The sequence below is a fragment of the Gayadomonas joobiniege G7 genome, from assembly GCF_000300815.1.
Classification (GTDB): Bacteria; Pseudomonadota; Gammaproteobacteria; order Enterobacterales; family Alteromonadaceae; genus Catenovulum; species Catenovulum joobiniege.
In genome coordinates this window covers 1-57,671 of the sequence record NZ_AMRX01000006.1, presented here as the reverse complement: position 1 = coordinate 57,671, position 57,671 = coordinate 1, and the positions used below count along the sequence as shown (strand labels likewise).

General features: G+C 41.4%; 43 protein-coding genes and 3 tRNA genes. 13 read left to right on the top strand and 33 right to left on the bottom strand.

Annotated features, from left to right (window positions below; genetic code table 11):
* Positions 1-120: 120 nt before the first annotated feature.
* From C727_RS0107385 to C727_RS0107365, 5 genes are all read right to left on the bottom strand, one after another.
* Positions 121-197: transfer RNA gene (locus C727_RS0107385), tRNA-Arg, on the bottom strand.
* Positions 198-219: 22 nt separating this feature from the next.
* Positions 220-296, bottom strand: a tRNA-Arg gene (locus tag C727_RS0107380).
* Positions 297-309: 13 nt separating this feature from the next.
* Positions 310-402: transfer RNA gene (locus C727_RS0107375), tRNA-Ser, on the bottom strand.
* Between the two features lie 204 nt (positions 403-606).
* The gene (gene nagA / locus C727_RS0107370; RefSeq protein WP_017444985.1) at positions 607-1,755 is read right to left on the bottom strand and encodes an N-acetylglucosamine-6-phosphate deacetylase; all 1,149 of its coding nucleotides are present in this window, start codon (positions 1,753-1,755) and stop codon (positions 607-609) included.
* The gene (locus C727_RS0107365; RefSeq protein ID WP_017444984.1) at positions 1,752-2,237 is read right to left on the bottom strand and encodes a MarR family winged helix-turn-helix transcriptional regulator; all 486 of its coding nucleotides are present in this window, start codon (positions 2,235-2,237) and stop codon (positions 1,752-1,754) included. The genes nagA and C727_RS0107365 overlap by 4 nt, the downstream gene beginning before the upstream one ends.
* 70 nt (positions 2,238-2,307) lie before the next feature.
* Here C727_RS0107365 and C727_RS0107360 point away from each other — a divergent pair, with 70 nt between their 5' ends.
* Both C727_RS0107360 and C727_RS0107355 read left to right on the top strand, forming a co-directional pair.
* The gene (locus tag C727_RS0107360; protein WP_017444983.1) at positions 2,308-3,078 is read left to right on the top strand and encodes a siderophore-interacting protein; all 771 of its coding nucleotides are present in this window, start codon (positions 2,308-2,310) and stop codon (positions 3,076-3,078) included.
* 68 nt (positions 3,079-3,146) lie between these two features.
* Entirely contained in the window at positions 3,147-4,139 is a 993-nt protein-coding gene (locus C727_RS0107355) for an alpha/beta fold hydrolase (RefSeq protein WP_017444982.1), read from the top strand.
* 38 nt (positions 4,140-4,177) lie between these two features.
* Here C727_RS0107355 and acs read toward each other — a convergent pair whose 3' ends face one another.
* Entirely contained in the window at positions 4,178-6,121 is a 1,944-nt protein-coding gene (acs, locus tag C727_RS0107350) for an acetate--CoA ligase (protein ID WP_017444981.1), read from the bottom strand.
* Positions 6,122-6,355: 234 nt separating this feature from the next.
* Here acs and C727_RS0107340 point away from each other — a divergent pair, with 234 nt between their 5' ends.
* The 4 genes from C727_RS0107340 (at position 6,356) to C727_RS0107325 (ending at position 12,909) form a co-directional block, all read left to right on the top strand.
* Entirely contained in the window at positions 6,356-7,636 is a 1,281-nt protein-coding gene (locus C727_RS0107340; protein ID WP_017444979.1) for an ammonium transporter, read from the top strand.
* 134 nt (positions 7,637-7,770) lie between these two features.
* Positions 7,771-8,406 (top strand): hypothetical protein, encoded by a 636-nt coding sequence (locus tag C727_RS18175; RefSeq protein WP_017444978.1) that lies wholly within the window; start codon positions 7,771-7,773, stop codon positions 8,404-8,406.
* Entirely contained in the window at positions 8,403-9,815 is a 1,413-nt protein-coding gene (locus tag C727_RS0107330; RefSeq protein WP_017444977.1) for a Y-family DNA polymerase, read from the top strand. The genes C727_RS18175 and C727_RS0107330 overlap by 4 nt, the downstream gene beginning before the upstream one ends.
* Entirely contained in the window at positions 9,799-12,909 is a 3,111-nt protein-coding gene (locus tag C727_RS0107325; RefSeq protein ID WP_017444976.1) for an error-prone DNA polymerase, read from the top strand. The genes C727_RS0107330 and C727_RS0107325 overlap by 17 nt, the downstream gene beginning before the upstream one ends.
* Here the strand turns inward: C727_RS0107325 and C727_RS18170 are convergent.
* The 4 genes from C727_RS18170 to C727_RS0107305 all read right to left on the bottom strand — a co-directional run bounded on the left by C727_RS18170 (position 12,880) and on the right by C727_RS0107305 (position 17,540).
* A complete protein-coding gene (locus C727_RS18170) occupies positions 12,880-14,622 on the bottom strand; it encodes a sensor domain-containing diguanylate cyclase (protein WP_017444975.1) in 1,743 nt (580 codons plus the stop codon). The two genes, C727_RS0107325 and C727_RS18170, sit on opposite strands and share 30 nt — an antisense overlap.
* 160 nt (positions 14,623-14,782) lie before the next feature.
* On the bottom strand, positions 14,783-15,640 hold the full coding sequence (locus tag C727_RS0107315) for an SDR family oxidoreductase (RefSeq protein WP_017444974.1): 858 nt from the start codon (positions 15,638-15,640) through the stop codon (positions 14,783-14,785).
* Positions 15,641-15,655: 15 nt separating this feature from the next.
* Entirely contained in the window at positions 15,656-16,138 is a 483-nt protein-coding gene (locus C727_RS0107310) for a hemerythrin domain-containing protein (protein WP_017444973.1), read from the bottom strand.
* A 244-nt stretch (positions 16,139-16,382) separates the two neighbouring features.
* Positions 16,383-17,540, bottom strand: coding sequence for an ROK family transcriptional regulator (locus C727_RS0107305; protein ID WP_026052607.1), 1,158 nt, complete (start codon positions 17,538-17,540; stop codon positions 16,383-16,385).
* Between the two features lie 224 nt (positions 17,541-17,764).
* On the opposite strand from C727_RS0107305, the gene C727_RS0107300 reads away from it, so the two are divergent.
* The 3 genes from C727_RS0107300 to C727_RS0107290 all read left to right on the top strand — a co-directional run bounded on the left by C727_RS0107300 (position 17,765) and on the right by C727_RS0107290 (position 22,204).
* The gene (locus C727_RS0107300; protein ID WP_017444971.1) at positions 17,765-18,739 is read left to right on the top strand and encodes a carbohydrate kinase family protein; all 975 of its coding nucleotides are present in this window, start codon (positions 17,765-17,767) and stop codon (positions 18,737-18,739) included.
* 144 nt (positions 18,740-18,883) lie between these two features.
* Positions 18,884-21,037 (top strand): TonB-dependent siderophore receptor, encoded by a 2,154-nt coding sequence (locus C727_RS0107295; RefSeq protein ID WP_017444970.1) that lies wholly within the window; start codon positions 18,884-18,886, stop codon positions 21,035-21,037.
* A gap of 54 nt (positions 21,038-21,091) precedes the next feature.
* The gene (locus tag C727_RS0107290; RefSeq protein ID WP_017444969.1) at positions 21,092-22,204 is read left to right on the top strand and encodes a PepSY-associated TM helix domain-containing protein; all 1,113 of its coding nucleotides are present in this window, start codon (positions 21,092-21,094) and stop codon (positions 22,202-22,204) included.
* A 54-nt stretch (positions 22,205-22,258) separates the two neighbouring features.
* Here C727_RS0107290 and C727_RS0107285 read toward each other — a convergent pair whose 3' ends face one another.
* From C727_RS0107285 to C727_RS0107275, 3 genes are all read right to left on the bottom strand, one after another.
* On the bottom strand, positions 22,259-22,822 hold the full coding sequence (locus tag C727_RS0107285; RefSeq protein ID WP_017444968.1) for a type 1 glutamine amidotransferase domain-containing protein: 564 nt from the start codon (positions 22,820-22,822) through the stop codon (positions 22,259-22,261).
* Between the two features lie 85 nt (positions 22,823-22,907).
* The gene (locus tag C727_RS0107280; protein ID WP_017444967.1) at positions 22,908-24,860 is read right to left on the bottom strand and encodes a UvrD-helicase domain-containing protein; all 1,953 of its coding nucleotides are present in this window, start codon (positions 24,858-24,860) and stop codon (positions 22,908-22,910) included.
* Between the two features lie 145 nt (positions 24,861-25,005).
* On the bottom strand, positions 25,006-26,379 hold the full coding sequence (locus C727_RS0107275) for an NAD-dependent succinate-semialdehyde dehydrogenase (RefSeq protein ID WP_017444966.1): 1,374 nt from the start codon (positions 26,377-26,379) through the stop codon (positions 25,006-25,008).
* Positions 26,380-26,540: 161 nt separating this feature from the next.
* Between C727_RS0107275 and C727_RS0107270 the strand changes: the two genes are divergently transcribed.
* Entirely contained in the window at positions 26,541-26,786 is a 246-nt protein-coding gene (locus tag C727_RS0107270; RefSeq protein WP_017444965.1) for an HP1242/YdcH family protein, read from the top strand.
* 130 nt (positions 26,787-26,916) lie between these two features.
* Here C727_RS0107270 and C727_RS0107265 read toward each other — a convergent pair whose 3' ends face one another.
* The 6 genes from C727_RS0107265 to C727_RS0107240 all read right to left on the bottom strand — a co-directional run bounded on the left by C727_RS0107265 (position 26,917) and on the right by C727_RS0107240 (position 32,171).
* Positions 26,917-27,990: a glycoside hydrolase family protein gene (locus C727_RS0107265; protein ID WP_017444964.1), complete on the bottom strand. Its 1,074-nt coding sequence runs from the start codon at positions 27,988-27,990 to the stop codon at positions 26,917-26,919.
* Positions 27,987-29,492 carry a sulfatase family protein gene (locus C727_RS0107260; protein WP_017444963.1) on the bottom strand — a complete coding sequence of 502 codons (1,506 nt, stop codon included), beginning with the start codon at positions 29,490-29,492 and terminating at the stop codon, positions 27,987-27,989. Before C727_RS0107260 ends, C727_RS0107265 begins: the two co-directional genes overlap by 4 nt.
* An 87-nt stretch (positions 29,493-29,579) precedes the next feature.
* Positions 29,580-30,002 carry a YqaA family protein gene (locus tag C727_RS0107255; protein WP_017444962.1) on the bottom strand — a complete coding sequence of 141 codons (423 nt, stop codon included), beginning with the start codon at positions 30,000-30,002 and terminating at the stop codon, positions 29,580-29,582.
* Positions 30,002-30,706, bottom strand: a complete 705-nt coding sequence (locus tag C727_RS0107250; protein WP_017444961.1) for a gamma-glutamyl-gamma-aminobutyrate hydrolase family protein — start codon at positions 30,704-30,706, stop codon at positions 30,002-30,004. The genes C727_RS0107255 and C727_RS0107250 overlap by 1 nt, the downstream gene beginning before the upstream one ends.
* Positions 30,707-31,795, bottom strand: coding sequence for an AI-2E family transporter (locus C727_RS0107245; RefSeq protein WP_017444960.1), 1,089 nt, complete (start codon positions 31,793-31,795; stop codon positions 30,707-30,709).
* A gap of 109 nt (positions 31,796-31,904) precedes the next feature.
* The gene (locus C727_RS0107240; protein ID WP_017444959.1) at positions 31,905-32,171 is read right to left on the bottom strand and encodes a DUF2999 family protein; all 267 of its coding nucleotides are present in this window, start codon (positions 32,169-32,171) and stop codon (positions 31,905-31,907) included.
* 116 nt (positions 32,172-32,287) lie between these two features.
* Here C727_RS0107240 and C727_RS19330 point away from each other — a divergent pair, with 116 nt between their 5' ends.
* Positions 32,288-32,446, top strand: coding sequence for a YqaE/Pmp3 family membrane protein (locus C727_RS19330; protein ID WP_017444958.1), 159 nt, complete (start codon positions 32,288-32,290; stop codon positions 32,444-32,446).
* Between the two features lie 95 nt (positions 32,447-32,541).
* Here the strand turns inward: C727_RS19330 and nadN are convergent, their stop codons facing one another.
* From nadN to C727_RS18160, 3 genes are all read right to left on the bottom strand, one after another.
* On the bottom strand, positions 32,542-34,452 hold the full coding sequence (gene nadN / locus C727_RS0107230; protein WP_017444957.1) for an NAD nucleotidase: 1,911 nt from the start codon (positions 34,450-34,452) through the stop codon (positions 32,542-32,544).
* 151 nt (positions 34,453-34,603) lie between these two features.
* Positions 34,604-36,733, bottom strand: a complete 2,130-nt coding sequence (gene pta / locus C727_RS0107225) for a phosphate acetyltransferase (protein WP_017444956.1) — start codon at positions 36,731-36,733, stop codon at positions 34,604-34,606.
* Position 36,734: 1 nt separating this feature from the next.
* Positions 36,735-37,937, bottom strand: coding sequence for an acetate/propionate family kinase (locus C727_RS18160; protein WP_017444955.1), 1,203 nt, complete (start codon positions 37,935-37,937; stop codon positions 36,735-36,737).
* Positions 37,938-38,096: 159 nt separating this feature from the next.
* On the opposite strand from C727_RS18160, the gene yaaA reads away from it, so the two are divergent.
* Positions 38,097-38,873, top strand: coding sequence for a peroxide stress protein YaaA (gene yaaA, locus C727_RS0107215; protein WP_017444954.1), 777 nt, complete (start codon positions 38,097-38,099; stop codon positions 38,871-38,873).
* Between the two features lie 84 nt (positions 38,874-38,957).
* On the opposite strand, the gene C727_RS0107210 is transcribed toward yaaA, so the two are convergent.
* From C727_RS0107210 to folB, 3 genes are read right to left on the bottom strand one after another with little or no spacing between them, the layout of a single operon-like run.
* Positions 38,958-39,755, bottom strand: coding sequence for an undecaprenyl-diphosphate phosphatase (locus C727_RS0107210; RefSeq protein ID WP_017444953.1), 798 nt, complete (start codon positions 39,753-39,755; stop codon positions 38,958-38,960).
* Between the two features lies 1 nt (position 39,756).
* Positions 39,757-40,245, bottom strand: coding sequence for a 2-amino-4-hydroxy-6-hydroxymethyldihydropteridine diphosphokinase (gene folK / locus C727_RS0107205; protein WP_017444952.1), 489 nt, complete (start codon positions 40,243-40,245; stop codon positions 39,757-39,759).
* Between the two features lie 2 nt (positions 40,246-40,247).
* Complete coding sequence (gene folB / locus C727_RS0107200; RefSeq protein WP_017444951.1) at positions 40,248-40,601, bottom strand: dihydroneopterin aldolase; 354 nt, start codon at positions 40,599-40,601, stop codon at positions 40,248-40,250.
* A gap of 89 nt (positions 40,602-40,690) precedes the next feature.
* Between folB and plsY the strand changes: the two genes are divergently transcribed.
* Positions 40,691-41,266 carry a glycerol-3-phosphate 1-O-acyltransferase PlsY gene (plsY, locus tag C727_RS0107195; protein ID WP_017444950.1) on the top strand — a complete coding sequence of 192 codons (576 nt, stop codon included), beginning with the start codon at positions 40,691-40,693 and terminating at the stop codon, positions 41,264-41,266.
* On the opposite strand, the gene C727_RS0107190 is transcribed toward plsY, so the two are convergent.
* The 8 genes from C727_RS0107190 to C727_RS19655 all read right to left on the bottom strand — a co-directional run.
* A complete protein-coding gene (locus C727_RS0107190; RefSeq protein ID WP_026052605.1) occupies positions 41,229-41,519 on the bottom strand; it encodes a GIY-YIG nuclease family protein in 291 nt (96 codons plus the stop codon). The two genes, plsY and C727_RS0107190, sit on opposite strands and share 38 nt — an antisense overlap.
* On the bottom strand, positions 41,503-42,348 hold the full coding sequence (locus tag C727_RS0107185; RefSeq protein WP_017444948.1) for a thioredoxin fold domain-containing protein: 846 nt from the start codon (positions 42,346-42,348) through the stop codon (positions 41,503-41,505). Before C727_RS0107185 ends, C727_RS0107190 begins: the two co-directional genes overlap by 17 nt.
* Positions 42,348-42,788 carry a hypothetical protein gene (locus C727_RS0107180; RefSeq protein WP_017444947.1) on the bottom strand — a complete coding sequence of 147 codons (441 nt, stop codon included), beginning with the start codon at positions 42,786-42,788 and terminating at the stop codon, positions 42,348-42,350. The genes C727_RS0107185 and C727_RS0107180 overlap by 1 nt, the downstream gene beginning before the upstream one ends.
* A gap of 9 nt (positions 42,789-42,797) precedes the next feature.
* A complete protein-coding gene (locus C727_RS0107175) occupies positions 42,798-53,135 on the bottom strand; it encodes an Ig-like domain-containing protein (RefSeq protein ID WP_017444946.1) in 10,338 nt (3,445 codons plus the stop codon).
* Between the two features lie 22 nt (positions 53,136-53,157).
* Positions 53,158-53,361, bottom strand: a complete 204-nt coding sequence (locus tag C727_RS19525) for a hypothetical protein (protein WP_155949192.1) — start codon at positions 53,359-53,361, stop codon at positions 53,158-53,160.
* 259 nt (positions 53,362-53,620) lie between these two features.
* On the bottom strand, positions 53,621-54,157 hold the full coding sequence (locus C727_RS0107165) for a hypothetical protein (protein ID WP_017444944.1): 537 nt from the start codon (positions 54,155-54,157) through the stop codon (positions 53,621-53,623).
* Positions 54,150-54,752 carry a hypothetical protein gene (locus C727_RS0107160; protein WP_017444943.1) on the bottom strand — a complete coding sequence of 201 codons (603 nt, stop codon included), beginning with the start codon at positions 54,750-54,752 and terminating at the stop codon, positions 54,150-54,152. The genes C727_RS0107165 and C727_RS0107160 overlap by 8 nt, the downstream gene beginning before the upstream one ends.
* 10 nt (positions 54,753-54,762) lie before the next feature.
* Positions 54,763-57,671, bottom strand: a 2,909-nt coding sequence (locus C727_RS19655; protein ID WP_040459231.1) for a hypothetical protein, incomplete at its 5' end; no start/stop codon positions are given.

Here is a 57,671-nt window from a genome sequence, read left to right as displayed (position 1 = left end):
CTAATCATAGCAGAGAATTACACGAAAAAGCATCATAGCTGATGATAAAGCTTTTCTGCCACCTATCGCGTATCCGGGAGTAAAAAAAGAAAGATTTGATGTAATAAAAAGAGGGAAAAATGGCGCGCGTGGAAGGATTCGAACCTCCGACCATCTGGTTCGTAGCCAGGTACTCTATCCAGCTGAGCTACACGCGCGCTGCGTAAAACAAGAAGAAAATGGCGCGCGTGGAAGGATTCGAACCTCCGACCATCTGGTTCGTAGCCAGGTACTCTATCCAGCTGAGCTACACGCGCACTATTACGAAAATGGCGGTGAGAGAGGGATTCGAACCCTCGATAGGGCTACAAACCCTATACTCCCTTAGCAGGGGAGCGCCTTCAGCCTCTCGGCCATCTCACCGTTTTCGTGGGGCGCATATTAATGATTCTGAGAATCTTGTCAAACCTTTTTTAGAAAAAAGACAAACTTTTTGGTTGTTTACTTATTTTTTAATCGATATACGTGCATTGTTTAACCAAACACTCTCTTTTGATTATTTTTCATGCAGGTTAAAACCCTTTTTTGCATATAGCTTAGGTTCAATAAATGAAAGTTTCATAACAATCAGGTAAAAAGCTTTTCGACTGGCTGATTTTTAATAAATGTTTGGCGAACATTTAATTCTTTGTCTAATAACACCCAATCAGCTTGCCGACCTATTTTTATCTGACCCAGATAATCACTTTGTTTAAGCCAGGCTGCCGGAGTCCGGCTTAACATAATTAACGCATCCGCAAACGGAATGCCAAATTGATTGACGGCATTATTTAAAGCTTGAGCCATAGATAAGTGTGAACCAGCAAGCTGGCCCGTATAAGTGGTGAGTTTGTCTTCCTGCCGTGTTATGGTTTCTGAAAATAGCTCAAAGCTATTTTGATGGCTACCCACAAGCGCCATCGCATCTGTAACCAAAGCTAACTTAGCAGAACCTTTTAATTTCCATGCTAACCGCGCAGACTGACGATGCACATGATGATTATCTAAAATAATACCGCAATAGGCTGCTTCTGCCTCTAACGCAGCGCCCACCATGCCGGGTTCACGACTGGTTAACGGCGACATCGCATTAAACAAGTGGGTAAACCCCGTTGCACCAGCAGCCAATGCTGCATTCACCTGCTCTGCGGTGGCATTGCTATGACCCAGCGAAACCACCCAACCCAGCTCAGTGAGCTTGAGAATATCCCTAGGACAGATATTTTCTGGCGCAACGGTAATTTTTTTTATACCCAAATCAGTTCGTTCAAATAATTGCCATTCAGCCGTCGATATCGGCCGTATCAGGTTGGCCGGATGCACGCCTTTTTTAGCGACCGATAAATGCGGGCCTTCAAAGTGGATGCCTAAAATGCCGGGAAATTGTTTTTTGCGTGCGTAAGCAACTGCATCTGCAGCCGCTTGCATAACGCTAATGTCGTCGGTAATCAAAGTGGCTAGCAGCGCAGTTGTGCCGTACCGACTATGAGCTTTTATCATTTGCAGCAAGCTTTCTGGTTGTGGCGCATTGTTAAAGAGTACGCCTCCCCCACCATTCACTTGCACATCAATAAACCCTGGTACCAATACGCCATCGAGTTCAATGATAGGACCTAGGTGGTTGGCACCTTGTGTCTGTATATCAATAATGACCCCGTCTTTAACACTAATAAATGGCTGTAGATAAAAAGCCTCACCATCAAACATCTTTTCTGGACGATAAGTAGTGATTGTCATAAAGACTCCGAAATTGAATCAGTATTGCTTTCATCCCGTTGCAGATTGACAACGAGTTTGTCCATGATGTTTTTAAATTGGTGTAAGTCTTCATCTGGTATATCTTTTGTCATACAATCGAGTACCTTATCTTGGGCTGCGCTGACCTGCTCAATCAAGCTCAGTCCAGCTTGGGTTAATCGCACTATTTGGCTGCGTTTGTCGGCTGGGTTTTGGCATTTATCAACAAACCCTAACTTTATGAGGTCTTTAATCAATCGCGCCACCTGAGCTTTATCTCGATTTAACTTGTGCACAATATCGTTGGCGGTACAGACATCTGAATCCGCATTTAAAACATTTAACACCCGCACATGCATACCATTTAACCCTAAAGCTTGCGCGTTAATTGATTGCCGAATACGGGTTTTATACGCATGAACTAAATTAAAAACAGTTTCGTGCAACCAATCGGCTGACTGTGATTGCTTCTTAGTTGACATAGTCTACCATTTGCTCGTATCTTTAATTGGTAGATTTTATCAACTAATATTTTTAAAGGCTAGCAATAATATGATTTCTCCCAAAAAAGCAAATTTAATAGCAGCTAAAGTGCTGCACTGTGAGTGTTTTTCACCTCATATCCAGCGCATCACGATCAGCGCTGATGCATTCGCCAATTGGCCGGCTGACACTGAGGGGCGGTACTTTAAGTTGTTTATTACTCATCAAGGAAAAAAACCGAATTTATTTAGTCCAAAGCGCTCTTATACTGTACATAGCTTTGATGCGGTAAACAAAACATTGGTTTTTGATGCCGTGGTCAATCGCCACAACGGACCTGCAACTCAGTTAATTGGACAGCTCCAAGGCGGTGAAACTTTATATATTGCCGGGCCGGGTAAAAAGAAGTTAGATAACTTTAGTGCTGAGCATTATTTATTCATCGGTGATATCACTTCCATAAATGCCATTCGAGCCTATTTAAACTTACTACCCGCAAACACACCAGCGCAAGTCTATCTGATGGTGCCAACAGAGGCAGATGCAATGGCTTATCAAAATGATGCTCTGCAAGCTCACAATAACCATCAAATCATTCACTGGATCATAAATCCGCAGCAAACCGAGTGTAATCAAATATTATTGCAATCACTGGCGCAAATCCCCCAGTTACCACAAAAAACTAAAGCTTTTATTGCCACTGAAGCTGGCTGTTTGCGTTTAGTTAAAAATTACCTGCAACAGGACGTGAATCTATCACGGCGTAATTTGTACGCCAGTGCCTATTGGAAGCTGGGCACCAATGCTGACAAATTAACTGAATTAAAGCAGCAGGGTTAGGTAACATACAGTTGGCGAACTATCTTAGCCGCTCATGGTCACATGGGGTAAACCAAAAGGAGTTTAAGATGCAGTTTAATCGTTATCTAATGTGTATATTATGTTTACTGCTGACTTTTACAGCCAGCGCACAAAAAAAATACGGTCCAGAATTAACCGGGTTTGAATACCCCTACCCAGTGAAATTTTTTAAGTTTAATTCGCAGCAACAAGCGGTAAAAATGGCCTATTTGGATGTTGCAGCAAAAGATCCCAATGGCCAAACCATTGTTTTATTGCATGGTAAAAACTTTTGCGCCGCGACTTGGCAAACCAGTATACAGCAACTCAGCCAAGCCGGTTATCGAGTCATAGCCCCTGATCAAATTGGGTTTTGTAAATCATCTAAACTAAAACAATATCAGTTTAGTTTGCATCAACTGGCAGCTAATACCCATCAATTATTGACGCATTTAAATATTAAAAAAGCCAGCATTATGGGGCATAGCATGGGGGGGATGTTAGCCACCCGGTATGCACTTATGTATCCAGAGCACACTAATCAGCTCATTTTAGTCAATCCTATTGGTTTAGAAGACTGGCAGGCTAAAGGAGTGCCATATGCAACGGTTTCCCAAAACTATCATGCTGAGCTTAAAAAAACCCGAGCGGGCATAAAAAGCTATCAGCAAAACACTTATTATGTCGGCCAATGGAAGCCTGAATATGATCAATGGGTTGATATGTTAGCCGGCATGTATGCTGGGCCTGGGCAAAAAATAATCGCGTGGAATCAAGCACTCACCTCAGATATGGTCTTTACCCAACCTGTGGTGCATGAATTTAAACAGCTACAAGTCCCTACTTTATTATTAATTGGTGAATTAGATAACACCGCAATTGGTAAAAATCGTGCATCTGATGCCGTTAAAAAAACCTTAGGCGATTATTCAGTGTTGGGGGAACAAGCAGCCAGTCACATTCCGAATGCAAAATTAATCGAATTTTCAGATCTTGGCCACTCTCCTCATATACAGCAACCTCAGCGTTTTCATCGCGAGTTATTAAAACACCTATTATAACTTTGCTGACCCGGCTGGATCGCAGCCGGGCAAGCCAGCTAACGGTTTAAACGATTTTCAATCAGTTTATCAACCACACTGGGGTCGGCCAAAGTACTAGTATCACCCAATGCCTGAAAATCATTTTCGGCAATTTTACGTAAGATACGACGCATAATTTTACCAGAGCGTGTTTTTGGCAAACCCGGTGCCCATTGAATTTTATCTGGGGTGGCAATAGGACTGAGCTCTTGACGTACCCAAGCCACCAGATCTTTGCTCAGTTCATCATTTAGTTCAGTGCCTGCCATTGGGATCACATAGGCATAAATACCCTGCCCCTTTAAATCATGCGGAAAACCCACTACAGCCGCTTCAGCAACTTTAGGGTGAGCAACCAATGCACTTTCTATTTCGGCTGTCCCTAAACGATGGCCAGAAACATTCAACACATCATCAACCCGACCCGTGATCCAATAATAACCATCTTCGTCTCGACGTGCGCCATCACCGCTAAAATAATAACCTGGGTAAGTCGAAAAATAAGTTTGTATAAATCTTTCATGATCGCCATAAATGGTTCGTGCTTGGCCAGGCCATGAATCTTTTATCACTAAGTTACCTTCCGCTTGACCATTGAGCTCACAGCCTTTTTCATCCACCAACGCGGGTTTTATGCCAAAAAATGGCCGAGTTGCCGAACCAGGTTTAAGAGCGGTAGCCCCTGGAAGTGGGGTGATCATTATTCCGCCTGTTTCAGTTTGCCACCAAGTATCAACAATCGGGCATTTGCTATTACCGATATTTTCATAATACCACTGCCAGGCTTGAGGGTTAATTGGCTCACCCACACTACCTAATAACCGTAAACTTTTCCGATGATTATTTTTGTAAGCTAAATCACCATTCGCCATTAAAGCTCGAATGGCTGTTGGTGCAGTATATAAAATACTCACATTATGCTTATCGACAATATCGCCCATGCGGCCACAATCAGGGTAAGTAGGTACACCTTCAAAAATCACCTGAGTGACGCCGTTTGCAAGTGGGCCATACACTATATAAGAATGTCCAGTGATCCAGCCTACATCAGCTGCGCACCAATAAATGTCGCCTGGCTGATAATCAAAAATATACTCATGAGTCATAGATGCATAAACTAAATATCCCCCAGTGGTATGCAAAAGACCTTTTGGCTGACCAGTTGAACCTGAAGTATATAAAATAAACAAGGGGTCTTCGGCATTCATCACTTCGCAAGGGCATTCATTTGATTGCTCGGCCACTAGCTTGTCGGCACAAACATCAATTGATTCGTTCCAGCTGATGTCTGCTCCTGTATTTTTAAATACCAAACAATGTTCCACTGTGCTGACGTCTTGCCGAGCAAGCGCCTCATCCACTTTATCTTTTAATGTAACAACTTTAGCACCACGTTTGGCTTCATCGGATGTGATCACAACTTTTGCTTGGCAATTAACAATACGATCAGCAATTGCATTGGGTGAAAAACCAGCAAATATCACAGTATGCACAGCACCGATACGGGCGCAAGCCAGCATGGCATAAACAGCTTCGCAAATCATCGGCATATAAATGGCAACACAATCGCCTTTTTTAATGCCAAGAGATTTTAAGCCATTCGCAATTTTTGCCACTTCATCATGCATTTGCTGATAAGTCACACGCTTATCAATCTCAGGGCTATTCCCTTCCCAAATAAGGGCCACTTGATCGGCTTTATCAGCTAAATGTCGATCAATACAATTATAACAAGCGTTTAACTGGCCATCGCTAAACCAACTAATAGCTACCTGAGCTTTATTAAATTCAGTTTTTTTAACGCTGGTATAAGGTTTGATCCAATCTAATCGTTTACCCTGCTCAGCCCAAAAAGCTTCAGGATCGTCGACTGAAGCTTGGTACATAGCTAGGTATTGTTCGTTATTAATTAAACTTTGTTCAGCTTGAGCGGCACTGACTGGATATTTATTTTGATTCATTTTTTCTCCCTTTGTTAGTCACTTCTTTAAATATAGTCATACAGTTATAACAATAGTTCAACGATTTATTTTCGTTTAATGTAATTGATCCCAAAAGGTGCAAACTCTGCTATTCTACGCACCGCATTTGAGCAAACTCTGTTCACTTGTGCTTAAAATAACAACAAAATAGTGCCAGCCATAAAATTGACTGCCGTAAATAAATTTTATTTTTAACCCCATAGGAAACATAAAATGCGAGTATTTTTAATCCTACTAAGTTTACTGCCGATGTCGGCGGTTGCCGATACCATAGATACAGGTGATACTGCCTGGATACTAACCGCCTCTGCTTTAGTATTATTTATGACCCTGCCAGGTTTAGCCTTTTTTTACGCCGGTTTAGTGCGTAGTAAAAATGTTCTTTCGGTGCTGATGCAGTGTTTTGCAATTGCGTGCATTGCTTCTATTATCTGGCTAGCATTTGGCTATAGTTTAGCCTTTGGTGAAGGCAATGCTTTTATTGGTGATTTTTCTAAAGCTTTTTTAAATGGTATAGACAAAACCACAGCTTCGGGTAGCATCCCTGAAGTCCTCTTTTTTGTCTTTCAAATGACTTTTGCCATTATTACCCCAGCATTAATTGTTGGTGGTTTTGCTGAGCGTATGAAGTTTTCTTCGGTATTAATTTTTACCACCAGCTGGCTAATATTAGTCTATTTACCTATTTGCCACTGGGTGTGGGGTGGCGGCTGGCTAGCCGATATGGGCTTATTAGATTTTGCCGGAGGTACAGTCGTCCACATTACCGCAGGGGTTGGCGCTTTAGTGGCAGCTATGGTCATTAAAAACCGCCATGGTTTTGGTAGCGTTAACCTGATACCACATAACCTGACTATGACAGTAGCCGGCGCTGGTATGTTATGGGTCGGTTGGTATGGCTTTAATGGCGGCAGTGCATTAACAGCCAGTGGAGATGCCGCAATGGCAATTTTAGTAACCCATATTTCAGCCGCTACAGGTTCTTTAACTTGGGCTGCGTTAGAGTGGAAAAAGTTTGGTAAACCGTCAGTACTAGGGATTGTCACTGGTATGGTTGCGGGTTTAGGTACGATCACACCGGCATCTGGTTTTGTGGGTCCAGCAGCTGCATTAATAATTGGTTTATTAGCAGGTATCGTTTGTTTTTACGCCACCAATGCCATTAAACACAAATGGAAAATTGATGATTCCTTAGATGTGTTTCCAGTTCACGGTGTCGGTGGTATTTTGGGTACCTTCCTCGCAGGCATTTTCTGCTCGCCTGATTTAGGGATCTTCAGCGGTTACGGTTTTGGTGGCGATAACCAATCAATTGGTGATCAACTGACTGTTCAGGTAATTGGGATTTTAGCTACCTTTGCATATACCGCAGTGGTCAGCTTTATTTTACTTAAGCTCACTAGTGGTTTAACACAAGGTTTACGCGTAGAACACGAGCAAGAAAACCAAGGTTTAGACATTGTCAGCCACGAAGAAAGAGGCTACAACCTTTAAAAAATACTACTGAATCTTTTATCCAGCCCGCTGCCGAAACCAGCGGGCTTTTTTTTGCTTCTACTCTGGTTATTAATGTATTTGAGGCTCAAAATCTACTTGCAAAATGAGTAAAAAAATAAAATACTGTATACATGAACAGTATAAATAACCTAATTAAATCATCCAAGATCTGGTATGCACGCCAGCACCAGATCCATCAACCTAAACGGACCACTGGTTTTGCCCGGCTTGATCATGCTCTCATGGGTGGATGGCCGCAGAGTGGACTGATTGAACTTGGCTATGAAGGCTCAGGCAGTGGCGAATTAGCTCTCGTTTTGCCTTCGCTTACCCAGCAAACAGTGGCCGCTGAAAAAATGATTTTTATGGTTAACCCCCCTTTTTTACTGAATCCTTGGCAGCTAAATGAACAGGGTCTTAATCTAAATCAACTTTATATTTGCAACGAGCCCGAACATGCCCTGTGGTTGACAGAGCAAGCCCTCAGCCATGCTTTGTGTGAAGCGGTTTTATTATGGCATGGCCATTTAAACCGCCAGCAGTGCCGACGCTTAAAACTAGCATCGGAAAAAGGCAACAGCCGTTGCTTCTGGCTGCATGATAGCCAACTCGATGCAAAACAAAAAAACAGCGAGGCTAATGTTAAATTAAAACTAAAATTAGCTCCGCCACACTTGCTGGTCACAGTGACCAAAATAACCGGAGCCATGGCAGGCACTTCTTTACAGTTAGATATTTTTGAACAATTAGCAGGTCACCGCAGATGATTTGGTTAGCGTTATATTTTCCAAAACTTCAATTAGATGCTTATTTGCTGCAGCAATCTGAGCCGCTAAACCACCCTGTAATTATTGTTGATAAACAAAGTTATCAAGTCGTGCAAAGCTGCAGTTTGGCTCAGCAAAAAGGCGTGCTGCCCGGCTGTCACTTTGCGCAGGCTTGTTTATTGCTCAGTGACGCTAAACTCTTGTTATATCGACCTGAGATTGCTCGTAAACAACTTCAAACGATGGCACAAACACTGTACCAAGTCTGCGCCGATATTGTTGTGGGAGGTTGTGATCGATTGCTTCTGCGCTGTGATCGTATGCTGCAATATTATCAAACAGAAACCTCCTTACTCACAGCGATTCAAGATTGTTTGCAGTCTTTTAATTATCAATATCAAAGTGCCAGCGCCACAAGCCAGTTGGCAGCGTGTTTATTAGCTCAGCATGCGCCCGCTCGTCATTTGTGCCTGCAGACACAAAAAAGTAGCCAAACACTGGCAAAACTGAGTATTAACTGTTTGCCCGTGACCGCAAAACAATTAAAAAACTTGCACCGAATGGGATTTAAAAACATTGCCGATTTGCAGCGTTTGCCCAGTTATCAGGTCGGTCGTCATTTAGGCTCTGAGTTGCATCAACTGATCGCCGAACTTCAAGCAGATCAGCAGCTGGCGACCTATTACCAGCCAAGTGAACATTTTACTGCTGAGTTAGAGCTTATGTATGAAGTTGGCCAAGCCGAAGCTTTGTTATTTCCGCTGCGTCGTTTATTTATGCAATTACAAAATTATTTAACTCGTCGTGCAGTGATCACAGATCGTTTATCTGTAATTTTGCATTTTAGAACAGAGCCAGCCAAAAAGATTGTTATTACCAGCCAGCAAGCAAGCGCACAAAGCGGACTTTGGTTAGAATTAGTCAAATATCAACTAGAAAAAATTCAACTAACAGCCCCAGTTCTTAATTTAACATTGAATTGTCAAACATTTATAACCGCAGCTAATAACCAAACAAATTTATTCAGTCAGCAAGACCACCACTCTAAACAGACATTATTTGCTCGTTTAAGTAGCCGCTGCCGACAAATATCAAAATATGCACTCGTTAAAGACTATCGCCTTAAACATGCTTATCGCACAATCGCTTGGCATCAAACTAGTCAACTCCCTAAAAATTATCAGATTTTTAGTCAATTACATGCCGGTCCTATCTATTTGTGTCAACACCAAGCGATAGATAAACAAAAGTTCACCTTATTAGCTGGGCCGCAACGTTTGGTCACTCATTGGTGGAGCCAAGAGGCGCAACAACAAGATTATTTTTATGCAATCAACCAGCAACAACAATATATTCGTTTAATAAAAACCCCAACCCTAAAATGGTATCAAGATGCCTTGTTTGCCTGATTATGCAGAGCTTTTTTGCCTAACAAACTATAGTTTTTTAAAAAGTGCTTCGCATCCGCATGAACTTGTTGAGCGCTGCACCGAGTTGGGTTATCAAGCGTTGGCGATCACTGATGAGTGCTCGTTGGCTGGTATTGTGAAAGCCTATAGCGCTGTGCAAAGCCAGCAGTTAAATATTAAACTCATTATTGGCGCTCATTTTCATTTTTCACTCACCACTAAGCAAAACCTGTTAATCGTTTTATTATGTCCTAATAAAGCTGCATATAGCGAATTATGCCAATTAATCACTCGTTGTCGCCGCCGCAGTAACAAAGGTGAATACCAATTATTATTAACTGATCTTGCAGAATTAAAACATTGTTTATTGCTTTGGCACATTGAGTACTGGCAAACAGAGTTAACAAACGCAGCAAAAAAATTAAAACAAATGATTAAGATACCTGTTTATTTAAGCTATCGACGTCAACTCACCTTTAAAGATAACCACCTTATACAACAGCTTGAACTGCTATGCCAAAATTATAACTGGCCGATTACGGTAGCAGGTTTTATTAAAATGCATGACAAAAAGCGTCGCCATATTCTTGATGTGTTAACCGCTGAACGCCTAAATCAGCCACTGAGAGAACTTGCAGATCAATTACTTCCTAATAGCGAGCAAAGTTTATTAGCAAGAACAACATTGGCGCGCTTATACCCTTACCAACATTTAAAAAATAGCTGCTCAATCGCCCAAAAGTGCGCCTTTTGTTTGTCTGAAGTGAGTTATCAATATCCCACTGAATTAGTCCCTAAAGGTTATACTGCAACTCGCTGGTTACGACATTTAGTGCGACAAGGAATGCAAAGTCGATTTGCCGATGGAGTTCGCTTTAAAACACTAAAAACGCTAGTCAAAGAACTCAAATTAATTGCCGAGTTAAAATACGAATATTTTTTTTTAACCCTTCACGATATTGTAAATTTTGCTCAACAAGCCAATATTTTATATCAGGGCAGAGGCTCTGCCGCGAACTCAATTGTATGTTATTGCCTTAAAATTACCGCCGTTGACCCACGCCAAATTGATGTTTTAATAGAGCGTTTTATTTCTAAAGAGCGCCGCGAACCCCCAGACATAGACGTTGATTTTGAGCATCATAGACGCGAAGAAGTTTATCAATACATTTATCAAAAGTATGGTCGTGAGCGGGCCGCTTTAGCGGCTAGTATTCATACTTTTAAATTTAAAAGCGCATTTAGAGCTGCCGCAAAAGCTTTGGCTTTACCCGCCGAACAAATTGAATTTTTATTAAAAAATATTCATCGCAAGTCTGAGTTGAGCTGGCAGCAGCAACTGGCTAAGTTGCCTTTGGATAAAAACAGCGAACATTACCAGCATTTAATCGAATTAACTGAAGGTTTGTATGGCTTTCCTAATTTTATGAGTCAACATGTGGGTGGATTTGTTATTTCTGCCGGGCCATTACATGAACTGGTACCTGTTGAAAACGCCGCCATGCCAGATAGAACTGTGATCCAATGGGATAAAGATGATCTTGAAAGTTTGGGCTTATTAAAAGTTGATATTTTAGCGCTAGGCATGCTTACAGCAATACAGCAAAGTTTTGCTTTAATTAAACAACACTACCAGCGCACCTTAGAGCTCGCAGATATTACTGCATTAGGAGATGACGCCAAAGTGTATCAAATGCTGCAGGCCGCCGACAGCATTGGGGTATTTCAAATCGAGTCTCGCGCGCAAATGAGTATGTTACCTAGGTTAAAACCCAAGTGTTATTACGACCTAGTCATTCAAATTGCAATTGTAAGGCCAGGACCGATTCAAGGTGATATGGTGCACCCTTATTTACGCCGTCGTAATGGTTTAGAAAGTGTGGATTACCCTTCACAAGCCACTCGCGAAGTATTAGCTCGTACCTTGGGCGTGCCTGTATTTCAAGAGCAGGTGATCAAATTGGCAATGGTTGCAGCCGGTTTTAGTGGTGGTGAGGCTGATGGGTTAAGGCGGGCAATGGCAAGCTGGAAAAAACATGGATTATTACAAAAATTTCGCAAAAAACTATTAACAGGCATGTTGGCACGGGGGTATCAGCAAAATTATGCCGAGCGTATTTTCAGCCAAATTTGCGGGTTTGCTGAGTACGGTTTTCCGGAATCCCATTCGGCCAGCTTTGCGGTGCTGGCTTATGTTTCTGCTTGGCTTAAGTACTATTACCCTGCCCCTTTTTATTGTGCTTTATTAAACAGTCAGCCAATGGGCTTTTACCCTCCCGCTCAATTAATAGCCGATGCCAAACGTCATGGCATAACATTTAACCCTGTTTGCATTAACCATAGTGAGCGTTTACATACGTTAGAAAAAATAAATAATGAAAACACCTTTGCAATCCGTTTGGGTTTTAACTTAGTGAGAGGTTTGAGTCAAACTGCGATCGACACTCTCCTACAAGCACGCCAGCAACAAACGTTTCACCGACTAAATCAATTACATCAATTATCATTAGCAGAAAATGATTTAGCCGCTTTAGCCAGTGCTGGTGCTTTACACCAATTAAGTGAGCATAGGTATCAAGCTCGCTGGCAGTTGATGGACAGTCAAGCTAGTTTGCCATTATTTAACCAAAGTATTGCCGAAAAAACAGAAAATGCTGGTTATTTAATAGCGCCTGACCCATTGGCTAACATGTTAGAAGATTATGCAGCAACTGGTTTGAGTCTACACCACCATCCGATTGCTTGGTTAAAACAACAAGGTTCATTATTAAATACCATTAGTGCTGAAAAATTAGCCGTCCAGAAAAATAAAAGTATCATTCAGGTTGCTGGGGTGGTTACAGCACGGCAAAGTCCGGGGACCGCCGCTGGGATCACTTTTATAACGTTAGAAGATGAAACAGGGAGTATCAATGTGATTGTCTGGAAAGCCAGCGTACAAGCGCAAATTAAAGCAGTTACTCAAGCCAAATTACTTAGGGTCACTGGCACTATAGAAATCTCTGACGGCGTAATCCATATTATTGCGGGGCGCTTGCAGGATATCAGTCATTGGCTGCAGGCGTTAGATACGCGCGCCCGCGATTTCCATTAACGCATCATTTGCGCTATAACAACAAATGCGATCACGCCCCTGCTCTTTCGCTTGATAGAGCGCTTTATCAGCTTGATGAATAAAATCTTCAACACTACTGCCTGCCGTTAATTCGGTTATTTGGGTAATGCCTATACTCACTGTATAAGTGAGTTCATGCCCCACAAAACTGACAATTTTATTTTGTTTAACTGAGTTTCGGATCTTTTGCGCTATCTGCTCAGCCTGCGCCAACGGGCAGCTCGGCAGTAACAAAATAAACTCTTCTCCCCCAAAACGTGCGGCTAAATCACTGGCCCTTAAATTATTGAGGATGGTTTGCGCACAATCAACAATCACTTCGTCGCCAGTTTGATGGCCATAGCCGTCATTGATGCGTTTAAACTTATCGATATCTAATAATAAAATGCACACTGGCTGCTGCTTTGCCAGCGAGGCTTTGATCTGAGAAGCTGCATTATCATTAAAGTAGCGGCGATTATATAAATTCGTCATCGCATCTGTTGATGCTTGCTGTTTTAATTTTTCTTGTGATTCTTTTAAACCTTCTAATATTTTTAATCGATAAGATAAAATGAAAGCCAGCATTAAAGCTTCTAAGGTGATGCCAATACCGACACCATAACAGGTGATATAATGAAAGTCTAAAATGCCCTTGTAATAGAGTACCGACAAGCCATTAAATATAACAAACAGAATATGACCGATTAAAAATAACGGCGCCAAAGGATTACCCTTTCGCCACAAACTAATACTAACACTAATGGTCACTAGCATCATTAAAGCCGCTAAACTACTTGCAATTTTCATGGCTCCAATGATGTCAAAAACGCTATAAACCAACTCTAACAGTAAAAGAGTCAACATAAACATAAGCGCTTTATGCTCTATCGCATAATTTTGTCTAGTTTCAAATATCGACATCATAAAAAGTATTAAAAATATGGGCATGCAAACCAGTGACATATGGAGTTGCATAACAGCCAATCCCACCCAGCCGAAAAAGTTTGCAAATAAACCATACGAAAGCGCTATCCAAACCGCACCTGAAATTAGATATAAGCTATAAAAAATATTTTCTCTTTGCCTAGCCGATATATAAAGTAAAAAGTTATAAATAATCAACGCCATTAGCATACCGACTAATAACGCGATATCCGTACGGCTCCCCACTAACGCAGAGAGTGAATGTTTTTGGTCAAAAATATCTAATTTAAACCATTGGTGAGAATAAGTTTGAGTTTGCAGATACAACTGAGAACAAGTATCAGGCGATAAAATAAAAGAAAATACAGCCACTTCGCCAACCAAAAACTCAAATGTCTCCGGTTGATCCATGTTTAGATAATATTGACGTATGATCTGCTCATTTTCTAATTGGAAAAACTCAATTTGCTCAGTATGGTAGGCAAACGGATGATGCAGATACAAGGTACGAGGCTGGGTCGAGGTATTACAAATTTGCATCCGATTCCAAACGCGACGATTATCAATGCCCAAAGCAATTTGATTGTCATCTGCTTGAAAGGTTTGAAACATGACTCGAGACAAAGGCATCTGTAGAGAGTTATCTACATAATATTGAGTCGGAAATTGACGCAGCTCTACCGGCTGTTCATTCACAAAAATGGGCTCTGCTTGTAGCTTGGTGACGCCTAAAATGGCAAAAAGACAAAACGCTATATACAATCCTTGTTCCAATCTGCTTATCATCTTAACTATCCTGACTACTAGTATCGTTATCAAAATAGCATAAGCTTTTTAAACCAACAATTATAAATGCAGCCAAAACATTGGTTTTGGCTGCATTAGCATCCCTGTTTTATTACGTAGAAAAGACCTCAATCAAACTTTTGCGATCGTTTACGCACCACTAGCCGCCAATAATAGTCCCGCCATTAGGGTGAATCACTTGACCTGTTATGTAACTGGCATCATTTGAAGCTAAAAAGATATATGCTGGCGCAACTTCATCCGGTTGACCCGGACGCCCCATAGGGCTGCTTTGACCAAAAGTTTCTACCTCTTCTGCACTGAAAGAAGCTGGGATCAATGGTGTCCAAATGGGTCCGGGCGCAACTGCGTTTACTCGAATTCCAGTTTCACTTAAATTACTGGCTAATGAGCGGGTAAAACCAACAATCGCCCCTTTTGTTGCGCCATAATCAATTAAACTGCTTTTACCTCTATAGGCCACCACCGACGTTGTATTTACAACCGAATCTCCTTTGGTTAAATGCGGCAAACTGGCTTGGGTTAAAAACATAGTGCCAAATACATTGGTATCAAATGTGCGGCGAATTTGGCTTTCTTCAATCTCTGTCAAGGACTGTTTAACATGCTGCTCAGCAGCATTATTGACTAAAATATTTAACCCACCCAATTCATTTCTGGTTTGCTCAACTGCATCTAAACAAAATTTTTTGCTGGCTATATCCCCTTTGATTGCTATTGCTTTTGCTCCGGCTTCTTTAACCGCAGCTAAGGTTTCGTTTGCATCATTGTCTTCATCACGGTAAATAAAGGCTACATCAGCCCCTTCTTTAGCAAAACCCATGCAGACGGCACGGCCTATGCCACTGTCGCCGCCACTCACCAAAGCCACTTTACCGGTTAGCTTACCAGCGGGCTGATAATTTTTCATAAATGATTGAGGGCGAGGGTGCATTTGAGATTCATCACCTGGTTGATGCAATTGGTGCTGAGGGGGGAATGAATTATTGCTCGACATATCAAACTCCTTAACTTAGTGAGCTGAATCTGAAAAGTGACGCTCGCTAATTGAGCGTTTTTGCTGCTCTTCTTTTTTTGCTTTACGCATAGACTTTTCCATCTTATCGGCTTTTTTATCCGACAAAACAGCTTGCGCATCAGCAAAAATGTCTTCTTCTTCCTCTTCGATATGATGTTCTAAATCAGATTTTAGTTTTAAAAACTTTTGATACCAGGCGTTTCCTGTTAATCGTTCTGAGGTCAATTCACGCATTAACAACTCAGCTTCCTGGTGCTCTTCTTCACCATGTTCCACTTCGTTTTGAGTGTCAGCAGATTTTTTTAACGGCTTATAAAATACCTTTTCTTCAGCTTTACTATGTAGAATCAAAGTTTTTTTTAAGTCATTAAAACATTCGTCTCGCTGTTGGCTTTCCTGTGGTCCAAGATCTTCAATGCTTTGCAGCAAAGCTTTAATCTTTTTATGATCATCTTTCAAATAGGTATAAATACTCATAAATACTCTCCTTTTGGGAACACTGTTAACGCTGAATTCATTTTCAAAAACCTGCGCTGAATAAGGCTGCAAAGAGCGAGCCAAACTTTAAGCAACTGTTTTTAAATGAGTATTTAAGCTATTTATCTAAATTAATGTAAAAACTACCAGTGAACTTTGTAAAATATATCTGCTGACTTCTTACCGCCGTCCTTGCACGAAGCTTCTTAATTCGTTAGCCATTACTACCAAGTTATATTTACGACTAATAATAGTGCTGCATAATAGGTAAATTTGCACTGCCTATGGTTTGTGCCTGATAACCAAGTGTCCCAGGTAAAATTCGAAAGCCAGCGATGCCTCGCTGATCTGATTGTGATATTTTTTGCTGAACCGCTTCAATAAGCTGGCTTTTTACGGCTGGCGGAATGGCACCATCGATGACCACAGCTTGCAAATCTAACAACGCCATAGAAGCAAGTGCGGCTTGCGCAATGGCGTTAGCTGCACGCATCAGCCAAGCTTTTAAAATATTTTCAAATCCAGACCAACTGCTTTCTGGGTAATAAATCAAACTTGCCTCAAAACCGGCAACTTTTAGGTCGTTTTCTAACAAGTATAATGAAGCTTCTTCAATTAATTGTTTTGCCCCCTTATCTCCGCTAACCGGCATCGACCCTAGTGCCCCCGCATTATTATTTTGGCCATAATAAATTTGTTGGTTGAGCACTAGCCCCCCCCCAATAAAAGGGCCAATATACAAATACATAAAATGTTGTAACCGCTGCGAGTTGGCAAAACAAAGTTCTGCTGAGCAGGCTGCTGTATCATCATTACACAGATACACAGGCAAGCCGATCAAAGCCTTTAATTCGGTTTCAAAATCAAACGCCTGCCAACTTGCAAGTGCCTCTTTGGACGCCCCGACAGCTTCTGGCCAGGCCCACAATTGATAAGGCGTTGCCACCCCTAAACCTAAGATCCTAGACTGACACTCTGAAGGGACTGATTGCACTATTTGCCGATAGGCATCACTAACAAATGTCATTAAGGAGTCGACTTTAGGATAATCAATATGCAAACTCACTTGGGCGTTTATCTGGCCTGCAAAATCCACTAGCGTCATTTGATAAATTTTGCGATCAACCCTCAAACCTAAACCATAAGCGCCATTTGCACAGAGACTTAAAGGCTCAATCGGCTTGCCAACTTTTCCTTTTTTTGGTGGTTGTTTTTTTATCAAACCTGCAGCCAATAAATCATTTGTGATCACAGTGACAGCTTGGGCCGATAATCCCAAACTTTTGGCAATTTGAGCTTTTGGTAACGCATCAAAACGTCTGATTAGCGACAGTATTTGACGTTCATTATGAGCTCGTAAGCCTGTTTGACTACGGCCACCATGTAAGTTTTTTGCATGCATAAATAAGGTCAATCAACTTTAGTTATTAAATAAAAATTAAAATACCCTATTAATTAACTTTCAACAACAAAACCAAAGCAAAACTCCATATTTGATAGACTTTATAACTGAAAAATTTAATTAATAAACTTTTATTACTTATTGACAATAATTAACTCAGATGGTTAAATTCCGCCCACTTAACGTAAACAAAAAGTAAAACTTATTTATATAAGGGTGCCAATATGCAATTAGTTTCAGTCGGCGAAGCGCTCATCGATATGATGTCATTACCAGTAGATGAAAAAGACGCTTGTCATTTATCTTACAAGGCCTGTGCTGGTGGCGCGCCAGCGAATGTTGCCGTTGCAGTCGCAAAGCTTGGTGGTAAAAGCGCATTAGTCAGCAAACTTGGAGACGATCAATTTGCTCGTTTTATTTGCAAAGAATTAACCCGTTATGGTGTCGAATTGAGCAGCACCCGCCTGTGTAAAAAATCTAAAACCGCCGTTGCCATGGTGTCGTTTGATGAAGACAATGAGCGTAGTTTTGACTTTTATTTAGAAAATGCAGCACATACACGTCTACGTGCAACGGATGTTGCATCTGAATTATTTTGCTCGCAGAGTTTATTTCACTTTTGCTCTGGTTCAGTAGCCATACCTGAATTAGAAGAACAAACCAATTTAATCATTCAAACGATTAGACAGACGGGCGCCCTAATTAGCTTAGACATAAACTACCGTCCAGCCTTTTGGCAGGACACCCAACAGGCTCCGAATAAAATTTTAAAACTCGCTGAACAATCTGATGTGGTTAAAGCCAGTCGCGATGAACTGATTGATTTATATGGTGCCGAACAAGTTGAGCAATTAATTAATCAATGGGCTGCCAAAGGCATCTTAGTGTTGTTAACTAATGGACCACACGCGGTTGAATATATCTATGATAAATTTAGCGGAAAACGCACAACGCCAAAAGTGACAGCACAAGATACCACAGCAGCGGGAGATTCTTTCATCGGAGGTTTTTTATATCAAGCCATCAGTCAAAGTGAGCAAGCCGACGATTTAAAAAACTGGCTGAGTGATCATAAAAATCTTGTCTCTGCCATTGACTTTGCAACTCGTTGCGGCGCTCATACTGTGACTCAGGTGGGCTCTTTCAGCGCGCTACCAAGATTACATAATATTCAGCACCCGATGGCTGTTTCCGCTTAACCCCATCTATTTATTGGCTAGCTCTATGTTAACTCCAGCTAGCCAAATCTACCCTTGCCGCACATAATATTCAATTGATTAACAATAATACGAACTGTTATCATTAGTATGTTTTTAAATTATAATATTTCAAGGCGTGCCAATATGAACACACGAGCCAATGGACTACCATTTAAGCTATCGATCATCGCTGCTACTTTATTTGCCTATCAACCTTCGCTAAATGCGGCTGAAAGCAGTGAAATTGAGCGCATTCAAGTGCAAAGTCACTCCAGCTATCGCAGTACTGCAACCAAATCATCTCTAAAAGCGATTGATGCCCCGACTAGCATATCTATTATAGATCAAGCCCTGCTAAAACTAAGACAAGCTGATTCAGTTACAAAAGCCCTTCGTTATGTTTCTGGGGTAACGACAGAAAGCCGCCCGAGCATTAGTATTTTTGACCAGTTTAATATCCGCGGTTTTGATACTTATCAGAGCTTTTATGATGGTTTACCGCTATTATCTAACAACAGTTGGAACCTATACCCACAAGTTGATGCATTTGCCACAGACTCGGTCGAAATATTAAAAGGCCCCGCATCTAGTTTATATGGATTAGTTCCACCGGGCGGTATGGTCAATCAAGTCGCTAAATATCCCAGTAAATCGCAAAATACTAAGTTAATAGCCACCACTGGCTCTCACAACTTAATTGAGTTAGGGTTAGATTCAACTGGGCAATTTGCAGACAGTGGTGAGTATAGAATAATCGCCCTAGGCCGATCACGTGACGGTCAGCAAGATACAACAGAAAACGAGCGATATTTATTTGCGCCGTCTGCGACCATCCATTTTTCTGAGCAAACCAACCTCACAATAAGCGCCTATTACCAAAACGACCCTGAAATGGTACCTTCAACGCCTTTGCATTCAATTGGTACCTTATACCAAGCACCTTACGGAGCGCTGGACGCAGATGCATATGCCGGTGATAAAAACTGGAATCATTATGAACGTGAAGTTTTTATGTGGGGTTACAAGTTTAATCATCAGTTTGATAACGGCTGGACGTTTTTACAAAAAGCTCGTTTTACCGACGCGGATGCCTTACAACAAAATATGTACAATAAGGGTCTAGCAGACGATAACGTCACCTTAATTCGTTCTGCATATTCAACCGATGAACAGATCCGCGGGCTAACCTTAGACAACCAATTAGCCGGTACCTATTCATTTGCAAATAGCCAACATGCTTGGTTATTAGGCCTTGATTACCAGACATCAGAATCCGATGTGGCGTATCGAGATACGCTAGGCCAAAACACAGCCAGTATTGATTTATCAAATCGCGATAATAATATGCTAGTGGTTAGTGAACTACCGTTGGATTTTTATCAAGAAGATCATCAAATTGATATTAAACAACTGGGTATTTATTTTCAGGATGAAATTAATTGGCAACAACTCACTTTCATTTTAAATGGTCGTTGGGACAGTTTTGAAAGCACTGATATCGCCGATAATGTGTATGCGGGCTCCGAATATGGTTCTACCACGCAGATTGAACAAAACGCGTTTTCAGGTCGTTTAGCGGCCCTTTATAGGTTTTCTAATGGCTGGCGCGCGTATGCTAATTATGCAGAGTCGTTTGAACCTCAATCAGGTAGTGACACAGAAACCGGTCTCGCATTTGAACCAACCACAGGGCAGCAAACAGAAGTTGGTGCAAAATACCAGTCTGATAACGGTCAAAATCGCTTAAACGCAGCCTATTTTGTGCTGAAAAAAGATAACTTAGTCACCACAGGGCAAGCTGTTGACCCCAATACTAATGAGACTCGCAGCATGAGCGTGCAAACAGGGCAAGTTGAAGCAAAAGGCGTTGAGTTAGAGTTTAATAGCCAGTTAAATAAAGACGTTAGCTTGTCAGGTAATTTAACTTGGTTAGATATGGAAGTAACCGCTGATTTAGATCAAAATTTAGTCGGAAAAACGCCAGTTTGGGTAGCGGATTTTATGGCGTCTTTTTGGGCCAATTATCACTTTACCGAGTCTTTCCCAGGGCTAATGTTAGGCGCTGGTTATCGTTACGTTGGTGAAACCCAAATGGACAAATACAATACAGATACTGTCTCTGACTACGGCTTGCTCGATTTGGTTGCGGCCTATCAGTTTACGCAAAATGATGTGAAGTTAACGGCCAGCGTTAGTAACTTAACCGATGAACGCTATGTCGGCGCTTGTTATGATGCCAGCAACTGCTGGATGGGCAGCGAACGCATGGTTGAAGTGGGTGTAGAATTTAATTTTTAAACGTATTTTATGCGTTCAGCGGCAGCCCTTCTGCCGCTATTTAGGCTGAAATAAATGAAAAAAACACTTTTTAAATGGCATAGCTATCTGGCGCTTGTTGCGTTAATTCCGATTTGTTTAATCTCGATCACTGGCTCACTGTTAGTATTTAAAGTCGAAATAGATCGCTTGTTAATGCCAGAAACAGTGATCCTTAAAACGACTCAGTCGCAGCGCCTCCCATATGACCAGCTTAAAACTCAATTAGAGACTCAATTACCCGATTATCACTTAGGGACTTGGGAATTATTTGACGATGGTATTGAAGCCGACCGAGTTTATTTAATTAAACGTGGCACCCAGCAGTGGTATAAAGTGCACTTTAACCCTTATACTGGCGAATTAATTGACCGACCCGTGATATATGATGATCATTACCTCACAGACTGGATTTTAAAACTTCACTACACTTTATTATTAAATGATAAAGGCTTTTTAGGCGCTCATTTTGGCACAGTGTTAGGCTTTATATTTTCGTTAATTTTATTGTTTTTGGGCATTTCGGGTTTAGTTTTACAGTGGCGTTTTATCAAAAAGTTATTCAGTGTGCGCTGGCAAGCCCACCTGAGAGTTCTGTTAAGCGATATCCATAAATTTTTTGGGGTGATCATCTCGCCTTTATTGCTAATCGTCGCTTTTACTGGTGCATATTTTAATTTTATCGAGATCTATCACGAGACCGTCGAACACGCAGATGAAGCACACGAGCCTATGTTAAGCTCGGGTTATTATTATCAACAAACATTGTCACTAGACGACCAAGCAGACACACTGCGAGAGAATATGGCCGGATTCAAAGCAACTTATTTATCTTTTCCATTTGAAGCAGGTGGCTATTTTACTTGGTATGGTGATGTGCCAGATACCAGTGTTTTAACTAGCCAATATGCCAGTTATCAGGTTTTTGATGGTCAAAGCGGTAAATTAGTGATGCAAACAGATGCCCGCCAAGCCAGTGTTGGACACCTAGTTTTGGACAGCTTTAGACGTTTACACTTTGGTAATTTTGCGGGTTTAACAAGTAAAGTGCTCTGGTGTATTACCGGTTTGATCCCCTTATTTTTGTCGATTACAGGGGTTTATATGTGGTTAATCAGAACTCGAAAAATTAATATCGAGCGAAAATAAATTATTACTAAGATGATAATAATCCCTCGCTCGTACGAGGGATTATCTGCTGGTTTAAGCTGCGTGGCGACCTTCGCAAATCTCTTCAATCAGTTTACGGTTAAAGGCGTCTAAATCGTCTGGTTTGCGGCTTGTCACTAAACCTTGGTCTACAACCACTTTTTCGTCAACCCACTTGGCGCCGGCATTTTTTAAATCAGTTTGAATGCTTGGGTAAGAGGTGACTTTACGGTCATTGACGACACCGGCTTCGGCTAATAACCAAGGTCCGTGGCAGATAGCCCCAACAGGTTTTTGCTCGTCTTCGGCAAAAAAACCACTGACGAAATTTACGGCTTTCTGATCGGTTCGCAAGGTGTCTGGATTAAACAAACCACCTGGCAACATAAGTGCATGATACTCTGACGATTTTACCTCATCTAGGGTTTTGTCTACGGCAATACTGTCACCCCAATCGGTTTCGTTCCAGCCTTTGATAGAGCCACTTTTTAAACTCACGATCTCAACTTCGGCACCCGCTTCTAACAAAGCTTTGCGCGGTTCAAAAAGTTCGCTTTGTTCAAAACCGTCGGTTGCTAAAATCGCAATTTTTTTGCCTTGAATTTTCTTTACTGTCATCATTCACTCCTGTTTGTTGATTTCAAGAAAAACTCATCTTTTGCTACGCAGACACAATTTAAAAAGATCGCCAATAAATTAATTTTTAATGATTGATCCAATCACTTGGGTAAGATTTTAATTCGTCGATAAACTCACTGCCACGGCCCGCTTTATATAACAGATAAACCTGATGTTTAGCCCGAGTCAGGGCAACGTAAAATAACCGTCTTTCTTCAGCATGATTAAAAGCTTCGGGTGCCGCCAGCACGGCATTTTGTAATGCTTGCTGCCCGTAAGTACTTGGAAACATCCCTTGTTCAACCCCCAATATCAAACTGATGTCGGCTTCTAACCCTTTGCTCGCATGCGCAGTCACCACCGTAATTTGCAAATGCTTATAATCTCCTTTGTTGACGTATAACGACTCAAGTCCAGGCGTTTTGCTTAGCGCATTACGACTGATTAACAAAAGCGAAATAGAGCGCCCCAATTGCCCTGCCTGCTGGTTAATATGAGATAATATCTGTTTTACTTCTGCCATATAATCTTGCACTGGAAACAAATGAACGGCCGCTTCATTAATCTTTTGCTGAGGGTTAACTTGTTTGTTTATTTGATTGGGGTTTTGACGAATAAAACGGCTGGATACAGCTTCAATTTTATCGTTAAAACGAAAAGTTTGATCTAAAGTTAAGCGCTCAGATGGTGCAAAGTGTTTATCAAATTCGGTAAAAAAGCTAACTTCAGCGCCGTTAAACCGATAAATGGATTGCCAGTCGTCACCAACGGCAAATAATCGGCAGTTTGCCGACGAACTTAACAATGCCTGTAAAAGGCGTATCCGACCTGCAGAAATGTCTTGAAACTCATCAACAATAATGTATTTAAAGGTATGAGAAACCTGACCATTTGCTAACAATTCAGCACTCTGTTTTATCATATCTGAAAATTCAAATGATGTGGCTTTATCAGCGGCTTCAGCTTTAACCAAATAGTCTAACCAGGTTTGCACTGCTGAGATACAATGTCCTCTTAAACCATTTTCCTGTATGATTGGCCAACAATTCACAACCTGTTTCATCAATTTTTCTTCGCTGAGTTGATAGTGTTTACAAACGGCTTGAAAAGCATTTTGATAAGCTCCGGAGGTTTGCAATAAATCTTGATGAACAGCTAACAGGCGTGGCTCAATTGATTCTTTCGTTTGTTTATATTGCTGACCATATTTTTGTTTTAATAAACTTAAACCAAATGAGTGGAAAGTTTTAACTTGGATTCGCTCAGCGATTAGGGGTAACTTTTGGTCCAATCGGCTACGCATTTCATCGGCAGCTTTTTGGCCAAATGCCAATAATAAAATGTGTTCTGGCTCAGCCAGTTTACGTGCAACTAAATAAGCAGTTTTGGCCATAATCAGAGCAGTTTTACCACTGCCAGCTCCAGCAACGACTAGAGTATGATCGTTATTATTTACACAGGCCAACTGCTGAGCAGGTGTTAACGGATGCTGGTTGAGCTTGGCAAAAAAAGGAGCGTCTCGCTGCAATAAATTCTGCACTACACGCTGATTGTGCTGCGCCCGTCCTGCTTCACTGACAGATGCCTTAGTCAGTTGGTTTGCGTATAAAAATATCTCCCTGTGCATTAATAGTTTAAAGTCATGCTCTGTGACCCCAAGCTTATTAAATTCAGCGGCCAAGGTTTTTAGCTGTTGTATGTTTTGCCATTCGTAACTTGAATAATAATACTGGGCTGATTTATGACCTAACATTTGTTGGTAAAACCATTGCCACCGATCATTATCGGCAACACTCGCAATCAAATGTTGAATTGTTTGTTGGTGAAATGCCAATAAGTCAGTGTATAAATAACCTTTGCATACATATGTTTGTCGCTCTAAGCTATTAATGTGTAAGCGTGAAAACCACCAACCTTTAGTCACATGAATTTTATTGATTTGATCAAGTGGGATTTCCCTGACCTGGTTATTTTTATCAATTAAGATAGCGTCTGAGGTCAGGGTCAAAGCGCTTCGAGTAGCCAGCAGTTGCTGCACAAACCTATATCCTTTGCGCGGTATAATTTTCATACATCAATTAAATTAAGAAGTTTGCGCAAAGATTAACGAGCCTATCGATAAGCTGCAAGCGGAAAAGATGTAAAGTGCAAAACCGTTGGGGTTTTGCACTTTTAAATTGAAGTTAGGCCAACATAATAGATTTTTGATTTACAAATTCTAAGATGCCCGCACCCCCATGCTCACGGCCGTAACCACTATCTTTAACACCACCAAATGGTAAGTTTGGGTGAGCTAAACCATACCCGTTAATGTTAACCATGCCGGTATCAAAGTGGTATTTGGCCAACTCAAGTGCTTTGGCAGTATTTTGACTAAAAATTCCACCACCTAGCCCATAGCGGCTGTCGTTCGCTACTTTAATTGCTTCTTCATCATCTTTAACTTTAATTAGCGCCGCAACAGGACCGAAGAGCTCATCATCATAAGCAGGCATACCAGCAGTTACATTTTCTAATATCGACGGAGGATAAAAATAACCCGGTTGTTCTGGTATTTCACACCCTAATACTGGCACCGCACCTTTATCGATTGAGGCTTTAACCTGATCGGCTAATTTATCCCGCAAATCTTTACGCGCCATAGGGCCAATATCTGTTTCTTTTAAATTTGGATCACCAACTTTTAATTGGCTCATAGCACCTTTTAAACCTTCTTTAAAGGTTTGATAGTTTCTCTCCGTGACAATAAAACGTTTAGCCGAAACGCAAGTTTGACCATTATTGATGACCCTTGCTTGAGTGCAGGTTTCGACCGCCAACTTAACATCTGCATCATCTAAAACTAAATAAGCGTCATTACTGCCAAGCTCTAAAACTGATTTTTTCGCTTGGCTTGCAGCAATACTGGCAACTTTTTTGCCAGTTTCATCACTCCCGGTAAAGGTCACACCTTGTATATGTCGGTGTTCAATCAATTGACTGGCTGTTTTGCCGTCAATTAACAAACTTTGCAGTGCGTATTTTGGGAACCCTGCCTCTTCGAACAGCTTTTCGATTAATTGCGCCATGCCAAAGACGTTTGCAGCATGTTTTAGCACTGTGGTATTGCCGGCAGCTATCGTCACCGCACTATAACGGATCACCTGATAGAGTGGGAAGTTCCACGGCTGTATGCCCAATATGACTCCGAGTGGACGGTATGTTATTAATGCTTCACCTTCATCCACCGAACGCTTTTCATCTTCAATTTGCTTTACCGATTGACGCGCAGTATAACGACAAATTTCGGCGCATGTTGCGACTTCCATGATCCCCTGCTCCTTAACTTTACCCATTTCATCTGTCATTAGCTGAGCGATAGAAGCTTTGCGCGCATCCAGTAATTTAGCTAAATTCTCTAAACATTGTTGACGGTCTGAAATTTTACTTAATTTCCATTGCTGAAAACAATCATGCGCTCGATCAACTGCTCGTTCTGCTTCTTCAACTGAAAGTAGCGTATATTTTTTGATATCTTCTTCGGTGAATGGATTTACAGTAGTAGCATGCTTAGACATATCGACTCCAATAAGTTGTCAGTTAAACGGGGCAATCCCACTTGACTATTATCTACTGGTCGATTGTGCGCTTGGTTCATAATAATAAAGATCATTAAAAACTGAACCATGTGTTTTTTAAGGCAGTAGAAAAAATTGAAAGCACTAAAAGAGGAGGCTTTATGTTAGGTGAAAATCATTCTTTGTTAAACGAATTTCCCGAGTATGAACATACGATTATGGACTTGATGGAGTCCAACCAAAAATTTTCTAAAGAAGCCAAAACTTATGATGCGATTGACAGAGAAATCCGCAAATTAGAACTACGTGATCAACCGATTGACGACATAGATATGAAAAAAATGAAACTGCAAAGAGCTGAACTAAAAGATTCTCTCCACCAGCAGTTGGAAAACGAAAGCAATTAACCAGTCAATCTCGGCACTTATTAAAATGACAGTGGAAGGACTTTATCCTTTCAACTGTCATTTAACATTCAGCAGATACATAGTGATTTTCTCGGGCTAAAGCGCCAGATCGATCATTTAATTTTAGTATTTAGTTTGATATTTTTTGTTTCGATTCGATCTTCAAAACCATAGCGGTTGACGTTTTATATTTCCCGCCCATTAACGCCAGAAATAGATAAGCAGGCTTTCCGTCTATAAAAAGTATTTGCGGCCGTTCCATTCGCTCAACTTTTGTTTCATTTAAATAAAACTTATTGGTGCGATAACCCAATTGAGGAGCCGACCAATTTAAACCGTCATTTGAATCTAACATGAGTCCCACATGCGGATGAATCACCCCCATATCTCTCATTATCATATAAAATTTATCATTATGATAATAAACATACGCGTCTTCTACCTGCTTACCTAAATCAGCAAAAGAGACTAGCGGATTGTTTTCATGCTTTTGGTACGGACCCGTTAGCTTTTCACTTATCGCAACACCCATTTTTCTAAGATTATCATTATATTTGTCCCAAGCTTTATAATAGAGCCAATATTCTCCGTTAGGATGTTGCAACAGTGCTGGGTTAGTCACTAAATAGCTGTCCCATGCCGCTTTATTTTGGCTAATATCCAAAATGGGATGATCTGAAACACGCTTAAAAGGTCCATAAATATTATCGGCTACCGCTAATCCAATTCGTTGTGTTGAGGCATGATGGCCATCATATTTTTCTGCATCTGTTAGGTTATTCCCTAAATAAAATAATGCATATTTGTCTCCCACTTTTTGAATCGTTGGGTTATGAATGGTATCAGCGTCCCAATGCTCACCGCCGCGTCCGCGCAAGACAGTCCCTAACACAGTATATGGACCTTCAGGATGATCAGCGACAGCATGGGCGATTTCACTATGCTTTAACCAGCCGCCATGTGTGCCCCGCCACCTTGAAAAAAACACATGAATTTTACCGTCGTCATCAAGGATCGGAGAGGCTCCCCAAATGTTCCAATTTTTTTCTTCCAGGATGCGTTTACCACCCGCTAAAGATTTAACAAAATCTGATTCAACTATCTGGTGTTGATTTAGGTCTTCAGGTAGCGGTTGATGAGCATCTAATTGAGCTGCCGCCGTCATAAAACTCAAACTGAACAAGCTTGCGATTAAAAATTTCATCCAGCATGCCCTTTTGTATCAATGTTTTTGGGAAAGTATTTATTTAAAACGGGATCTTTTGTTTTTAACATTTTTTCAAAAATGATGTCGTCAAATTGGTTAATAATACGCATTAATTCAGGCTGATTAGTATTGATTAAATTCTGGCTTTCATCCGGGTCCGCTTGCAGATCATAAAACTCATCTCGGTTATTATTTCTAAAGTCTTTAACCAATTTATAACGACCATCACTATACATGCGCATCTGTGTTTTGCTCTGATGTAAGGTGGTGTAAGCAGCATAATACTCGGTCGATAAACGCTGCTGACTATCCAATAAGGCCGGTAAAAAACTATTTCCCCTTATGATGGCATTAGCCGGTAATTGCCCTTGCGCTATCTCAACGAGTGTCGGGAACCAATCTAGATTTGAAATAGTAGACAGATTTTTACTGCCAGCTTCTACCACTCCGGGCCAAACTACTATCGTTGGTACTTTAATTGAGTTGTCATACATATTTGGCCGTTGATTCTTTTGCGCAAACTCTCTGGCCGGGACAACATCTTTTAACAGCCAATGGCCATTACCCTTGTGCCAAATCCCATTGTGGGCCATGTTATAACCATGGTCCGACGTAAATACAATCAGGGTGTTTTTAGTTAACTTAAGCGCTTTAAGCTGTTCCAATAAACGCCCTATATTACGATCAACGCTGCGCACGCTCGAAAGGTATTCTTTCATAAAACGTTTGGCTTTTTTAACATCAAGGTTTGGGTAGTCTGGATGTGGTAACTTGATATCTAACTCTTTGTAAGGGGCTGCGTCTGCTTCTGCTACCGGTAACCACTGGGTATGTGGTGCGCGGTAATGCAACGATAATGCAAACCTTTTTTGCCGGTTACGCTGGATAAAGTCTATCGCCTGATCAGTTAAAATATCTGAGGTCAAGCCTTGGTACTGACTCACTTTTCCCTGTTTCTCTAAGCTAGGATCTTTCGTTTTATTCCCGCCGGAACGAAAACCGACAAACTCATCATAGCCCTGCGCTGTAGGATGGAATTTATCTAATTCACCTAAATGCCACTTGCCAACCAGACCTGTGTGGTAACCTTGTTGCTGCAAAATTTTAGGCCATGTAGGTAAACTTGGATCAACGCCTAAGTTGGGTTCTTTTCGGGTCATTGATGGGTAATGGGTATTAATCCAGTCATCGATACCTAACTCATAACCATATCTGGAGGTTAACAAACCCGCACGAGACGGACTGCATACGGGCGTTGTAGTATACGCATTTGGAAATTGCATGCCAGTGGCTGCCAGCTTATCCATGTTTGGCGTAAAGGCTTGGGCATTGCCGGCAGCGCCCAATGCCCAAGGCGCCTGATCATCTGTGTAGATAAACAGGATGTTCGGTTGGGTAAATTGGGCTGAGTCGGTTGTACTGTCATCAGGGATAGCATAACAGCCTGTCAACAGCAATGCTGCACAAAGCAGCATAAGTTGATTGATGTTTAAATGCATAAAGTATCAAGTTATTAGAGTGTTAATAATTTGATACTTTAACAAAAAAGGCCAAGGTGACTCAAGGGTAAAAACACATATTTAAATTTAGAACACGTTAGCAACATACATAACCACGACGTAACGGAAAAACTTACCCAACCCAACTAATAAAATAAACAACCACAAATTAACTCGCATGATCCCTGCAATCAGGGTTAATACATCACCACCGAGGGGCAGCCAGGCGAATAAAAGACTCCATACACCATATTTTTGGAACCAAATTTGTGAGCGTTTAATTTGACTGTCTTTAAAATAAAACCACTTTTTATCTTTAAATTTGAGCAAATACCAACCTAAATAAAAATTTACCACAGAGCCTAACGTATTGCCTGATGTCGCTAACAACAATAATAACCACGCTGGCTCTCCCTGCCTTAACATAGAAAATAGAATCACTTCAGAATAAAACGGCAGCACTGTCGCAGCCAAAAATGATGAAGCGAATAAAATAAAATAAGAAAGCATTATCGATCCGTTTGTCGATTAGAGATGGCTTGCTCAACCAGCCATGTAAACAGTCCTCGTTGGCTGGCAATATAAAACAAGTATTCTGGATGCCATTGAACCCCTAATACAGCTTCATGGGGTGTACGGCTTTCAATGGCTTGCACAAACTCATCCGCATCGTAAGCAACGGCTTGCATACTATCGGCAACAGATTTTATTGCCTGATGATGAATTGCATTTACCTTGGTTTGTGTTAAGCCGCCTAAACAACGTGAAACTTTGGTGTCTGCCAAGATAGTCACAGGTTTAACGGGAAACAACTGGATTCCATTTTTAGTTTTTTTTCGCATTTCAGAAATATCTGTATAAAGATCACCCCCTTTAATCACATTAATTAATTGATAACCTCGACAAATACCCATCAAAGGTTTTTGTGCGGAGAGCGCATAATGAATAAACTCGCTTTCCAGTTTATCTCTTTTAATGTCATAACTTTTATGTGGGTCTGCTTTTGCCCCATATAACTTAGGATCTATATCACTGCCACCACTGATTAAAAAGGCATCGAAGGATTCAGCATCTTTTGGTTTTTTTGAGCAAACTCGAACCGCCTTACCACCTGCTAGCCAAATTCCAAAACAAATTGCTAACCAAGCCGGCGACACGTATTTATTGTCTGTTGTGACCGCAATAAGTGGTCTTTTAGTGTATTTTTTTGTCATTTAGTGTGCCGTCACAATTTGAATGAACTTTTTCCAGCGGAAACAATCCGCTGCAACTAATGCAACCGTTAACAAAGGCACCGCAATAATTGCACCTGCTGCTCCCCACAACCATCCCCAAAATATGACCGAAATAAAAACCACGATTGGATTAATTTTGAGGCGAAAACCATGCACTAAAGGGTCGATAAAAAAACCAAATATGGTCGACAGTCCCATAAATATCCCAAGGGGCATTAGACTTTCCATCAAAGTATCAAAGTGTGTTAATGATACTAGGGTCAATAAGATAGCGATTAAGCTAATGCCAACATAAGGGATAAATCTCAAAAAGGTAATTAATACAACCCAAGTCCAAGCTAAAGGGACATCCAAGTACCAAAAAATTAAACTGGCAATACAACCCAATGTCAAATTAACTAAAAATGCTGCGCCTAAATACTGTCCAACTTCGCTGCGTAAGCGCTGAAACAATCGAATATACTGTTTACGTTTATAGCGACGGCGGGACAAACAGACTAAATTTAAAACGAGCTGCTGGCCACTCGTTAATAAAAACATGGTCAGTGCGAAAATCAGCAAAACACTGGTAACCGCTTTTTGCAACGAGGCTAAAATATCAGAAGACCAATTGCTTTCTTGTTCGACAGTGATTTGTGTAGTTTGTCTCTGGTCTTTTTCGATATCCATCTTTTCAACAGCATCATTAACCTTTTTAGAGGTCTCTTGCAGCTTTGATATGGTTTGTTGGATTTCTTTATCTGAGTTAAATCTCTGCTCTAGTTTGGCAGGTGCTTTGGACATCCACTCGGCGACTGCAGGTGTTACTAACCATAGTGAACCGACAAAAACGGCAACACTCACTACCAACATGATTAAACTAGCCAACAAATTGGGTATTTTAAGCTTGGTCAGCAAACGCACCGCCGGAGACAAAACTAAACTTAAAATAAACGCAAGCGTAATAGGCAATAAAAAATCTTTTGCTAAAGCCAGTGAGGTGATCACAAGCACCACTAAAAAAAAGCGATAGCCTGGCAATTTTTGCCACAGCTTTTTATTTTCTGATTTGATTTGAGCAATAGACAAAACGAAGTTCCTTGTTTTATTAGAATTCTGGAACTTTATAACGCTAATATTCACAAAAAGATCATATCAGCGTGTCAAACGTCTTCTGGCCGAAAGCAGTTGCTTGACTCTATTTGGGTTGTCCTTGCTCAGCTAATTTAGCTTTAGCAGCTTCAACCTTTGTATAATCTAAACCGAGTTCTTCTGTTGCATCTTTTATCAACTGCGGGTTACTCATAACTGTCATCATCAGGTGTTGTAACTTTTCTTGCGGTAAACCCAATGATTGAATGGTGCTCATAGCCGCCATTGGGTTAGCGGTTAGCTGGTTGAACAAAGCGACGATCTGCTCGTCTGATATATTTTCTTCTCGCAAAATTTGTAAAATCGGATTCATATTCAGTCTCCCTAATATAAAAGCTTTTTTTATACCCTGATGCGAACTCTATGTAAACTTTTTTACTGCCCGTCCCGTTATAGCTGTGAGCGTTAAATTTTCAAAAGGAGGATATGATGGATTTAGTTCGAATTATTTTAGCAATTTTGTTACCACCACTCGGGGTATTTTTACAAGTTGGTTTAAGCGGGGCGTTCTGGCTAAATATTTTATTAACTTTATTAGGTTATATCCCTGGTATAGTGCACGCAGTATGGATTATTGCTAAACGTTAGCATCAAAAAGTAAAGCGTGCCGTTGGCACGCTTTAACCCCAATCAACACGCCTTTACCCACTTTAATCAATGAATAAGGGCGCAATCAAAAAATACTAACAATCTGAATTAGAGCTATGGTCACAACCTTTGGCATCTATGTACTTTTGTGTTGAGTATTCAGACGCTGGCAGTTTTTTCAATGACTCATTGTTTTCAGACAGCATCTCCATATAATCGATAAAACCCTGAGCGTATTCAGTGTAAGTATTGATAAAATCACCGGCGTTAAAAACAGCCCCAAAAGTGGTATAACCATCTTGGCCACTCGCAATAAAGTCATTCGTTACAACTGTATAAGTCGCACTTAAATCAATAGCTTGCCAGTTACCCGATACTCTTGGGTTAACTTCAACTTGGCTGATACGACTGCCTTTAGTCGCTGATGCATCTATGTTATAACGTAAACCTGAAGCATAAGGGTAAGCGCCAGTTGAGCCGCCATTATCTAGGGTACTAGACAGTGCATCTTCTAACACATCAACAATTTGTTGACCCGTCATCTCTAATGTCACTAAGGTATTGGAAAACGGTAACAAAGTAAAAGCATCTGCAATGGTATAGTCACCAGCAGCAACATCTACTCGAACACCCCCACCGTTTTGAATTCCAATATCTGCGGTTGGTGTAACTGTCATAAATGCTTTGGCCACTAAATTAGAAATATCACTACCCATTTGATAAGTATCTGAAACCGCACAAATATTAGAACGGGATTCCCCAGGGAAACGAACTAAACACAGATCCTCAGCAACATTTCCGATCACTGTTTGTTTAAGCACATCTACTTTTTCGTTGTAAGTTTCTAACAGTGCATTGGTATCGGCATCTTCTTCGGTAACAACGACTTCAGAGTGCGCAGTCAGCGCTTGGCTCACTATGCTTGCATCGGTTGTATCTAGGGTGCGATCTTCATCATCATTGAACTCATAAACATATTGATCACTGATTGGCAACATAGGCTGTCCAGAACATTCTGTAACTAAACCTTCTTTATCAAAACTAACCTGCAACTTACCCATAATGTGAGCATATTCCCAAGCTTGTACGATACAAACTTTATTACCCATCTTATCTGTCACTTGAGTGGGATATTCGGCAACCGGGTTAAACCCTAAGTCGGAAAAGCTTGAGTCACCTAATAAAGTGTGTGAGTCCCCTCCAACTATCACATCAACACCTGATAAATTGGCCGCTAGTGCCAAATCATTTTGATATTGATAATGCGTCATCAAGACTATTTTATTAACGCCCATTGCTTCTAATTCATCAATGTACTTTTGCGCTGTGCTTGTTTCATCTAAAAACATAGTGCCTGCATCAGGCTGTGATGAATGTTTAGTTTTACCGGCAATGTCGATGCCAATTAAACCAATTTTTTCGCCTTCACGTTCTACTATGGTGTACGGTTGAATATATTGGTCACGGATCGCAGAGGTCGTCGCAGGTGCAACATTGGCTGCAAGGACTGGGGTCTTACAATCACCTGAATTGAGTTCATCTAAAAAGTTCGCTAAACCTGAGTCACCATCGTCAAATTCATGATTACCTAACGCAAAGGCGTCAAAACAGATTTCATTCATTACCGCAGCATCAGCTTCGCCTTTAAACAAGCTATAGTACAAGGTGCCAGTAATGGCATCCCCGGAATGGAGTTTTAATACATTTTTATTTGTCGCGCTTTCGCTGTCAAACAAGCTAACCAGCATAGGAAAGCCGCCATAAGTCACAGATACTTCATCAATTGGGCTATCCGCTTGAGTTTTAGCCGTTAAATTTAAACCACTTACATCAAAATCAAAGTTATCCGAGGTAATATGAGAGTGATGGTCATTGATATGCAAAATGGTTAGATCTATGGCTTTTGCTTCATTTTGTTCGTCACCATCATTAATTTCAAGCGTGCAACCTGACAGCACGAGCGCACAAGTTGAGGCCAACAGGCCTAGTTTAAATACGGGTTTCATAACAGCTCCAATTAGTTCCATTAGTATTATTTATGAAATGATAATTATTCAATAAAACAGTTTGGTTGCAGCGAGATGAAGTTTATTTGACGGTGTTTAATTAGACTCGGATTGAATTAGGGGCTACATGAGCAGCCCCCAAATTTAGGACTTAACGATTTTGCGCCTGAATTGACGTTAACGCAATTGTATAAATGATATCTTCAACTAAGGCACCCCGGCTTAAGTCGTTCACTGGCTTTTTTAAACCTTGCAGCATAGGACCAATACTGACAACGTTTGCCGAGCGCTGGACCGCTTTGTAGGTTGTATTCCCTGTATTTAAATCAGGGAATACAAATACTGTGGCTTTACCAGCAACTGGGCTATCCGGTGCTTTTTTAGCAGCTACACTGGCAACACTGGCTGCATCATATTGCAAAGGTCCGTCAATCAACAAATCAGGGCGCTTCTCTTTAGCTATCGCAGTTGCTTGACGAACTTTATCAACATCACTACCGATACCACTGGCACCTGTGCTATAACTAATCATGGCAATACGAGGTTCAATGCCAAACGCAATTGCCGAGTCACCAGATTGAATCGCTATGTCAGCTAACTCTTCCGCACTCGGATCCGGATTTACTGCACAATCACCATAAACCAGCACTTGTTCTGGTAAACACATAAAAAAGACCGAAGATACAATTTTACTACCCGGCTGAGTTTTAATTAACTGCAGCGCAGGTCGTATGGTATTGGCTGTGGTGTTCACAGCGCCAGAGACCAAACCATCTACGTCGTCTTCAGCAAGCATCATAGTGCCCAATACCACGGTATCTTCCAACATTTCCCTGGCCGCATCCTCGGTTAACCCTTTGTGTTTACGTTTTTCCATTAACGCAGTGACATAATTTTCGCTGATAGATGACGGAGAAATAATCTCAACTGCTTCAGGGATCTCCATAGTTAAACTTTTAGCTGTGCGACGTATCGCTTCTTCTTCGCCTAATAATACACAGCGCGCAATGCCCTTTTGTGCACTAATGATCGCAGCTTGTATGGTACGAATTTCTTCACCCTCGGGCAGCACAATGCGTTTAATATTGCTGCGCGACTTTTGCACCAGCTGATGACGAAATGCTGCTGGTGATAGACGCACAGCACGTTTAACTTGTGCCCGTGAAGCAATCCAATCCATATCTATGCTCTCGGCCACTGAATCCATCACTTGCTCGATTCGAGCGATATCGTCGGTGGGTACATCCAAATTAAACTCATCAAGATGCTGTGCCGTGCGATAAGTATTGCTTTTAACTAACATCAAGGGTAAACCAGTTTCAAATGCAACCTGACATAAATTCATAATCGCAGGTTCGGGTTTATACCCCCCAGTTAATAAAATACCAGCTAAAGGCACACCGTTCATGACCGCCATACAGGCAACCAGCAAAATATCATCACGATCGCCAGGTGTTACAACTAAGGTCCCAGCTTTTAACGTATGCAGCATATTTGCAACCGTGCGAGCACATATACTAACGCCTGTAACTCGGCGATTCAGATCGGCATTTTGGTTTAAGATATCACAGTGCAAATGCTCCATTATGTCTAACGCACGGGGAGCCAACAAAGTTGGGTTGTATCGGATTTGACCTAATAAACGAAAACCATTGCGCTTAAATACTGGCAACTCAGCTAAATCCGCAACTGGATCAACTGGCGAAACTTCACCGTCATCCAATGCCATCAAAGCTTGCATTTTCCCCGCTGGGGCACCGACTTTATTTAATATACAGCCTAAAACCTTCTGGCTATCTGCCCCGCCATAAAAATTTGCCGAAAGATTAATCTGTTGATTCATCTCACTAACGCTAAGTTCATTTTTAGCCGCAACCATGATCACATCAGCATCTAGCGTATTAGCAATTCGGGTATTTAAACGCACAGTAAACGGTGCTTTAGGCTGTGGCACTAAACCTTCAATAATTAAAATATCTGCCTGTTGCGAACTTTGTTCACAAAGGTTAACCACTTCTTCCATTAATTGCTCTACGTCACCGTTAGCAAGCATGCGTTGGGCCGTTTCTAAACTGATAGGTTCTGGGGGCTCCATGCCATGAGTCGTTTTTAAAAAAGATAACGAGGGATCTTGCTGGGTACTTTCGCCGCTATGCTGAGCAATAGGTTTACAAAAAGCAACACTCAGACCCAAACGGTCAAGCGCCCTGACTAATCCTAAGCAAACCGAGGTTAAACCAGTTCCATAACCAGTGGGGGCAATAAAAAAACTATGTTTCATCTTACGCTCCTGCTTGAGTTAGCTGATGTGTTGCATTAGCAATCATCCACTCTTCTTGAGTTTCGATTATAATGGCCGTTGGACCTTCTGAATCAGGCTGGCTTATACGACCAAGCTCGTCACCATTGGCTAGGTTTAGATCTTCGTTTATGTTTAATCCTAATAGTTTAAGCTGATTAAGCACAGTTCGGCGTGCTGGTCGACAATTTTCGCCGATACCACCGGTGAAAACGAGCGCATCAAAACGCTCTAATGATGCCATGTACGAAGCTATAGTTTTAGCTAAACGGTAGCAGAATACAGAAAACGCAATTTGTGCATCTATGTTGCCCTGCTCGGATAAAGCAACCAGTGTCCGCATGTCATTACTGGTGCCTGATAACCCTAACAAACCGCTTTTGCGATTTAGAACATTTAAAATTTCATCTAATGATAAACCAAGTTGTTTATTCAAAAACTGTAAAACACCCGGATCTATATCACCACTGCGGGTGCCCATCACTAAGCCCTCAAGCGGGGTAAACCCCATTGAAGTATCAACAGATAAGCCATTTTTAACCGCACAAACACTGGAGCCATTCCCTAAATGTGCGGTAATAATGCCACTGTTGTGCAAGTCCAAATTTAACCGACGTGCCGCTTCTTTACTGACATAATCATGACTAGTACCATGAAAACCATATTTACGAATACTGTGCTGCTGATAATAATCTTTTGGCAGCGCATACATATAGGCTTGTTCTGGCATACTCTGATGAAATGCAGTGTCAAAAACCACTACTTGAGGGAGATCAGGCACCGCCTGTTGGGCCGCTTCTATCCCTAATAAATTAGCTGGGTTGTGTAATGGAGCAAGCGCCGAACATGCAGCAATTTTTTTTATGGTATCTGAATTAACTAACGCTGGCCCTTTGAAGTATTCTCCACCGTGAACCACGCGGTGGCCGATCGCTACGATAGAGTTTTTCAAATTAAACTGCTCAAGCAATTCAAACAAAGCCAATAGAATGCTTTTATGGTCAGCATTTGGTTTATTCAGTTGTTCTTTAATATCATCTTTGCGATATTGTAATTCGGCTTCAGGGGTATTTAAACGTTCGGCTAATCCAGATAAAACAGGCGTTTGAGATTCGCCGGCGTTAAAAATTTTAAATTTGAGTGACGAGCTACCTGCGTTAATCACTAATATGTTATTTGGTTCCAATGCGGTCTCCTGTAATACAAATCCAAGCTGCGTTGTTTGATAGTATAGTCAATAGACGGCTTCATTAAATCTTTTTATGCTCCTATAATGGTCATAGTTTTTGTTTATAAACCCGTTTGAAATCGAATTGTTTCAACATAAAAAATCACGGTAATAAAAATGTTAATTGTTGTTTCCCCAGCAAAAAATCTGGATTATCAAAAGTCTATTCCCACTGATAAACACAGCCAGCCTGACTTCATTGAAGACAGTAAAGTTTTGATAGACATCTGCCGCGAGCTGACGCCCGCCGATGTGGCCAGTTTAATGAAAATCAGTGATAAATTGGCTGGATTAAATGTGGCTAGATTTGCGGAATGGTCGCCTAAATTCACCCCTGAAAACGCCAAACAAGCCATGTTTGTATTCAATGGCGATGTATACACTGGGTTAGACGCAACTAGTTTAACCGCTACTCAAATCGACTACGCACAAGATCACTTACGTATTTTGTCTGGTTTGTACGGAATTCTAAAGCCATTAGATCTGATGCACGCGTATCGTTTAGAAATGGGAAGCAAACTTACCAACAGCCGCGGCAAAAATTTATATGAGTTTTGGGGTACCAAACTGACAGACAAACTGAACCATGATTTACAAGCTTGTGACAGCTCAATTTTGCTCAATCTGGCATCAAATGAATATTTTAAAGCAGTTAAAGCAAAATCAATTAACGCAGCTATTATTACGCCACAATTTAAAGATTGGAAAAACGACCAATATAAAATGATCAGCTTTTATGCCAAAAAAGCACGAGGTTTGATGGCGCGTTACGTGATAGAGAATCAAATCAAAAATGTAAACGACTTAAAAGCATTTGATCTGGATGGTTATCAATACAATGACGACTTATCAAGTGACGATAAGCCCGTATTTACCCGTAAACAAGCTGACTAAATCGGCGGCTCAGTTCGACGTGCCGCACAAAAAGCAGCTCGCTCTGAGCGAGCTGTCTTTAACAGATTGCGCGCAATTGAGAAACTACAGCATAAATGCAATTAGGATCGCACCTAACAATAAACGATAAATAACAAACGGCAACATACCTATTTTTTCAATCAAGGCTAAAAACAGATAAATACAGGTATAAGCGCTCACAAAAGACAACACTGTCCCTATCATAAGTGCATTCCAATCAACTATTTCACCTGAAGTAACCAATTTTAACGTTTGATAACCACCGGCAATTAAAATAATTGGAATCGACAGTAAAAATGAAAAACGCGCTGCATTTGTTTTATTTAATCCAAGCATTAAACCAGCGGTAATGGTGATCCCAGAGCGGGAAGTGCCTGGGATCATAGCTACAGCCTGAGCTAAACCAATAATCAGCGCTTTTTGCCATCCTAATAAATTAAGTGGTAATGTATTTTTCGCTTTTGCATCGGCCCACCATAACAGTAAACCAAAAACGATAGTGGTAGTCGCTATCACTGCGGTAGATCTTGCATACACTTCAATAATGTCTTTAAACAATAAACCAAAAGCTAATGCCGGCAGAGTTGCTATGATAACCCACCATCCTAATTTGCTATCATCTGTCTGATGTTTATCGCCAAGTGATTTAAACCAAGCGGTTAAAATTCTATGTACGTCTTTTCTAAAATAAATCAGAACGGCGGCGAGTGAGCCCACATGTACGGCAACATCGAAGGCTAAGCCCTGATCCTGCCAACCTAAAAGCTGTGAAGGTAAAATTAAATGTGCAGAGCTCGATATTGGCAAAAATTCAGTAAATCCCTGAATCAGGGCCAGAACGATAATTTCCAATGTTGTCATTTTAAATCCAGTTAAATTTAATCGGCCAAAGTTGTTGTGCCGGATTATTATATGTTTTCCAAATTAAAGCGTAACTTTTTTTTAGCACTGGGTGAAGCCGATCAGGGCAAACATCCTGTAGTGGCTGCAATACAAACGCATTCGTGAGTATCTCCGAGCGAGGCAGAACCACAGGCGTATCGATAACCTGCTGGTCGTAAAACAATAAATCTAAATCTAAAGTAATTTGACTTTTATCACTGTTTTTACGGTCTCTGCCATATTGATCTTCGACAGACTTCAATAAAAACAGAGTATCTGGCAAGCTTAAATTAATTTCCCCAGCACACACACAATTAACAAAGTTTTCCCCGCTTGTATTCACGGGTTGGCTTTCGTAAACAGGTGATATCAATAAATTATCGATGAATGGCCGTAACAAAAATATCGCTTGATTCAGGTGAAATTCGGGTGCCAGATTGCTACCTAAGCTGATCGCAATTTGCGCCATGTTTAAACCTTTTGTCCTCGTTCTATTTTTACCCCAACCACCGCATCTTCAATCGCACCCGGCTTTTTAATTTGCATACTCAACCAGGGTACCGCAAAAGATAACATAATGTTTTCACACAAACGCTCTGCTAACGTTTCAATTAGCTCGTATTGGTGATTTTGGCAATAAAAGCGAATAAACTCTGTCACTTTAGAATAATCTAGCGCCGCGGTAATATCATCTGTTTTAGCAGGCAAACTATTATTCCAAGCCATTTCAATATCAAATATCAGTGTTTGAAGAATATCGTGTTCCCACTCAAACACGCCTATTTTTGTTTTTATTTCAAAATTGTGAATAAACACAATGTCCATGATTAAATTTGCCCGTCTTTGTTATCTTAAAGTATTGGATTTTGCTATCATTGCAAAACCTTAATATTGCAGTGTACCTTTTTTTGTCCATGGAAAAAACGATTCTGGTTTGTATTCTTGCTTATCTGCTTGGTTCTATTTCAGGTGCCAGAGTCACTGCTTTGTTATATCACACAGTTAATCCAACCAGTTCAGGGTCGCAAAACCCGGGTGCGACCAATATGTACCGAATTGGTGGTTTTAAAGCCGGTTTGTTAACCTTTGTCTTGGATTTATTAAAAGGCCTAATAGCAATTTGGACCGCATTCAAATTTGAATTGTCGGCAGATCAAACTGGGTTAGTGGCTGTTGCCTGCTGTAGCGGACATATTTGGCCTATTTTTCATAAATTTAAAGGTGGAAAAGCCGTTGCTTGTGCGCTCGGATGTATTTTCCCAGTTGCCTCTGGAGTGGCTTCATCATTATTAGTAATTTGGGTGATTACTATGTTTTTATTTCATTATGCGTCACTCGCTTCTATCTGCGCCGTGCTTGCTTGTCCTGTGTTGTTATTTGCGGCCGGATCTGACTACAGCATAACCTACAGTGTTTTATCGCTGCTGATTGTCTGGCGACATCGCAATAACATCAAACGTTTACTGAATGGGCAAGAAGATAAGTTTTAATTAAGTTTAATTTTTGCGTTTTAGTGAGCTTTTTAATCGCATATTCTCGCTGGCTCGCCGTTCTCCGACATTGGCACATTTCAATATACTCAATAGATATAGGTGCCCTTCCGCGAAAATATTTTGCTTGTTTTGCACCGCCTTGATGCTCATTAAACCGCCTTTGCGGATCTGTACTGATCCCAGTGTACAAAGACGAGTCGCTGGCTTTAATAATATATACATACCAAGCGGAACTAGGGTCTAAGCTCATTAATTTTACCCTGACTGTTAATAACTACAGACAGATTTTGCGTTAAAAGACCATCAAATAGCAAATAAAATAGCGCTTTTTGCTGCTCATATTCTGCTATTTTATTTTTTTTGCAATGAGCTGAATTACAATTAAAAAAACCTTCTGTCTTTGCGAGTTGGCTGCTATTCACTATAACAAACTCCGGCTGATATTGAGCCAACCAAGCGGGTAATGCGCCACTATCAGCATCACTAACGATTAGCATCTGGTTTTTAGCTTGCCATCCGGGTAAATATTTTAATGCGTTAAATTTGCTCCAGTCCGGTTGAATCCCCATAACGGGGGTTTTGCTATGCTGATATTTTAATAACTGGCTTAAACTGACACCTTGCCCTTGAAGATAAAATGAAGGAACTGAGTTTATTTGATATTGCTCAACGAAGTGGTTATTGATAGCCAATAAATCTTGTTTAATCGCACTGTCACATGCTGGCTGCTGGCGTGTAACCATAGCTCTTAAAATTCTGTTTGAGACAGGCCTTTCACATCTAAAATACTGAGCGACACTTTGTTTACTTTTTTCTCCTAAAATGGGTGACCAGAATACAAAAATATTGTAACCAGCTAATTGCTCCAGCTGTTTTGCCGCTTTTACACAATAGGGGCAATGCGGATCTTTAAACACCAATAAATTCGGACGATCAGCCCGCCAGCCATTGAGTAAAAAGGCTTCTTCTGTTTGCTCTGATGGAATCGGCAAAGCAGTAACCGCCAATGAGGATAAGCTAAACACTAAATAAAAAGTAACGCCAAACAAAAGCGATAAAAAGTTTTTATAAAGTGTCATCAGTTTTGTCTTTCCTGCATTTGTTTTAATGCCAGTGGTAATGCAAGTTTATTGTACTCGGCCAAACTTGCTTGTAGGCTTTGTTCGATTTCGGCAACCTCCTCACCTGCATGGATTTTTTGATCTAAAACTTGCATCATTTTTTTTATCTTTGCTTGTTGAGCTTTTAATTGCTGTACGTTATCAACGGCAGCCGCGTCTGACTCTAGTGATAACCCTGCTGCATCAACTTCTGTCAGCTCGGTGTCCGTTTTTAACAAACTTGAATTTGTACGTTCAGTTTGTTTTATCTGCACTGAACTACCCTGCTGCTCTAAGCTATACACTGGCTTTTTTATAATCGTCGCTTCGGGATCTGTTTGTTTAAACCAGATCGCGGCATAAACAAGCAAAACAAACAATGCAAAGGTCACTAACCATTTTAAAGACTTTATACTCATATCATTACCTTACTCTGCAACTGTGGTGAAATTAATGTCTGAGTTACTACGCTGGTTTCCAGACAAGTCTTTTGCTTTGTAACCCAGATCTACACGATAACTGGTTACAGGCGCCAATGCCTCAAGCGGGCTTAGCGAAATTTTACCTGCATCATAAGTATAGTTCACAGGCACTTTATTGGTGCCTTGATAAAGCTCGGGATTTGACAGTTGGCTGACCACTTCGTCATAACTGAGTTCAATCACTGTATCCAAAGCAACATCCGTTGTTTGGTTTTGCGGCGAGCTCGCTATCAACCTAGGCCCAGAATTATCTTTTGCGCTGTCTGCACCGACCCTGGCTTCTAGAGTATAGTCATCCATTTGAATGCCAGCATAATCGCAAAGCCCGGTAAGTGTTATCTGATAGGTGGTATTTATCATTAGGTCCTGATTTGCCTTAATTGTTAACAGGTCACGAGCACTGTTAATGCTCACTGACTTATCAATTGATACACCATCACTGGTCAGTAATACAGACTCTGCTATCGGACAGGTGTTACTTAAACCTTCAGATATCTTGAACACCCATTCGCTATTCACAGGTAGATCTGTTTGACCATTGGTCATACTCGCATGCGTGACTGTTGGCTTAGTGACATCGGCCGTATCAAAGTCGCCTGTGGTAAAATAACGAGAGGATGATTGAGCCACCCGGTTGCCTGCTAAGTCATGTAGATAAGGCGTATAACCAATATAAAGATAATAACGAGTATTTGCTTGTAATGCTTCGTTGGGTATCACTGTTAATGTTTTCTGGTCGCTGCTTAAAGCCAAACTGGCAGTGACACGTAATCGCGTTGCATTGTTATACAAATAGACTGTGTCGCCATCTATGCTAGCAGCGCTGATTTTTTCGTTAAATCGGACCTGCAATAACGGGTTAGCTGATACATTGTTTGCATTATTCGGCATTGGCCAAAGTTCTACTGACCCTGGTTTAAAATCAGCTTGATTTGAGGTTTCAAAATTAGCTTGGTATGTTTGTATTTGTACATTGCCAGATATATCAACTGCAGACATTACCTTTAAGCTATATTCGCTATTGGCTGCTAATAGAGTATCTGTACGAATAGTCATTAATGTGCGGCCTCGTGACAGCGCCAGCGTATACGGAATGGCATCTCCGGTCGCCGATTGTAGGCTAACCCAGTCCGCTTTCAGTGCACTCAAAGGTTCATTGAAACGAATTTGAAAGACCGCATTAACAGGCACATCCACTTGCTCATCAACCACACTCGCCCCGATAACTTCAGGAGGCGTGGTATCTTGCTCACTGCCGGTCGTGAAATAGCTCGATTTGTTCGACAGACTATTTCCAGACAGGTCTCTCATCCTATATAAATACGCGTAATGTCGTACATTTTCTTGCAGGACTTCCAGTGGCGTCATTTTAATAAACTTGCCGTCAGCAGAGACCTCTAGCGTAGTAGGAACATTTAGTCTAGTTTCATTATTGTATAGGTATACATTGTTACTATTGACTCTAGTCACATCAATTGCTTCACTCAACTCCCACTCCATCACGGGTTTAAGCGATACATTGAGGCTATTATTCGAAATACTATAGTCTTGCAACTCCGGATTGATATAATCTGGACCACTATCAGTTTCAAACGTTGTTGAGGCATTTATCAAAATGTTCCCAGCAATATCTGTTAACCCTGACAGGGTTTCAGTATGTGTTTGAGAAGAGCTTAGAGGCTGGGGCTTACGGTAAAACAGCACTTTTTCAGAATCGCTAAATTCGATATCAATGTCGGTACCTAACGCAAAACTTAGCGGGTTTACTGGTTCATCAAATTGTACAGAGAATAAAGTGTTGATCCCAACCCCTTTACTACCAGAGAAGGGGCTGAAATAACTTACTTTAGGCTGCCTAGTATCTTCTGTAGCATCATCTGAGACATTGAAGTAATGACCATAATTTGTATACAAGTTATCACCGTCAGTGTCTTTAATGCTGGCGCGATAATCAATATAGTACTGTTTGCCTGCTTCAAATAACGCATCAGGCTCCACTTTAATAATTCGGCCAGAATCGTCCAAACTCGCAGTTGATGGCACTGTTACCCAACCGTCAGTAACATTACGAATGTAAACGGATTCAGACCCTAAAGTAGCCGAATCTAAGGCTTCATCAAATCGCGCTGTGATCACGGCATTTTTGGGTACCCCTAACGTACTTGCTGTTGGATAATAGGCCTGAACACGGGGACGTACACCAAAACCATCTGTTTCTGCGGTGGTAAATACACTACTATCGTACGTTGTTAATGGGTTGCCATTTAAGTCTTTTACAACATGATCTAAATGTAATTGAATGCGGCTGTTTGCGGCAAACCCCCCGTCTTTATTTGTGACTCGAATGGTTCGGCCATCGCCCATTAGACTAATATCAGCTTCGATCACCTGCCCATTTTGGACCAGTACCAAACCTTCTTTTAGACTCTCTATATCTAACGGCTCACTGGCGTAAAGCACAATCTCAGAGAGGTCAATCCAACCAGAGCTGTTATTCTTAGGCAGTTGCTGATTTATCTTAGGTCGGCTTGCATCACGAGTTAACGCAAATCCAGTTGTAAAGCTGCTGATAAAAGGTGTTACCGGGTTGCCTGATAAGTCAGTCACACCATCAGAGATCACTGCACTAACTATCGTATTATCGGGCAAGTTTGCCTGCAATGTCATGACTCTACCATCTGCTGAGTAGCTGATTGACGGTGTGATCACATTACCGTTGGCATATAATGAAATATGCTCTGTTTTTAACGTATCTATCGCCATAGGTTCACTAAAGCGAACCTGAATATCAATCAACGGACTGACGTCTGCACTTTGATCACTTGGCGTAATAGCACTCACCTGAGGCCTTTCACTATCTGCTTGAGCAGCGGTAGTAAAGTACTTATATCCTAAGGACCTATTATTACCAGCTAAATCTAAGATGTTATTTAAAAACTCAACCCTGTACTGAGTATTACCCTGCAATGATATGGCGGGCTTGAATATAATTTCATTCGCAACCACTTCATAAGCACCCGGTACGGTTAGACCATTGGCTGTGACTTTGGGGTGACTCAAAGCTGATATATTTTCGTTAAATGTCCAAGTTAATTGTGCGATATCCGGATTTACGTCCAACTCCCTGTCGGCCGGACTTAAATTTAATATCGCCGGCCCTTGAGTATCTTCAACCGCATCATCGGCGGTTTTAAACACGGCCAGTTGACCACTAATAGTATTACCAGAATAATCGCACAAACTATCGCTTTGAATGCTATATTCAGTGCCTGCGGATAAGCCGTCAACAGACGTAACAAATAAGCGAGTTCGGTCGTCAGACAATTCAACCAAGGTATCCATCGCTAGTGTTCCGGACACTAGTTTGACATTGTCCCACCAATCACAACTGTCACTAATACGTTCATTGAAAGCAATATCAACTCGCGCGTTCGTCGGGAGTTCAGACGCTGATGACTGGCTACTCACACCTATGATAGCAGGCCCGCTTGTATCCGTCTCAGTTCCGGTGTAGAAACTACGCGAGGCGGTGGGTAAGCGATTTCCAGCTAAATCAGTTAAATAAGGGCTGTATCCTATATAGATATAATATCTACGTTCAGGTTTAAGTGGCTCATCAGCCGTAAGCGTCAGCACTGTGCGGTCGTCATTTAAAGTTCGCTGAATATTGACGTTCAAATTGGTAGTGCTGTCGTGCAAACGCACAGTGGATTCATTAATCAGCGCAGCATCAACTGCTTCGCTAAAATATACTTTAAGACTCGGAGTTAGCGCAACATCTCGACTATTATGCGGGAGGCTCCATCGTAGAATTGTCCCTTCACCAAGGTCTACTTCGGTCGCAGCTGTAAAGTCAAGCACGTACGTATCGGCCATTTGATTACCCGATAGATCCGTAACCCCACTAACAGTTAAACGATAATCCGAATCTGGCTCAAGCAATTGCTGTGGTTTAATGCTAATTAAATTTTGAGCGCGAACCTCTCCAATCACAATGGGGATCTCTTGTCCGGTTGAAACCAAGCTCAATGAGGCTTGACCATCTTTCCATTCCGCTATCGTTTCGTTAAATAATAAATTAATTTTAACGTTCAGGGGTATCTCGCTATCCCCACTGGCAATCGTGGACCTTACAACGACAGGAGCCAGCACGTCCGTTTCATAGCTAGTGTAAAAATACGAGCTAAGGTTTGATGCTCGGTTACCACTCAAATCATCTAAATTACGAGCATATGCATAATACTGACGACCCGCAGATAAACTGTTAATTGGAACCAAACTAATGCGCTTGCCATCAGGGCTAATCTCTAACGTGGCCGCCACGTTTACCTTATCCAAATTATCGTATAAATAAACGCCACCGCTCGTGATTGAAACCGGATCTATGGCTTCGTCGAATAACCAGTTAAATTGAGTATTTATTGGCACATCACTCGTATTATTTGCATAGGACTGCGCAATAAGTTGCGGCTTTTGAGTGTCAACACTATTGCTAGTAGTAAATTGAGTCTGTTTTTCTAACCCCAAATTACCTGCTAAATCAGTTAGCTGAGGATAGTCAACCACCACATCTTCGCGCGGTTGCAAGGGTACCCGATTATGATAGCGTACTCGGGTGTTTCCCTCTGCGAACCTGACATCACGATAAGTATCAGCAGACAAACTAATGGGATTAACGACCTCATTAAACTGAGCTGAAAAATAGCTATTAATAGCTACATTTTTTTCATTCAACGCTGGGCTGAACTGTATAATTTCGGGCGCAATACTATCCGCGACTTTAGTTGCTGTGGTGGTAAAATAATCACCGACCGAAGATCGTAAAGTATCGCCGTCTGTGTCTTCAAGACGATTAGTGATCTCCACGTAATACCGGTTTTCTGGTAATAGGTTTGAAGTGGGCTCAATCAATAAAACTTGACCGGATGCATCTAATTGCAGCCTTGTATTAACAATTGTCCAGCCCCCAGTCACATCATATAACTTAACTGATTCACTGCCAAATGATGCGGCGCTCATCGCTTCGCTAAAGCGAACCAATATATTGACATTGATGGGCGTTGCGACGTTGTCGTTATCAGGATAAACTGCTTCCACAAACGGGCGGACGCCCAGTTGCTCAGGCTCTGGTGCCATCGTAAAGTGGCCGTTGTAACTAGTGAGTGGATTCCCCGATAGATCGGTTGCTGTGGTTAACCAATAAACCTGCACTAGCGCATTGTCAGTAAACGCTTGCTCTGGGGTTAATTTAATGACACGGCCATCACCGATCAATTCTAAATCTGCGTTCACTTGAATACCGTTTTCAACCACACGGTATGCATCTACTAAGCTTGCTTCATCAACTGCTTCACTTGTGTAAAAATAGATTTCATTCACTTCCCGCCAATTATCTGTGCCACTTTGTGGTTGTTGACTGACAATACTTGGCCGCTCATTATCGTCATCCTCGACCCCCGTCGTAAAGCTACTAATGGCTGGTTGCAGCTTATTGCCAGATAGATCTTTGATTGCTGAGGTTGCAACAATAGAAACAACAGCATTAGCAGGTAACGACGCCGAAAAAATAACTTGGCGGCCATCTACAGAGCGGTTAACCGTGCTATTGATTTCACTACCATTGACAAATAAAGCAATATTTTGTGCGGTTAAAGTAGATGTGTCGATAGGTTCATTAAAGGTTACCACAACGTCTTGCCGTGGATGAATGTCTACCGATTCATTCGCTGGCGAGACCGCTATAATCTGAGGCGCATCATTATCTTGCGTAACCTCTGTAGTAAAATATCGATTTCCCAGATAACGCGTATTGCCAGCCATATCTTCAATGTTTGATTGCAAAAGTACAGTAAAGCGAGTGTCGCCTGGTAATGGCGAATCTGGGGTAAACGTGAGTTTGTTGTTATCAACTTGGTAGCTTCCTGATATGGTTACACCTGCACCTTTTATTTCAGGCTTTACATGTTGAGCTATGTTTTCATCAAAGGTCATTATGATGGCACTATTGATAGAAACATCGGTCACATTATTTGCCGGCGAAATATCTGTCAGGCTCGGTGCTACAGTATCGGCACCCACTTCTGTACCTGTGGTAAATACATAAAGATGCTCATCAATTTGGTTGCCTGATAGGTCACATAAACCACTCACTCTTATTTGATACTCGGTATTACTGGCCAAGTTTTCAGATGCTTGCACGACAATACTATATTCATCGTTGGTAAATGATGAATTTGCCGCAACCAAGGTATCTCCTTGCATTAAACTAACACTGGATTCAAGTTGGCACGCTTTACTTAAACGGTCGTTAAAATCGATGCGTAATTGGCTGTTAACGGGTAACCCAGTTGCATTTGATGAAAAACTGGATAATACGACCTCAGGCACAGACTCATCACTCTCAATGCCGGTATAAAAATAACGTCCTTTATTTTGCGCAACAAAATTTCCGGCATAGTCTTGCAAGTAAGGTGAACGTCCGACATAAATATAAAATCGTCTGCTTTCTCTTAGTTTGGTGTCTGGTATAAAAGTTAATAAACGACCCTGTTCTGTTAACGAAAAGGTTCCGGCAACTTTTCTGTTCGTTTCTAGGTCTTGTAAATAAAAACTATCGGATTCTATACTTGTCTCGTCTATGGCTTCGTCAAAACGGACAGCGATTAATGCATTTAACGCAACATCTCGCTCATTATTTTCAATGCTCCAATCAAGTATACCACCCGTTTCTGTATCCGTTTCTGAACCTGTGTGGAATGTGAACGTCATAGGATTGGCAAATAAATTTCCACTTAAATCCTGAACGCCATCGATAACAAACTGATATTGACTATTTGCAGCTAGATTTTCTACTGGTTTTAAAATCACCCGACGATTGCCCGAAGTGATAGATTTAGTTGTTTCAACTGGCGCGCCATCACTATCAATAATTTCAAGTTTAGATAAATACACAGCGTTTAACGCTTCATCAAATCGAACCGCTAACTGACCATTAAGCGGGAAATCGGTCGCCCCGTCTTGCACGCTCACCACATCTATTTGAGGTGCTTGCCCATCTCGATCAAACGCGGTGGTAAAATCTCGCCGACTATAACTTAGTGGGTTACCGAAACTATCTTTAATAGTTGACGTTAGATAAATATAATGCCGACGTCCGACCAACATGGGGGTATCCGGAGTCAAAGTTAACGATGTATTATTATTAGTTAAACTAATTTGGGTCGCAACGCGAGTATTGCTAACGCTATCGTAGAGGTACGCGCTATCGGATGTAACTGTAACAGGGTCAACAGGCTCACTAAAAATTATACTGACACTGGCGTTTACTGGAATGTCCGTAGCACTATGCAGAGGACTTAATTGCACTACCGTTGGCCGCTCTTCATCAACACAATCGCCAGTTGTAAAGGTGCTGGTAAAATTAGGACTTACAGGGTTCCCTGCGTCATCTTTAACCGCGCCAACAGTCACTTGATATTGGGTATTGTCTTTTAACAAATCAGTCGGATTAAATACAATTTCTGTATTGCCTGTCACTAAATTGATAAATCCATTAAGTGGTTGGGCGTTATCAGCCACTTCTGTTAGTTGCACCGTGTCACTATTAACTGATTTTAAACGCACGGTTTCATTAAAAATTATCGATAGATTGACGTTTTCGCAAATATCAACTGCGTCTTGGGCCGGCGTTACCTGACTGACATTTGGCGCTGTAATATCCGGATTTAACGGGTCAGTACCGGCGTTGACCTCGTCGCCGTCGCTACGACCGTCATCGTCTGAATCAGTATCGTTGGGATCAGTGCTTAATTCAATTTCTAGCCCATCTAATAGACCATCATCATCAGTGTCTGGATTTTCAGGGTCGGTAAACCAAGTAAAAACCTCTTCGTTATCACCTAAACCGTCGCTATCACCGTCAGGTTCAACAATCAGAACCGAAACATCATCATTTACATTGTTACCAAAATCAAAGGCTTCCAATACTAAATTGAGCCGATTGATCCCGCTAGGTATGGTCACAGGGATTTCATAGGGGATTGTTGTATCTGTCGCAATCACTGTGTCATTAATTTTTAGCCGCACACCAGCAACAGCAACATCATCGGTGGCATTTGCTGTTAATAAAACACGACTATTTTCAACAACAACTTCACCATCCAGCGGCCCCAAAATATCAACGTCTGGTGCAATACCCTGAGTATCAGAAATCACTCGATACTGTGAGATGTACAGCTGATTGTAACCTGTTGAATAAACATACGCAGAGTCTACTGAGACATAACTTGCATCCCGATCACCAAACTCTCGAATATCTATAACACCTTGAAAAACTGTATTTCGTGGATCAAAAATATTAACAAAAGGCACCGCATTTACAAAAAGCACATCGCTAAAAAATGCAAACCCGTTTGTTAGTGCAAGATCGGATGGATAAAAACGAGAGGATTGATCATTTGTTAATATTAGAGGTCGATTTGGATTACTAACATCAATCACTTTATATCCACAGGTGTAACAGGCGACATAAGCATAATCCCCAGACAAAGCAACTGCTCGGATATTACCTATGTTCACGCTGCCAAGTCTCATCGGACTACCAGGATCCTGTATGTCAATCATAAGCAGGGATGAACGGTCAGCAACAGCCACACGGTCGCCACTGACATCGACCGAAAGTAAATTGCCTAAGTTATCCAAACGGGACACTATAAAAGGTAAGTTAGGTTGCTCAATATTTAAAATTTCTAAACCGCCTTCGCCACTAACAACATATAAATAGTTGTTTTGCATGGCCATGTCTACTGCATTGCCATTCGTATCAAGTTGCGTGACGAAAACCGGCTGAGTCGGTTCGCTGACATTGATCACTTGAACACCCGAACTACCTGTTGCCAGATAAACATAATCGCCAAGTACTTTTACATCACTGCTGTCACCCTCTAGGTCTAAACTAGCCACCTCTTTAGGATTCTGCTTATCACTAATATCAACCACAATAAGGCCACTGCTGCCTGCAGCAATATAAACATAATCACCTGATACCTGGTTATCTTTTACTGAGCTGCTTAGGCTTAAACTCGCCACACCATCCGGTTGAAAACTCTCAACTATAATAGGTATTTGTTTCTGTTGTTCAAAAAGTTGTACCGTCACTGTGGCTTGGCCATCGGCCCCAGCAAATAGCTTGCCGTCTTCAGCACCAAAACTGACCACAGATAGATCACTGGATTGGTAAATAGTACCATTTGTTTTTGCGGTCACGTCTAGCTGGCTACCATCCAATAAATTAGCGGTGACGCTCAACTGGGTGCTGGTTTCGCTATCAATACCGTTAAATGTCATGATGACATTGCTTGGGCGTACTTCTATACTTGTGATGGCGTTCTCGTAATCAGCCGAACTCGAATCGGTTGGTGAAGAACCTAAACTGACTTCAAGAAAATCGTTCAAACCATCATTATCAGAATCTGTTACTAACGGATTAGTAATATATCCATCTTCCCCTTCGGCGAGTTCTTCACCATCCTGGATACCATCACCATCGGTATCCGCTTTTGCGATATCAGTACCGGCAAGGTATTCATCCAAAGCACTTAAACCGTCATTGTCTTTATCCTCAAAAGCATCTGCTGGGTCATTTGGGTCTAAGCCATTGTTGGTTTCATAGTCATCGGGCAAACCATCCCCGTCTTGATCACCAGTAAAACTCACTGCCACTAGCCGAGTAACAACTTGGCCATCTTTGCTGGCCGTTATTAATGCGTTACCACTGCCAACAGAAGTCACTAAGCCATTAGAGTTAACCGCTGCTACGCTCGAATTAGAACTGATATAATTGATCCCAGTACTTGCCGCCGTAACATCATCAGTAATACCGCCCGGATATTCAGCAGTCACTTGCAACTGATAGGATTGACCAACCATATTGAGATTAATACGAGAATTAGAAAAAAAGCGAATAGAAACGGGGACAGGCTCTGGTTCAGTAAATTCGATAGACCCGACCCTCGTAATGCCATTTGTCAATAAATTAAAATAACCTGATTGTCCTGAAACGGAAGCCCCCTGCTCGTCAATACAGGTTGCTCGGGCCCGCACAGAGCCTTGATTCGATGGTACATTGGGCAAAGACCAACCACCATCTTCACTCACTTGGATAGTACGGTTTAAAATGTTAATCACGCAGTTTTCATTTAGATCGCCTTCAGCAGACTTGGCTGACACGCTCGAAAAAATAACAGCCGCAATTGTAACTGCCCGAAGAAGTTTAACCGTTTTCATATTAGGTTACCGTTAAATGAGTTTATAACCTTATCCAGTTACTTAACTCATCCCTTATACTTTTTACCCGCCCCTTGCTGCCCGGAATAATATCTGAGTCAGCAACCGCATACTTATTAGTATCTGTGATCAGGTAAAGACAATGACTGCCCATATATTGACCTTTCCCTTTAATCACTAAAACATCCTTTATCTGATTTAAAGCAATCCGTTGGGTCTTTTTCATGCCCAAACGCTGATAAAATAATTCGCAGCATCCAGATTTTTTATCAATTATTGTGTGTCGGTATTGCGGGATACACAGCACCACAATACAAACGAAGTTAAAAATCAGGTAATCGGCTAACTTCAACTGATTATCAAAAAATACTGCATAACTCCAAAAATAAAGCAGCAATAAAACAACCATTGAAAAAAAGCATATCGGAAATGACACTATTTCAATTCGATTTTGGCTTGATTGCTTTACATTCAGCGCCACTCAACTACCTCTGCAATTCTGTTTTTAACTGCTGATACACCTGACTGCTCATGTAGGCTTGGTTCAATCGCCAGCGGCCGTCTTCTAACTCAAACGGAAACAAATGATATTCGCTGTTTATGCGGCTACCTATCAACGCAAAGGGGCCCATCAGAACAAAATCTTTTAGCTCTATCACTGCTTTTTTGTTGACGGTAGCTCGCCAATAGTTATAACTACGGCGGCCTTTTTTTAAAGCAACTTTTTGCGCAAAATCTTGCTGTGTCTCAGCATTCCAATTATTCAACCACCATTGATAATCGTCTTTAATGAGCGCAGAAAAAAACTGAACTAACTGCCGATCAGGTCCTTCATTAGCGTCTCGGGCGTGCTCATAAAAATCACTGATAACCACGTCTTCATATTGTTGGCGACTATATTTAAAGTGTTGTACATGAACAAAATCTTGCATCTCGGGTGCGGCAAAAATATCAGACTGAGCAAATACCGAATGAGTCAAAAACAGACAAAATGGAAAAGCCACACACATGATTTTATTCATAAACTTCTTCCTTTTTTTCCAAACCTTTCACCCAAGGACTGATTCTAAGTAATGGGACTTGTTTTAAATCAAGGGAAACTTTCCAATTCCCATCCGCTGCTTGTTTAAAAACAACGGGTAAATAGTAAACGCCTAAATCACCATTGGGCGAAGAAACGTTATAGATGATGATCTGATAATCTTTATAAGTAACTTTGTGTACAAAGCGAATTTGACGACCGACAAATTGATTTTTCCAAGTTTTAATCCAATATGCTTCATCCAAACCTTTATTTTGAAAATAGGGAAGCGATATATTTTTTGCCGATTCGCTCCAAGTCTCTATCCACCATTGATAATCCAATGAGGAGACCGCTGACATTCGAGCAACAAATGCTTCCTCCGGTGTTTTCATCGAGGTATATTTTTTTTGTTTCAGGCGTACTTTTTCAAAGCCTTTTTTAGGACTTTGTAATTGATACTTATACAAGGTCTCAATGGTTATTGCGGCTTGCGTTGTTGCGCCGGTTGGGTACATAGGTATTACCCAATGCTGGGCTGAATACCCCCACGGACAAAACAATAAACTTGCATAAAGCAGAATTTTAACCTTCATTCGTTCATCCTCAGTCGCCGAGTGGAATATTTATATCGGTAATGGGTCCAGAGTTAACAATGACCCAAGACGCTGATGCACCTGTTTCGACCCATGAGCCTTCGGCCAAAATAATATCCGCCGAGACCGAAACACCACTGTGACCGATAGCACCCGTGATCTTTTCACAGTTGACCGCAGATTGAATGTTTACACCGGTTTTAATTTTGCCTTCGATTCTAATGGCATCACAGGGACGTTTTTTACCTTCATCACCACAGGCAACCGGAGATGAACCCGGATTTGGTACGCTACCAATAGGCCCACCACCTAAACCTAAAGTGCCGCCTATATCCCCTCCCCAGCAATTATCACCTTGGCATTCTCGCTTGGTTCTATTAACGCTGACACTACCTGCAAAAGAAGCGGTAAATTCAATGCCATATCTAACACCAATCTCACGGCCAAAAACTGAAAAGGTATAATTCCCCGACCAAGGTGGCACTGTAGGTGTCCATGAAGCGCCCCAGCGCGGAAACGTCAAAGCGCCTTGATCTTTTTGTTCAAGTGTCATTGCACCATTTTGTGCGGTACAACAAACCTCTTTTTTCGCGCGACTTAGCTCTAATGTAACTTCTGGAATTTTGGTATCCGCATTAAATAAATCTAAAGCTTGATTCACTTTTTGAATAAAGAGTTTAACTTGCGGAAAACTTACACTTACGCTGCCTAACTCGTTATCCGGTTTTTTAGTTTCTTTTCCGCCCTGACAAATAATACATTTATCATCTTCAGGAACATGACCGTCTGGCTTAGGTTCAGGCCCATTTTCGCCACAAGTGGTACATTTAGTTTCATCTGAATTATCAGTAACTTGGGTAACAACACCGTTTTCACAAGCCGGCGATTTACAATCGCCTACCTTATCATCATCAGGTACGTCAGAATCGTCATTGATCATCTCTGGGCTGCCATTTTGGCATTCAGGTGTTTTACAGTCGCCCGCCTGATCAAGACTAGCGACGCGTGGGTCACCATCTGCAGCGACACAATTACAATCACCGTCACAGTCTTTACAAATTGGACAATTATGAGCACAGCTTTGACCGCCGGGTTGCGACCCACAGTGCCAACCGGCTTTTATCACACCAACACCAGGGTTAGAAGATACTAAAGTGCCATCTTCACTCACTGTTCCTAATCCGATAGCGACAAACTCCTCTAGATCATGATCAAAAGAATACATTTCAACTTGGGCCCCCGCTTCATGAGCATCAACATTTGGCAATGTTAACTTCGCAGGCGGGTCAAACTGAGTGCCTGTCGGCTGGATAGTGACTATAAATTGGGGTTGCATACCATTGGGTGGCGCCATAGGCACAGTGGCAGCATTGACCGGCGTTACAGAGATAAAACCTTCACGACTACCATCCGGAAAGGTCACAGAATCTTTGGCAATTTCTAATTTAAAACCTGGATAGCTTGCTAGTTCTAACACCGCATCGTCAGGGCCTGCGTACACTGCATTGTCGGTATTTAACTTAACCATGTAAATGGGGGCAGACAGCGGATTATCGACCCCTGACACTGTCACTATATTGTAGCTAAGCGACGGGAATTCACCTTCTTGTTTCGCTGTTGAACCATCCGCTATTAAATGAACAGGTCCAATGGGGGCTTCGGTAATAATAAACACACCGGTTGCGCTGGTTACCGCTTCTCTGTTAGACCCATCAACCCGAATTGTAACACCTTCAATGGGTTTATCCTGATTATCTAAAACAATACCTGAAATTGTTGTTTTCCCCGCATCATCCGGCACAAATGCGCTAGCGCTAAAACCCGCCGAGATAACTTGTCCATCTGGAGCGTCTATTAGTGTCGCTGTTACTCGCTGTGCATCCAAACCTGTTAATTGCCCAAGTTTGTAAATGGCAGATGCTCGACCATCTGAGTCTGTTACCACTTCGTACACTTGCTCATTATTGGCTACGAACTGACCATCACCTACTGTGACCGCAAACTTAACTCTCGCACCCTGCACAACATTAGCCCCGCCATCAGTCACAACAACAACAAAAGCTTCGGGTAGTGCGTTACCAACCGAACCTCGCTGATTATTGCCAGAGTTAACACTTAATTTATTACCAATTTGGGTTTCTGCTGAAGCGCTAAATATGACATTTCCGGGATAACCCACAACAGCGGCAGACACTTTATGGTTACTCGCACCCGATCGCGCGCCCAACCTAAAATTCGTTTCCGCTAAGCCTTGTTTAGATGTTTCAACGACCACTGCTCGACCTTGTGACTGGGTGCCAATACCAACTTCACCAGAGCCTTGTGTTACCCTAAACACCACAGATGCGTTTTCAACAGGCTGATTCTCATCATTTAATACTTTAACCACCAATGGATCGGCTAATGCACTATTAATAACTGCTTTTTGGCCGTCACCGGATTGCACGAGCAACTGCTTACCTTGAGGGGGCTGATATTTTAAATTAATAGATTCAGTTGCAACATTACCAACCTGATCTGACGCGGTAACTTGAATTTCATTGTCTCCTTCGAGCAATTGGATATTCGCGGCAGAATAACTTCGGTTTTGTATGTTGGCAGACTGACCGTTAACTTCAACATTGGCTTGGCTCGCTTCCACGGTTCCACGAACTATGTCATTAATTAATCCAGTAATGGTTACCTTGTCTTGATAAACGATTCCGCCATCTGTATGCGAATCAATAGTAATGTAGGGCGGCGTTTTATCGAGTGAAATGGAGATACTATCGGTTTGTACCTGAGTGCCTTTTTCCACTCTAGCTTCAATAGTATTCAAACCTTCTTTAAGAGCCACTGATGCGGTAAAATTTCCACTGCTATGGCTGATTAAAACACCATTTATCGTTAATTCAGTTCCTTCTGATACTGTACCTTCAA

Bases quoted from the DNA above. Each gene is read 5' to 3' on its own strand.
- nagA (WP_017444985.1), bottom strand. From the start codon at position 1,755: ATGACAATCACTACTTATCGTCCAGAAAAGATGTTTGATGGTGAGGCT.
- C727_RS0107365 (WP_017444984.1), bottom strand. From the start codon at position 2,237: ATGTCAACTAAGAAGCAATCACAGTCAGCCGATTGGTTGCACGAAACT.
- C727_RS0107360 (WP_017444983.1), top strand. From the start codon at position 2,308: ATGATTTCTCCCAAAAAAGCAAATTTAATAGCAGCTAAAGTGCTGCAC.
- C727_RS0107355 (WP_017444982.1), top strand. From the start codon at position 3,147: ATGCAGTTTAATCGTTATCTAATGTGTATATTATGTTTACTGCTGACT.
- acs (WP_017444981.1), bottom strand. From the start codon at position 6,121: ATGAATCAAAATAAATATCCAGTCAGTGCCGCTCAAGCTGAACAAAGT.
- C727_RS0107340 (WP_017444979.1), top strand. From the start codon at position 6,356: ATGCGAGTATTTTTAATCCTACTAAGTTTACTGCCGATGTCGGCGGTT.
- C727_RS18175 (WP_017444978.1), top strand. From the start codon at position 7,771: ATGAACAGTATAAATAACCTAATTAAATCATCCAAGATCTGGTATGCA.
- C727_RS0107330 (WP_017444977.1), top strand. From the start codon at position 8,403: ATGATTTGGTTAGCGTTATATTTTCCAAAACTTCAATTAGATGCTTAT.
- C727_RS0107325 (WP_017444976.1), top strand. From the start codon at position 9,799: ATGCCTTGTTTGCCTGATTATGCAGAGCTTTTTTGCCTAACAAACTAT.
- C727_RS18170 (WP_017444975.1), bottom strand. From the start codon at position 14,622: ATGATAAGCAGATTGGAACAAGGATTGTATATAGCGTTTTGTCTTTTT.
- C727_RS0107315 (WP_017444974.1), bottom strand. From the start codon at position 15,640: ATGTCGAGCAATAATTCATTCCCCCCTCAGCACCAATTGCATCAACCA.
- C727_RS0107310 (WP_017444973.1), bottom strand. From the start codon at position 16,138: ATGAGTATTTATACCTATTTGAAAGATGATCATAAAAAGATTAAAGCT.
- C727_RS0107305 (WP_026052607.1), bottom strand. From the start codon at position 17,540: ATGCATGCAAAAAACTTACATGGTGGCCGTAGTCAAACAGGCTTACGA.
- C727_RS0107300 (WP_017444971.1), top strand. From the start codon at position 17,765: ATGCAATTAGTTTCAGTCGGCGAAGCGCTCATCGATATGATGTCATTA.
- C727_RS0107295 (WP_017444970.1), top strand. From the start codon at position 18,884: ATGAACACACGAGCCAATGGACTACCATTTAAGCTATCGATCATCGCT.
- C727_RS0107290 (WP_017444969.1), top strand. From the start codon at position 21,092: ATGAAAAAAACACTTTTTAAATGGCATAGCTATCTGGCGCTTGTTGCG.
- C727_RS0107285 (WP_017444968.1), bottom strand. From the start codon at position 22,822: ATGACAGTAAAGAAAATTCAAGGCAAAAAAATTGCGATTTTAGCAACC.
- C727_RS0107275 (WP_017444966.1), bottom strand. From the start codon at position 26,379: ATGTCTAAGCATGCTACTACTGTAAATCCATTCACCGAAGAAGATATC.
- C727_RS0107270 (WP_017444965.1), top strand. From the start codon at position 26,541: ATGTTAGGTGAAAATCATTCTTTGTTAAACGAATTTCCCGAGTATGAA.
- C727_RS0107265 (WP_017444964.1), bottom strand. From the start codon at position 27,990: ATGAAATTTTTAATCGCAAGCTTGTTCAGTTTGAGTTTTATGACGGCG.
- C727_RS0107260 (WP_017444963.1), bottom strand. From the start codon at position 29,492: ATGCATTTAAACATCAATCAACTTATGCTGCTTTGTGCAGCATTGCTG.
- C727_RS0107255 (WP_017444962.1), bottom strand. From the start codon at position 30,002: ATGCTTTCTTATTTTATTTTATTCGCTTCATCATTTTTGGCTGCGACA.
- C727_RS0107250 (WP_017444961.1), bottom strand. From the start codon at position 30,706: ATGACAAAAAAATACACTAAAAGACCACTTATTGCGGTCACAACAGAC.
- C727_RS0107240 (WP_017444959.1), bottom strand. From the start codon at position 32,171: ATGAATCCGATTTTACAAATTTTGCGAGAAGAAAATATATCAGACGAG.
- C727_RS19330 (WP_017444958.1), top strand. From the start codon at position 32,288: ATGGATTTAGTTCGAATTATTTTAGCAATTTTGTTACCACCACTCGGG.
- nadN (WP_017444957.1), bottom strand. From the start codon at position 34,452: ATGAAACCCGTATTTAAACTAGGCCTGTTGGCCTCAACTTGTGCGCTC.
- pta (WP_017444956.1), bottom strand. From the start codon at position 36,733: ATGAAACATAGTTTTTTTATTGCCCCCACTGGTTATGGAACTGGTTTA.
- yaaA (WP_017444954.1), top strand. From the start codon at position 38,097: ATGTTAATTGTTGTTTCCCCAGCAAAAAATCTGGATTATCAAAAGTCT.
- C727_RS0107210 (WP_017444953.1), bottom strand. From the start codon at position 39,755: ATGACAACATTGGAAATTATCGTTCTGGCCCTGATTCAGGGATTTACT.
- folK (WP_017444952.1), bottom strand. From the start codon at position 40,245: ATGGCGCAAATTGCGATCAGCTTAGGTAGCAATCTGGCACCCGAATTT.
- folB (WP_017444951.1), bottom strand. From the start codon at position 40,601: ATGGACATTGTGTTTATTCACAATTTTGAAATAAAAACAAAAATAGGC.
- plsY (WP_017444950.1), top strand. From the start codon at position 40,691: ATGGAAAAAACGATTCTGGTTTGTATTCTTGCTTATCTGCTTGGTTCT.
- C727_RS0107190 (WP_026052605.1), bottom strand. From the start codon at position 41,519: ATGAGCTTAGACCCTAGTTCCGCTTGGTATGTATATATTATTAAAGCC.
- C727_RS0107185 (WP_017444948.1), bottom strand. From the start codon at position 42,348: ATGACACTTTATAAAAACTTTTTATCGCTTTTGTTTGGCGTTACTTTT.
- C727_RS0107180 (WP_017444947.1), bottom strand. From the start codon at position 42,788: ATGAGTATAAAGTCTTTAAAATGGTTAGTGACCTTTGCATTGTTTGTT.
- C727_RS0107175 (WP_017444946.1), bottom strand. From the start codon at position 53,135: ATGAAAACGGTTAAACTTCTTCGGGCAGTTACAATTGCGGCTGTTATT.
- C727_RS19525 (WP_155949192.1), bottom strand. From the start codon at position 53,361: ATGAAAAAGACCCAACGGATTGCTTTAAATCAGATAAAGGATGTTTTA.
- C727_RS0107165 (WP_017444944.1), bottom strand. From the start codon at position 54,157: ATGAATAAAATCATGTGTGTGGCTTTTCCATTTTGTCTGTTTTTGACT.
- C727_RS0107160 (WP_017444943.1), bottom strand. From the start codon at position 54,752: ATGAAGGTTAAAATTCTGCTTTATGCAAGTTTATTGTTTTGTCCGTGG.